The sequence below is a fragment of the Bacillus sp. FSL K6-3176 genome (genome assembly GCF_038003325.1).
Taxonomy (GTDB): Bacteria; Bacillota; Bacilli; order Bacillales; family Bacillaceae; genus Bacillus; species Bacillus altitudinis.
In genome coordinates, this window is sequence record NZ_JBBOOX010000001.1 from 1,782,999 (window position 1) to 1,839,298 (window position 56,300).

The window sequence follows — 56,300 nt, forward strand, 5'->3', positions numbered from 1 at the left end:
CACTCCTAGAATGTATCGATTTGGAACAAAAGCAGCCCCTGTGCTCTTGAAACGTATGGCTTCAAACGGACAGATTTCAAAAGGTGCGGGTCCTTTAAAGAATTGGACAGAAATTCGTGACCTCCCAGCGCCAAGCAAAGAAAGGTTTCGGGATTGGTTTAAAAAGAAACAAAAGGAGGAGCGACAATGAAAGGAACCATTTCTCATCGGGATCCATTTTTAGCACATATCCAGCAACAATTAGGCAAAAGCTCCTCCAAGCCTGCATCTATTCGGCGTCCGGTTTGGAAGCATCGAGTCAATTGGGAAACAAATGAAGGTCTGTCGAAAGAAGAATTGGTAGAGCAATTGAAGGTGCAATGTCAGCAAATTCATACGAAAGTGGTAGAAACAACGCCAAAAGAAGCACCCTCAACGTTACGATTATTGATGAAAGAGTATGGAGAAGGTCCTGTGATGACTTCGAGCGATAGACGTTTTGCACAATATGAATGTCATCCTATGTTTCAAGCCTTGCGGAAAGAAGGAATCTCAGTCACTAGCTGGAATGCAGATACATCAAGAGAAGAAAATATAAGGCGGGCAGAACAAGCGAAATATGCAGTGGTATTCAGCGATTACACACTTGCAGAATCCGGAACCGTTGTTCTTTCCTCCCATCAAGGTCAAGGGAGAGCACTTCATTTTTTACCGATGATGTATATCGTATGTATTGAAAAAAGCACAATTGTCCCGCGGATGATTCATGCTGTTTCAGCTCTTCATCGCCTAGTAGAAGAAGGAGAGCAGACGAAAGGCGCCATTCATTTTATATCAGGTCCAAGTAATTCTGCCGATATTGAAATGAATTTAGTCGTTGGTGTTCATGGGCCGGTGCGGGCTGTGTATGTATTAATAGATGATGAATGAGGGCTTTCGTGAAGAAAGCTTCAGCGTGTAGGCAAACCCTCGCATTCGGTGTCAGTCCTGCGCTTCGGTGCTCACGAATGTTAAATTCGCTCCGCGCCGATGCTCATCCTTCCTAGGACTGCAAAGGTTTTCTATCACGCTGAAAAGAAGACAAAGGGCTAAAATCAAGTTCATTTTAGCCCTTTGTCAACAATCTGGGGCTTTCGTGAAGAAAGCTTTTTTTATGTAAACATTCTTAAAATTCATCTTGCCTCTAGGCGAATGGTCATAGTAAGATGACGTCATACAAGATGAGAAGCTCATCTACTGCTGATGTAAAGGAAGCTGCTAATGGAAATGAAGACAAATGCTCCAAAGAAGTCGATTGCGGTGCCGCTTGTGATCTCCATCATTGCGATTTCGTTTTCGGCCATTATTGTGAAGTGGTCAAGTGCGCCTGCTGCTATTTTAAGTATGTATCGAATGATATTTGCGGCGGTTTTGATGCTTCCGTTTATTCTGCCGCGTCAAAAAGAGTTTGTCTCGTTAAAGCGGAGAGACTGGTTTTTCTTATGTATGTCAGGTTTCTTTTTAGGGCTCCATTTTGTTTTGTGGTTCGGCTCATTGAAGCTCACCACAGTGGCGAGCTCTACAATCATCATTGCACTTCAGCCGATGGTGTCATTATTAGGCGGATTTCTCATTTTTCGTGAACAAACAACGAAGTCAGCCATTTTCACAATGTGTGCGGCGATTGTTGGTGCGCTCATGATCGGATGGGGGGATATCGGACATAGCCAAGACGCCATTATAGGAGACATTTTATCCTTTTTCAGTGTAATCGCTGTTGTTTGTTATTTATTAATCGGTCAACAAGCTGTGAGAAAGATATCTCATTGGATTTATAGTTTTTGTGTATTTGGTTTTGCCGGCCTTTTTTTAATTTTATTTAACCTTATACAGCAAACGCCTTTTGTAGGCTATTCGGGTAAAGAATGGGGGATTTTTTTACTGCTCGCCATTATCCCTACCATGTCCCATGTCATTAACAACTGGCTGTTAACCTATGTGAATGCGACAACTATTTCAATGAGTATTCTAGGAGAACCTGTTGGGGCAACGATACTCGCTGTTTTACTGCTTGGAGAGAAAGTCACGCTGCTGCAAATGTTCGGTGGTCTTCTTGTCCTTTTAGGTGTCTTTTTCTTTTTGATGCAGCAGCGACAAGGGATCGTGATGAAAACAAAAAAATCCGGTTAACTCCCGGATTTTTTTACTCTTTTAAATGATTTTTTTCAATTACTTTGTTTAATCTAGCCTCGACTTTCTTCAATTCCACTTGTTTTCTTCTTATCATTCGAATCGCGATGACAACGATGGTCACGATCAATGCAATGAATAGAAGAGAAAATACTTGAAATACGATATCCCCAATGTTGAATGCAGTATTCGCTTCATTAGGCATGTGTAACCCTCCTTATATCTATATATTACCATAATCAATAAAAGATTGAGATTTATCCATAATTTATCTATAATAGGTAAAATATCACTCATTAAAGGAGAACCATTATGAGAACTTTAGTCCTTTTACGAGGTCTCCCAGGTGCAGGTAAATCAACTTGGATCAAAGAACAAGGCTTAGAACCATATACATTATCAGCGGATCAGATCCGTCTGTTAACCCAGCCTCCGCAGTTATCAGTCAATGGGAAACCGGAAATTTCAAGCAAACATGATCATAAAGTCTGGTCTTTATTATTTGAACTCCTCACAGCCCGAATGGAACGAGGAGACTTTACTGTCATTGATGCAACACATGTCACAAGTAAGTCCATTTCGCAGTATAAATCATTAGCTACTTCATACCGCTATAGAGTGTATGTCGTCGATTTTACGCAAGTGCCTCTTGAAACAGCCCTGCTGCAAAATCGCGGTCGAGAGCCGCACAAAGTAGTGAAGGAATCTGTGTTATATCAAATGAATGAACGGTTAAAGACAGAGAAGGTGCCTTCATGGGTAACCGTTTTGACGCCTGAGGAATATCCAGTCATTATGACGTATCAGCCCAGGTCTTTTGATCAGTATGAAGCCATTCACGTCTTCGGTGATATTCACGGCTGTTACACAGCTCTAAATACTTATTTGCAAGGAGACTTGAAAGAAAACGAGCTTTATATCTTTGCAGGTGATTTGCTTGATAGAGGAATAGAAAACAAGGAAGTTTTAGAATGGATGCTGGCACATAGAGAATGCCGCAATGTGATCGTCATTGAAGGAAATCATGATCAGCATCTTTACAAATATGCACATGAAGAAAAAGTGAGAAGTAATATGTTTAACCGTCATACTGCGCCTGAAATTGCGGAAGCAGGTTTTGACCTAAAAGAATTAAGGAAGTTTGTCAGAACATTTCATCAGCTCACCTATTTTACGTATCATGGTCAGACATTTCTTGTCACCCATGGTGGGCTTGCCCATTTGCCAGAAGAGCTTCTGCATGTCTCAACGCAGCAGCTTATTCACGGAGTAGGTGAATATTCAGATGACATTGACCACTTATTTGTGCAAAATACTTCTGGATTAGATATCATTCAAATTCACGGTCATCGCAATTTATATAGACTGCCTATTCAAGCGGCAGAAAGATCTTATAATCTCGAAGGTCAGGTTGAATTTGGCGGACAGCTACGTGTGTTAAAAATCACAGCAAGCGGGATTGAGACACATGAAATTGACAATCCTGTCTATAGAGCTTCTGAAAACAAGCAACCGGTCTTTGTTCAGCCCAATGTGACGCTGGATGATTTTTTAGCCCATTTAGATCAGCATGAATATGTACAGGAATTAAAGCTGCCACACGATATTTCATCTTTTAATTTCACCAAAAAAGCATTTAGTGAAAGACAATGGGATGAAATAAATGTCAAAGCAAGAGGGTTGTTTATCAATATGACTTCAAAGCAGATTGTGTCTAGAAGTTATAATAAGTTCTTTAATATTGATGAACGTCCTGAAACAAGAATGCAGCATTTAGTGAATCATCTTCAATTTCCTGTGACGGTCTATGATAAAGCAAATGGATACTTAGGCACGGTTGGGTTTAACGACATAAAAGATGAACTGGTGTTTACGTCCAAATCGTATACGTCACATGTGAAGCAAAATCAGCATGCTGCTTGGGTCGAAGAGCTATTTTATGCGACCTTTGACGATGTGCAGGTCGATTACATCAAATCATACGTACGCGACAACCATGTATCCCTTGTATTTGAAGTCATTTTGCCAGAGAAAGACCCGCATATTATCACATATGATCATGATCAACTCATTTTACTTGATATCGTGAAGCGTCAGCTGAGCTATGAAAAAGAACCATTTGCTGAAGTGAAAAGGCTCAGTGAACAGCTTGGCATGCGGTGCAAACAGCAAGTGGCAGTGTTTCATGATTGGACCTCTTTCTACAAATGGTATCAATCTGTATCACATGATGACACAATCAAAGAAGAAGGTTATGTCATTGAGGATAACAGCGGCTTTATGACCAAGTTAAAGCTTCCTTATTATCAATTTTGGAAGCAAATGCGATCCATTAAACAGCGGGTTGCAGATAAGCGCTCCACCCAAAAATATATGCAGGCTTTGCAAACAGCAGAGCAAGCAAGATTTTATACATGGCTACTCGAGCAAGATCCAGTAAACGTGAGAAACAGCTCAATCATTGAGCTGCGTTCACAATTTGAGCAAACGGAAGCGGGCCATTTGAATAATGACGGAATAAATGCATAGTCTAACAAAGAGTCTTTTCTAGAGAAAAGGCTTTTTTTCATGAAATCGAAAGGTGGAAGCTGAAATGCCAGATCACATTGAAGTCATTCTTCGAACCATATTTGCTTTTGCTATTTTATTCGGCGGTGCCCGTCTTCTTGGAAAGCAAACCATTGCACAAATGAATATTTTTGATTTCATTGCGGCGATCAGTCTAGGTTCAATTGCGGCGAACTTGGCGTTTAATACTACGCTTCCGCTTCATCACACAACCATTTCTTTTGTGACACTTGTGATCATTATTTATGTGATTTCTTTACTTGCTTTAAGAAGCCGGAAGGTGAGAGGTTTTATGGCCGGTAAACCAACGCTTGTGATTCAAAATGGCAAAATCCTTGAAGAGAATATGAAAGGAATGAGGTATACACTTGATTATTTAAATCAACAGCTCAGAGAAAAGAATGTGTTTGACATTAGTGAAGTTGAATTTGCAATGATTGAAACAGATGGGCATATGTCAGTGAAAAAATACCCTTCATTTGATTATGTCACGCGAAAAGATCTTAACCTGTGGATGCAGGCAGAGCGTTACATGCCCATTGAAGTCATTATGGACGGAAAGCTCATTTTGAAAAACCTTCATGAAAACCAATTAACGGAGCAGTGGATCTATGAAGAAATTCAAAAAAGGCAGCTGTCTTTAAAAGACATTGTTTATGCGGTTCGTTCAAGTAATGGCAGTTTATATATTGATACATATGACGATCACATCCATTCTCCAATTGACCAAGAATGAACATATAGTTCAGACGACACCCGCGCGTCACAGAACTGCCAATATTTATAAGTCGTTTGGATGTCATCTATCTAGGTATCATTTCTCAATTATTATTATTTTCAGAAAATGTAGTGACGGAGAAAAATAAGTATGTTTAAGTATAAATAGAAGAATTTAAAATATTAATATAATATACATCAAGCGGAATGAACATTCATTCCTGATAAAACGAAAGGAGAGGATGAAATGCCCGCAGCAACTACTGATAAACAGGAGCAGATTATGAAGGCTTCTCTGGACTTATTTATTGAACGGGGTTTTGACGGTACAACGATGCCGATGATTTCGAAAAGAGCCAATGTTGGAGCAGGAACCATTTATCGTTATTTTGATAGTAAAGAGGCTCTTGTGAACATTTTATACCAGCGAAGCCTGACTGCATTTATCGACAAGGTGAATACAAACAGTCCAGACCCTAAAGCAAGCATTAGGGCTTATTTCAAACATGTCTTTTATTGCTTAGTGCTCTTTACAAAAGAGAATCCAAGTGGTCTGTACTTCTTAGAAATTGACAAACGCTCACACTATTTAGATGAGAAAAGTAAAGAGAAGATGCAGCAGCTATTAAATGAGCTATTTCATATTTTTGAAGAAGGCAAAAAGGATGGAATTCATCCAAATCTTTCAGGGAGAACAATTTTATCCATTGTATTTGGAGCGTTCGTTCAGCTTCATAAACAGATTCTAGCAGAGGAAATTGAACCAACGATTGAATTTTTAGAAGATATTGAGCAATGCTTATGGCGTGCCATTAGCGTTGCATCATAAAGAAATAAAGGGAGTGGGCACATGCAACAAATATCAATCATTCCAAAACCAAAAACATACGGACCTTTAAAAAATATTCCTCATATCAAAAAAGGAGAGCTTTCTCAAACCTTTTGGCGGCTGGCAGATGAATTAGGGCCGATCTTTCAGTTTGAATTTTCAAAAGCAACAAGTATTTTTGTTTCCAGCCATGAACTTGCCAAAGAAGTATTTGATGAGAGGCGTTTTGATAAATTCATTGGAAGCAGTCTCAATAAAGTGAGAACTTTTTCAGGGGATGGGTTATTCACAAGTTGGACAGAAGAGCCGAACTGGAGAAAGGCTCATCACATCTTGATGCCGGCGTTTAGCCAGCAGGCCATGAAGGGCTATCATGAGATGATGCTCGATATTGCCACACAGCTTGTACAAAAATGGCAAAGAACGGGCCGTGATGAAGAAATTGAAGTAGCAGAGGATATGACAAAGCTCACTTTAGATACGATCGGGCTATGCGGTTTTGATTTTCGATTTAACAGCTTTTATAAAGAAAATCAGCATCCATTTATTGAAAGCATGCTGAATGGTTTAAATGAAGCGATGGATCAAGCAAGCAGATTGCCGGTCGCAGATAAATTAATGATCAAAAGAAGAAAAGAATTTGAACAAGATGTTGATTTTATGAAGCAATTAGTAGATGACATTATTCAAGAACGGAAAAAACAAGATAAAACGGGCAATGATTTACTTTCTCTCATGCTACATGCAAAGGATCCTGAAACAGGTGAACGCCTGTCAGATGAAAATATCCGTTATCAAATCATTACCTTCTTAATAGCGGGTCATGAAACAACAAGCGGATTGTTGTCATTTGCGATTTATTTTTTACTAAAAAATCCTGACAAATTAAAAAAAGCCGTACAAGAAGCAGACGACGTGCTACAAGGCGGCCTGCCGACATTTAAGCAGGTTCAAAAACTAAGTTATACGCGTATGGTCTTAAATGAAGCACTTCGCCTCTGGCCGACGGCGCCTACGTTCTCTCTTTATGCGAAAGAGGATACAGTCATTGGAGGAAAATATCCGATCAAAAAAAACCAAAGTGTCAATGTGCTGCTTCCTAAATTACATCGGGATCAAGCGGTTTGGGGGGAGGATGCAGAAGAATTCAAGCCTGAACGTTTTATGCATCCTGAAAAGATTCCACAGCATGCCTATAAACCATTCGGAAATGGCCAGCGTGCATGTATTGGGATGCAATTTGCCCTTCATGAAGCCACGATGGTTCTGGCGATGGTTCTGCACAACCTTGAATTGATTGACCATACGTCGTATGAACTGGATTTAAAAGAATCCCTGACGATTAAACCGAACGATTTTAAAATCAAAGTACGGCCAAGAAAGCAGCAATTCTTTATGGCGCCTCCGAAAGAAGAAGTGAAGAAAAGCACGGCATCCGCTGAAGCAAAAATAGCGAGTCATGGAACACCGCTATTGGTCTTGTACGGATCAAATCTGGGCACAGCAAAGCAGATGGCAAACGAATTTGCTGAAGACGGGAAAGCAAAAGGGTTTGACGTGACAACGGCACCGCTTGATGATTATACTCGAAAGTTACCAGAGTCAGGCGCAGTTTTAATTGTAACGGCTTCATACAATGGTCATCCGCCTGACCATGCGAAACAGTTTGTGGATTGGGTGACGCAGGATGAGGAGCAGGATCTATCAAACGTGACATTTGCAGTCTTTGGGTGCGGGGATCGAAATTGGGCGAGCACGTATCAGCGTATTCCTCGTCTGATTGATGAAGCACTTGAAAGAAAAGGGGCAAAGCGTGTAACGGATATTGGTGAAGGCGATGCGGGCGGTGATATGGATGAAGATAAAGAAACATTCCAGAAAACAGTCTTCGATGAGCTTGCAAAAGAATTCAATTTAACCTTGCAGGAGAAACGCCAAGAAAAGCCAAACCTATCCATTGCATATACGAATGAGCTAGTGGAACGTCCTGTAGCTAAAACATACGGTGCCTTTTCAGCTGTTGTATTGAAAAATCAAGAATTACAATCTGAAAAAAGTACCCGCCAAACAAGGCATATCGAACTTCAATTACCCGAAGGCAAGCATTATAAAGAAGGAGATCATATCGGAATCGTGCCAAAAAATAGTGCAACACTCGTTCAGCGAGTGACCGATCGTTTTAAGCTGGATCCACAGCAGCACATGATACTCTCTTCGGAAAAAGAAGCAAGTCATTTACCATTAAATCAGCCAATTCAAGTCGAAGAATTGCTGGCGTCACATGTAGAGCTGCAAGAGCCTGTGACACGTACTCAGCTAAGAGATCTTGCAAAATATACGGTATGCCCACCTCATCGTATTGAACTTGAACAAATGGCGGGAGAAACTTATCAAGAAGCTGTATTAAAGAAGCGTGTGACCATGCTGGATTTACTAGAGCAATATGAAGCGTGTGAACTGCCATTTGATCATTTCTTAGCCCTTTTACCAGGATTGAAGCCTCGTTATTACTCGATCTCCAGTTCGCCAAAGGTAGATGAAAAGAGGCTTAGTATCACAGTAGCTGTTGTGAAAGGAAAATCATGGAGCGGACGCGGTGAATACGCAGGCGTCGCATCAAACTATTTATGCGGACTGCAAGAAGGAGATGAAGTGGCCTGCTTCCTTCATGAAGCTCAAGCAGGATTCGAATTGCCGCCTTCTCCTGAAATACCCATGATCATGATTGGACCAGGAACAGGTATCGCCCCGTTTAGAGGGTTCATTCAGGCAAGGGAAGCATGGCAAAATGAAGGGAAGCCGTTAGGTGAAGCCCATCTTTATTTTGGCTGCCGCCACCCGCATGAAGATGATCTGTATTATGACGAAATGCAGCTTGCAGAACAAAAAGGAGTCGTCACCATCCACCGTGCTTACTCTCGCTACGAGGAGCAAAAAGTGTATGTCCAGCACTTCATTAAAAATGATGGAGCCAAGCTCATTGAATTGCTCGACAAAGGCGCCTACCTTTATATTTGCGGGGATGGAAAGGTCATGGCACCAGATGTCGAGGCAACACTTATTGAACTGTATCAGACTGAGAAACAGTGTGCGAAAGAAACAGCTGAACAATGGTTGACATCTCTAGCCAATGACAACAGATATGTAAAAGATGTATGGAGCTGATCATGTTGCAACCGCCACTTTGGCGGTTTTCAGCATGTAGACAAACCCTCGCATTCTTTGTCAGTCCTGCGTGCTGGTGCTCACGAATGTGAAATTCGCTCCGCTCCAGTACTCGTCCTTCCTAGGGCTGCAAAGGTTTTCTATCACACTGAAAAGAAGACAAAGGGCTAAAATAAATCACATTTTAGCCCTTTGTCAACAATCTTGAAACCGCCAAATTGGCGGTTTTTTCTGTTTTCAAAGAGAGATCGCTAGAATAAATATTTGGAAGATACAAAACACCCAATTCACAAATGAAATATTTTGTAAAAAATAAGAATATTCTCTCATTTACTCCAATATGAAACAATCGTATCATTTTTGATATAGGACATAAAGGAGGAATATGATGAAAAAGGTGAAAAAATTAATCCCTTCTCTACTCGTTTTTGGTGCTTTAAGTGTGCCTAGTTTTGCCCATGCAGCATCTGATTCAGTACTTACGTCTGACTATGACATGGTGACTTCTGACGGAAAGGTGATTTCTTCAGCTGACTTCCACAACGATATGAAAACCCCCTCATCCTTTGACAAAGTGGATGATCTCTCTTCTACTATTGGCGAAAAAGTAAAACCACTCACAAAATATTTAAAAGACTTTCAAACAAAAGTAGTCATTGGAGACGATGGTAGAACAAAAGTGACGAATACAAGAGTAGCCCCCTATAATTCTATTGCTTATATTACATTTGGCGGATCTAGCTGCACCGGAACACTTATTGCTCCAAACAAAATATTGACAAACGGACACTGCGTCTACAATACAGCCACAAGAAGCTATAGTGCAAAAGGGTCTGTCTACCCAGGCATGAATGACAGCACGGCCGTGAACGGCTCAGCAAACATGACCGAATTCTATGTACCAAGCGGATATATCAACACGGGGGCGAGTCAATATGATTTTGCCGTCATTAAAACAGATACGAACATTGGAAATACGGTCGGCTACCGCTCTATTCGTCAAGTGACAAATCTAACAGGTACAACGATTAAAATTTCTGGATATCCAGGTGATAAAATGAGATCGACTGGCAAAGTGTCACAATGGGAAATGTCAGGTCCAGTCACGAGAGAAGATACGAATCTCGCATACTATACGATCGATACATTTAGCGGAAACTCTGGCTCTGCGATGCTAGATCAGAACCAACAAATCGTCGGGGTCCATAATGCGGGTTATTCAAACGGAACGATCAACGGCGGACCAAAAGCGACTGCTGCTTTTGTTGAATTTATCAACTATGCGAAGGCGCAATAAAAAATAGGGCATTCAGCTTGTTTCCTTTACAGGGGACAGGCTTTTTTTATCGTCAAATGCAGAAAAGTTTCTTTTTTTGTTCATCACTATTTCATATTTACAAGCTATGCTGAATGAAATAAATGAAAAAGAAAGAAGAGATATGAGTGAAAAATAAAAAAATAGATATGATATTGTTGTTGATTTTACTGATCGCAGCTTTTCTCTACACCTATCAAATTTGGCAGAATGACAGTGCCAATCAATATTATTTAGCTGCAGTCAAAAGTATGTCCAAAAGCTTCCATCACTTTTTTTATGCCTCATTTGATGTAGCTGGATTCGTATCAATTGATAAACCACCCGTCGTTTTTTGGATTCAAACCATCAGTGCACTTATTTTTGGCTTTCATACATGGAGTGTGATATTGCCGCAGGCACTTGCTGGAGTGGGATCTGTTCTTCTTCTTTATCTCATGATAAAACCGGCTTTCGGTCAAGGTGCTGCAAGGGTGTCAGCGGCCGTTATGGCTCTCACACCAATTGCCGCAGCTGTGAGCAGAACAAACAATATAGACAGTATGCTCGTCTTCACATTACTTGCGGGTACGTATTTCTTGATGCGTGCTGTAAAAAGCGGGAAGATGCGCTGGCTTCTTATGGCCTTCGCTTTGGTAGCGGTAGGATTTAATATGAAGATGCTGCAAGCGTTTATGGTCGTTCCAGCATTTATTTTCTACTATTTTATTGCTGCTCGCGTACCGTTAAAAAAGAAAATTTTCTCTCTCTTATGCTCGATCGTTGTATTAGCCTGCTTATCTCTATCATGGGCAGTTGCTGTAGATATGACAGCTGAAAGTGAGCGCCCTTATGTGGGAAGCAGTCAAACAAATTCAGTGTTAGAACTTGCCTTTGGGTATAACGGCACGGAACGGCTGCTTGGTCAGACGACAGGGAAATCCTTTGGTGACATGAACCAGCAAGCAGGTATGGTGATGCCAGACAATTCTGGATTAGGCGATTCGTCAGAGGATCAGTCAAACAGAAATCAGCCGCCGCCATCCCAAAATCAAATGATGCCACCTCAACATGGTCCAGGTGGTGGTTCTCCGCCTGGAAGTGCTGTAGGTCAACAAAGCATGAATATGTATGGCACTGGGAATCCCGGTATATTTCGTTTATTTCAATCTGCATTGTCAGGTCAAATCAGCTGGATGCTGCCGTTTGCTTTGTTTGGACTTTTAGGGATGATCATCAGCTGGTGGAAGGAGAGAAAAGCTCAATTAAATGAATGGAAACAAACGATGTTTTGGACAGCATGGCTGATTCCTGCTGCCGGATTCTTTAGTATTGCGGGTTTCTTTCACCATTACTATCTCATTATGCTTGCCCCGCCTATTGCAGCACTATGCGGCATAGGAGCTAAGAAGATGGGAGATTTATTTAAGGCCAACAAAGGAGTATCTGCGTATTTGCTTCCAGCAGCAATCGCTGTTACAGCCATCTTCCAAGGGTATATTTTGAGTAACTATACGACTCAAATCAGTAGTATTTGGATGTATGCCATTGCGATTGCAGGGATGATTATCGCTATCCTATTGCTGATGTACAGAGAAAAACAATTGATCATGAAACGACTGCTCATCACCGCTTTGACAACGCTGTTACTGATTCCAGGTTTTTGGTCCGCCACCCCAATCATCTATGGTGGAAATGCTGTTCTTCCAGAGGCAGGTGTACAGCTGGCTAGTTCACGAGGAGGGAACATGTTTACATCTAGTGTCGATCAAGGCTTACTCACTTATTTAAAGGCGCATCAAACAGGAGAAACGTATTTATTTGCAACGCTTACGACTGTTACCGCAGCGCCATATATTATTGATGAAGATGAGAATGTCATGGCCTTAGGCGGTTTTAATGGGACAGATCCTATTTTGACTGTCAATAAATTAAAAGCACTTATTCAACAAGGAAAGGTGAAATACTTTTTATTACCAGACAATCAGTCATCAGCTAACAGCAAATTGGTGAGCTGGATTAAATCACATGGTACAGTCATCTCATCAGAAGAATATAAACAATCCTCATCAGCTGAAGAAGGGATGCCGTCCGAGATGTCTTCGCAAAATGAAATATTATATAGAGTAGATGAAATATCTTAAGTAGAACAAGGCGAATGATGAAGAAATCATTCGCTTTTTCTTATGAATCTTTTGCTAGGCAGATTCAGCTCATGTTTTTCACATGTCATCACGCAGCCACTCATACATTAAAAATGACTCATTTCCTTCAAGTCAACATCATTTCATCAAAAGTATGAGGAGGTCACGAGCTTTTGAAGATGAGAAAAGGCTGGATCGCTGCTGTCGTTCTTTGTTTTGTCATTTGGATGGGTGCGTTATTAGGTGGTTTTGGAGAGGATCGTTCCGCAAAAGGGGCAGATCGTTATGATCATGTGATTCAATTTCCTAAGGAACGGTATCCTGAAACAGGCAGTCATATTCAAGAAGCTATTCGAAAAGGGCACTCAGATGTGTGTACCATTGACCGAAATGGGGCAGATGCCCGCAGGCAAGAATCATTAAAAGGAATTCCCACAAAACCTGGTTTTGACCGGGATGAATGGCCGATGGCAGTGTGTCTTGAAGGAGGAAAGGGGGCGAGCGTTCAATATGTCAGTCCATCAGATAATAGAGGCGCTGGTTCATGGGTCGGGCATCAAATCAGCGGGTATCCTGACGGGAAACGAATTTTATTTATTGTCAAATAAACATAGACAAGAGGCTCCTTGAGAGGGGCTCTTTTTGTTCAACAGGAGCGTATTCGAGCTAGCAGGTACAAAAGATTCAGTGGTACAATCAATCCATCAGGTACAAAGACTGACAAGTAGAAAATGTGAAGGGACATATGCTTATGGAAAAGAACCGTGCATTATACGATTTTTTCATGCAACATGCAGAGAAACTGACTGAAACATGGTATGAATCAATTGAGGATGATGATCCAGAATCCATTTATCGTTCAACAGATTCCAGCATCATAGCAGAGCTAAAACGGCAAAATCAAGATTATTATCAGCATTTTATCCGCGCACTTATTGAAGACAAGACGTATTTACATACGAAATTTAAAAAATGGTCTGAAGACTTAGCAAGTGATCCGAAGCACTTGAACACACCATTAGATTACGTCGTGAGAGAATATATGTCCAATCAAAGAGTGGTTCTTCATTACTTAAAAGAGTTTATAAAACAGCATCAAGGTGATATTGACATTGACCGAATATTTTATTGGTATGATTTGATATCTGAGGCATTTAACATTTCAATTCATGTCTTTATTCAGCAATATGTGAAAAATACCACCAAAAAACTCGTTGCACAAAGAGACATGATTTATGAGCTGAGTTCCCCAGTCATTGTGTTAAAAAGTCATGTTGCCTTATTGCCTTTAGTTGGAGATATTGACACTGCGCGAGCAAAGATTATCTTAGAAAATACATTAAAACAGTGTTCGCAAAAAGGTGTTCAACATTTATGTATTGATTTATCAGGTGTCGTCATCATTGATACGATGGTAGCACATCAAATCTTTGATCTTGTCACGTCACTTCGATTAATTGGGGTTGATACGACCATTTCAGGCATTAGACCAGAAATTGCTCAAACGGCTGTACAGCTTGGACTTCCTTTTAATGAATTTCAAACGGCTTCATCACTTGCTCACGCTTTAGATCGTATGACTGAATTTTCATCCATATAAAAACCAGGCCTAGTGAACGGCCTGGTTTTTATTTAGATCACAGCGTCAATTTTTGTTACTTTCCACTCGTTTTGTACTTTCTCGAAAGTGACAGTACGTTTTACTTTGCGTCCATCAAGTGTTGGAACTGTGAATTCGTATGTGCGGATTGTACTTTTCTTAGAGACGAGTTTAGGTGTTGCCTTATCCCAATTAAGCATATTGTCTCCGTCACCAACTGGCACAGCCATTTTTCCTTTATGAACGATGAACTGATAGTCTTTTAAACCGTGAGTAATGGCATCTTTTGTGAAAACTTGAGATAGATAGCTGTTTAGTTTTTTCTTTGTGTCAAATGTTTTAGACAGGTAGTTGTAAGTCATATCTTTATAAGTAAATGATTTTAATTTGTAATCTGAATGCTCTTTAATGTTGTAGCCTGACATCGCACTCCAAAAGTGTTCTCTTGCATCAAGGGCAATATGTAACGCTTCTTTATTTGTCAAAGCGGCTGATTTTTTGGAAGCGGCCAGTGTTGTTGTTTGTAATGAGATCATAAGCATAATAGCGGTTAATAAAACAAATAATTTTTTCAAGGCGATTGCCTCCTTTTCTCAATGAAAACTTCTTATGTTACAAATGTTACAATAGTTACAGAGATATTACAAGTATTAAATCTAAATGTTTTTTATTTCTTTTCTTTCTATCTATATAACGTTTGAGGGAGACAAAAAGTTTTCATTTTTTTATTTTTTTCTTCCTCATTAGTATTTAACCGTTCTAAAGGAGAATAAAACGTCTTTTGGAAAGATTTCTATTTGTCTCCTCAACACTCTTTTTTTATGTATGACATATACTGTCGTGATGAATGTCTAAGAAAGTGGTGTTTAGTATGTATAATCCATATGAAGGTACGTGGAATGGATACTTGTACGATCGGCAGGTACAAAGCATGCCAGCGTTTCCTATTTCTCAAGTTGGAGGATTTCCCGGCTTGCCATTCGGAGGGACTGGGCAAGGGCAAGGTGCAGGAGGACAGTCGGTCCCGCCAGCCCCGCCGCAGCATATCATCTCGCAATATCAACAAGCAGTTTCTCAGCCTCAAAGTATGCAGCCGCTCATTGCAGGGCAGAGTGTAGGCGGAAGCCAGCAAACGGTTCAATTTGCAGCTGGATGTAATAGAAGGTGGACCATTGTGTTCCTTAGAAACGGTCAAGTATTTCTCATGTATGTTCTTTCCTCGCAGCCTTTTGGCCGTACAACGGGTTTCATATGGCCGAACTTTACATTTGGCTCGTTCCCAAGCTCTAGTATTCTTGCATATTCTTGTTCATAAAAGAAAAAGCCGGCTCTCATCAGCAGTTGATGAAATACCGGCTTTTTTTAATGAATATTTCTAAATACGCCAATCACTTTACCTAGTATACTCACATTCTGTAAAATAATCGGTTCCATTGATGGATTCTCGGGCTGTAATCTAAAGTGTGTATCTTCCTTATAAAAACGTTTCACTGTTGCTTCATCTTCTTCTGTCATAGCCACCACAATATCTCCATTGTTGGCAGTGCTTTGCTGACGCACAATGACGTAGTCTTTGTCCAAAATACCTGCATCGATCATACTTTCTCCCATAATTTCAAGCATAAATACTTGTTCATCTGGCGCTGCAAAAGTTTCTGGAAGTGGGAAATATTCTTCTACATTCTCAACAGCCGTGATAGGCAAGCCTGCTGTGACTTTTCCGATGACTGGAACATTCATTACAGCGCTCTTTGGAATATTCATTTCCTCTTCATCTAGTACTTCGATCGCTCTAGGTTTCGTTGGGTCTCTTCTAATTAAACCTTTCGTTTCTAGTCTAGCTAAATGTCCATGGACAGTTGAACTTGATGCTAGACCGACAGCTTCGCCAATTTCACGAACGGATGGGGGATAACCCTTGCTTTTTACTTCTTCTTTTATGAATTTCAGGATATCGAGTTGTCTTTTTGATAGCTTCGTCATCTTTTGCACCTCAAAACGTCAATTTTAAAGAAATTATAGCATGTTTTTCCTAACAGTACAAACATAGGTTCGAAAAAAACGTTTGACAGAAACGTTTGTTCGTATTTATAATGAGTGTCAGAAACAACGAACACACATTCTATTAGGAGAGATGACATTATGAGGTTAAAGGAATCTATTATTTTTATTGGGCTATTCTCATTCATCGTAGGCATATTTCTCTCACTTATTGCAGTCACTAGCCATAATGATCCAAATCAATATGTTAAAATAGAGGTTCAATCAGGTGATACTCTTTGGGGATTAGCTGATCAAGTAAACGACAGTAAATCAATCGATAAAAATGCTTTTATTGACTGGGTAACTGAACACAATGATCTCGCTTCAACTGACATCCAGCCTGGAGATATCCTTGTCATTCCAGTTAAAAAAGAGCATCCAGTCGTATATCAACTTGCAACAGTACAGTAGAAAGGTCGATTGAAGACATGAATGCAATCATTTATGCGAGAGTAAGTACTGCCAAAGAAGAGCAAGAAACCTCGCTTACAAGACAAGAAGAAGAACTGCTTGCTTTAGCTGCAGCGCACAAGATGAATGTAGTCAAAGTGATTAAAGAAAAAGCGAGTGGATACGATCTTGATCGTGACGGTGTTTTTGACATGCTGGCTACGCTGAAAGAGGAAGAAATCGATGCTGTTCTCATTCAAGATGAGACACGCCTTGGAAGAGGGCAGGCGAAAATCGCTCTTCTTCACTGTCTGTTTAAAGAGAAAGTCAAGGTGTACAGCGTATTTCATAGAGGAGAGCTTGAGCTTTCAGAAGCAGACGAAATGGTCATTGAAATTGTAGGCGTTGTAGAAGAGTATCAGCGGAAAATTCATAATTTGAAAATTAAGCGTGGGATGAAAAAAGCTGTTGAGCGGGGGTATCAACCCGAACTAAATTTAAAACACCAAGAGCAGGCGCCTGGCCGCGAACGTATTGAAGTACCGATTTCTGAAATTGTTCGATTAAGAAAAAACAACATGACATTCGCTGAAATTGCAGTGACATTGCAGGCACTTGGTTTTGACATTTCAAAAGCAACCGTCCATAGAAGGTACCAAGAATATGAAAAAGGGCTTGCGACTTAAAGCGTGATTTGTTGTAAAAATGACTGATATTTAGTAGTATGTAGAGAAAATGTTTTAAAGGAGTTTGTCATGATTTCTAAAGAACAGCTTGCAAGAATCAATGAGCTTTCAAAAAAGTCGAAAGAGGCCGGTTTGTCGGACGCTGAGAAAACAGAACAGAAGCAATTAAGAGAGGAATATTTAAAGGCTTTTCGTTCTTCTATGAAAAATACACTCAAAACCGTGAAAATCGTCGATCCAGAAGGAAACGATGTCACACCAGAAAAATTAAAAAGAGAAAGAGACCAGAATCTTCATTAAAGGTCATCATTTCTTGATTTTTGAAAAGATGGGAGGAATATTCTCATCTTTTTTCATATTTGTATAAGTTTTTAGGTGATCGATAAACTAAATGTGACAAAATCCTTCTTTTTCGGCGTGAAATAGTTGTGAAAAAAGGACAGTAGATTTATGATAATGGTGTACACAAGATACGGAAGGGGATTTATATGGAAACGATTGAATTGAAATCTATTGCAACAATACGTACTCTCTCCATAGACGCAATTGAAAAAGCGAATTCCGGTCACCCTGGAATGCCGATGGGCGCTGCACCAATGGCGTACGCTTTATGGACGAATCACTTAAACGTAAGTCCGCAAAATCCAAATTGGTTTAACAGAGACCGTTTTGTGTTATCTGCGGGACATGGCTCTATGCTTTTATATAGCATGCTTCATTTAAGCGGATACAATCTGAGCATCGAAGATTTAAAACAATTCCGCCAATGGGGAAGCAAAACACCTGGACATCCTGAGTTTGGACATACAGAGGGCGTAGATGCGACAACAGGTCCTTTAGGACAAGGGATTGCGATGGCTGTAGGAATGGCACTTGCAGAAAGACATCTTGCAGAAACGTATAACAAAGATAACTTTAATGTTGTGGATCACTATACATACAGCATTTGCGGAGATGGAGACTTAATGGAGGGCATTTCCTCTGAAGCTGCTTCACTTGCTGGTCATTTAGGCTTAGGCCGTTTAATTGTTCTTTATGATTCAAACGACATTTCTTTAGATGGCGACCTCGATCGTTCTTTCTCTGAAAATGTGAAGAATCGTTTTGAAGCGATGAATTGGGAAGTTCTTTATGTAAAAGACGGCAATAACATTGACGAAGTGACGGCTGCCATTGAAAAAGCCAAACAAAGTACAGACAAACCTACACTTATTGAAGTGAAAACGACAATCGGTTTCGGATCTCCAAACCGTGCGGGAACGTCTGGGGTGCACGGTGCACCGCTTGGAAGTGAGGAAGCGAAGCTAACGAAGGAAGCTTATTCTTGGACGTTTGAAGAAGATTTCCATGTACCTTCTGAAGTGTACGATCATTTCAAAACAGCTGTTAAAGACGCTGGACAGAAAAAAGAATCAGCGTGGAATGAACTGTTTGAGCAATATGAAAAAGAATATCCAGAACTGGCAGCTCAGCTGAAGCTCGCGATTGAAGGGAAACTTCCTGAGAATTGGGATCAAGAGGTTCCTGTTTATGAAGCAGGTTCAAGCCTTGCCTCTCGTGCCTCTTCTGGAGAAGTATTAAATGGCATTGCAAAGCAAGTACCATTCTTTATTGGCGGGTCTGCTGACCTTGCTGGATCAAATAAAACAACCATTAAAGATACAACTGACTTTGGCAGAGAGAATTATGCTGGCAGAAACATTTGGTTTGGTGTGAGAGAATTCGCAATGGGTGCAGCATTAAACGGTATGGCACTTCACGGCGGACTTCGTGTATTCGGCGGAACATTCTTTGTTTTCTCAGACTACTTAAGACCTGCCATTCGTCTTGCTGCATTGATGGGACTTCCTGTCACTTATGTATTTACGCATGACAGCATTGCGGTTGGGGAAGATGGACCAACGCATGAGCCAGTTGAACAGCTCGCTTCATTACGTGCGATGCCTAATCTTTCTGTTATTCGTCCAGCTGATGGAAACGAAACAGCTGCAGCATGGAAAATTGCTGTATCTTCAACGAATAAACCGACAGCGCTTGTTCTTACTCGTCAAAACCTTCCAACGATTGATCAAGCACCAGAGAAGGCGTATGAAGGCGTAGAAAAAGGTGGATATGTCGTCGTTGAAGCAGCTGATGCACAGCCAGAAGCTCTTCTACTTGCCTCAGGATCTGAAGTAGGTTTAGCCATTGAAGCGCAAAAGGCACTTGAAAAAGAAGGCATTCGCGTTTCTGTCGTGAGCTTACCTGCATGGGATCGCTTTGATGAGCAGTCAGACGAATACAAAGAGTCCGTTCTTCCTAAAGCAGTGAGAGCACGTGTTGCAATCGAAATGGGTGCTTCACTTGGCTGGGAACGTTACACTGGCCTTGATGGCGATGTGATTGCGATTGATAAATTTGGCGCTTCTGCACCGGGCGAAACCATTATTGAAAAATACGGTTTCACTGTCAGCAACGTGGTGAGCCGCGTAAAAGCAAAGCTGAATAAATAATCAGTCTCCAAGCATCATGCTTTTTTGCAGTCGGTTTGCAGAGCTTTTCACTATGCTCTGCAAACTTTTTTCTTTTTTCTTGTTTTTTTGACAAAACTAGTTTCTTCTTGCTTCATATATAGACAATTCTTTCTTTCACATTTTTGTATAATACAAGCAATAAGCGAGATTGACGAAATGTGAAAGGAAGGGATAGACATGGAACGCCATTATTATATTTATTGGATTGAGGATGAGTTTGCTCATCATTATTTTGGTAGAGAATCTATTTTGTTTCATTTGTTTGAATCGTTACACTGGACGAACCGCAGTGATGACGAATTAGTCATGCTTGTTAAGCAAGTGGATTATGTAACGAAACGAATCCCTGCTTTTCATATGCACCAGCGTTTAATGAACAATTTAACCAACATTCACTATACACAAATAGGCTCAATATACAGTGCATCGCTGCCAGATGGAAAAGGCACAGCCGCATTCATTATAAAAGACCGTTACATTCAAATGTCTGCCACAGGCAGTTATGAGGCAGAAGCTGTGTTTTTTGAAGTACTCAGAAAAATTAGTCCTTGTTTCCTGGCTATGGACTTTGGATCAAAGAAGCACGGGTGGCTCAATCCGGTAAAAGTGAGGAATTTTGTTTAAAAAAATAAAATTGAACGTGAAATGTTGTATAATAGCCTTTTGTTTAGTACACTTTATACGAGACAACATGAAGGAGGAAGAATTATGGATTTATGGGTTGTCATCCTTGTAGGCGTTGTTGCACTGCTTGCAGGAGTTGCACTCGGATTCTTTATTGCTCGTAAGTATATGATGAGCTACTTGAAAAAGAATCCACCAATTAATGAACAAATGCTTCGAATGATGATGATGCAAATGGGCATGAAACCGTCCCAAAAGAAAATCAATCAAATGATGAAAGCCATGAACAACCAAGCGAAATAATACGTACGTTATTATGATCATAGATGGAACATGGTCCCTAAAGATTGGACAAGCGATGTCCTTTCTTTATTGAAGTCACCTTCATCAGACGCATAAAACCACTGTACTTGCATGAATAAAGCAGGGAAAGTGGTTTTTATTTTGCCGTGAACCGTCCGTTAAAGATAAAACAAAAAACCCCTGTGAGCAGAGGTTTTCGTTTCTTTTATTGTCACACATATCAACTTTTCTAAAATCGTGCGGCATTTGTTTCTATCTTGAGATATCATTAGTTGGCTGAGTTTGAGTGTAAGTGTCGTTGATATTGTAAGAGGAGATGATCTAGCTGCTGGCTATGTTCGATGGTCACTGTTGATGTCATCCCATTATGCAAGACAACTTTCATCAGCTCTTCTCTTTTTTCTTCAATTTGAGTTAATAATGATGTTTTTACCAAAGTCATGTTCCTTTCATGCAAATCTTGATAAAAAGAATCGATTCTATTATATCCATTTTAAGGTTTATTTTCAAATTTAAAGGGTTTGGTATCTTGATGTCAAATTAAATTATATAAGGTTTTAAGAGATTAGACCATCTTTATTGAGATGATGTAAAAAAAATGAAATGAATTTGTCATCTCTTATTGTATATTGTAAGAAGGGGGTGTTCTTTTGTCAGATTTGAATTACTTTTTAGCGTTTGGAGCAGGGTTTCTATCTTTTATCTCACCGTGCTGTCTGCCACTTTATCCAGCCTTTTTATCCTATATTACGGGCGTTAGTATAGATGAAGTGAAATCTGAGAAGGTGATGCTGAGAAGAAGAAGTCTGCTTCATACATTATTCTTTTTAATTGGGTTCTCTCTCATTTTTATTGCCATTGGATTTGGGACATCGTTTGTTGGGAAGTTTTTCATTGAATATCAAGATGCGATTCGTCAAATTGGTGCCATTCTCATTATTTTCTTTGGCTTTATGATTCTTGGTGTATTTCAGCCTTCTTTTTTAATGGGAGAAAAGAGGTTGCAGTTTAAAAATCGTCCAGCCGGTTTTTTTGGATCGATTCTCATCGGAATGGGTTTTGCTGCTGGTTGGACACCATGTACCGGCCCGATTTTATCAGCTGTCATCACACTTGCCAGCAACAAGCCAGAGTCCGCTGTGACCTATATGATTGCGTATGTATTAGGTTTTGCTATCCCATTTTTTGTTCTTTCCTTTTTCATCACAAAAATGGCTTGGATCAGAAAGCGTCAGCAGCTCATCATGAAAACTGGCGGGATTATTATGATCGTAGTAGGGATCTTGCTGTTCTTTGATCTTCTGACATGGATCATTATTATGTTCTCATCATTATTTGGAGGATTTACGGGTTTTTGAAATCGTTTTCTACAGTCGCGGCGAATGGTTTTTTTTCGTCAATTGGAGTATATTATACATAGACTGACCTTAAAGAATAAAGGAATGATTTGATATGATGATCATAATTTCTTCTATAGTGGCGGTATGTATGGCGGTAGCCGTCATGTTTATTCGCATTAAATCATCTGCAAAACCTGCAACCGCGAAAAAAATTATATTACCTCCTATCTTTATGAGCACTGGTGCACTGATGTTTTTTGTGCCAATGTTTCAAGTAACTGGAGCTGAATTTTTAGAGGCGATTACTGTAGGGATGTTTTTCTCTATCTTTTTAATTAAAACATCGAAATTTGAAATTAGAGGCAATGAAATCTATTTGAAACGTTCAAAAGCATTTGTGTTTATTCTAATTGGCCTTCTTGTCCTTCGTATCGGAATGAAGACGATTTTAAGCTCTTCCATTGATTATGGTGCGCTCAGCGGGATGTTTTGGATTCTAGCCTTTGGCATGATTGTCCCATGGCGGGTTGCGATGTATTTGTCGTTTAGAAAGATGTCTAAACAATTAGATCTGCAGCAGGCCCAAATAAATTAAACCTCCTTTTTAAAAAGGAGGTTATTTTAATAAAGATTCATATGGTGAATGGTCGATCTTTTTTTCTTGAAGGCGCTTTAGTAGAAATTTATGATCCCGCTTCGGTGTAGCGATAATATAGCCGCGAATGATTAAGTCTAAATTAATGCTGGCCGCTTGTTCTTTTAGTGCCAGCTCGCCAATTTTACCGGCGATTTTTTCTTTGGCGACATCTCTAAACAGTTCTGGAACCGGTAAAACTAGCTCATTTAATAGCTGTTTGTCTTCATCACGCCATAGGTGCAGGCTCTTTTGAATATATTCATCCTGCCAATCAAGCTCTGATTTCCCGTCTTCTTTCGGCAATCGTTTTAAAAACTTGCGAAACATAAAAAAGCCACCGATCGCTAGTAATCCAATCATCACTGTACCCCAAAATAAAATGAACCACAAAAACCAGCCGCTTAACATGTTCTCACTCCCTATATCCCTTCTCTCTATTCTATTTTACATGAAGAGAAGGTAGAAGAAAATAACAAAAATGTATGTGTTTTTTCTCTATAAATGCCTTTTTTGATCAAGAGGCGCCCATTTACTAGAATGACCCAAACCATTTAGTAGAAATGGAATACATTATTGTATAGCGACTCTACTATTTGGCCATGGTGGTTCGCACAAGGTATTGACTTGAAACGAACGGAAGAGAGCCCGCCTGTATACAGGCGGGCTCTTAATGTTTGAAGTGTGGCATTTGAAAGGAAAATGCTCCGTCTTGACGATGGGCATCCTTTTTGATTTTTATTGATATGATTCTGTTTTCGTAATCTGTATCAATGTCTTTGTCATTCAAATAAAAAGGGAGCATGACACTTTTTTCAATTGGCTGTTCTCTTTCATCGATCAAATAAGCGAGGATGAGCTCACATCCGGAAAAGGTCAGTTTTAAATCAGTGATCGATAGGGTGGAGAGGTAGATCTCAATAATATAATCACGGCTCGTTTCATAAAGATCGATTGGGAGCTGTTCGTCATACCATGCAAAAGGATCGTCCATTAATACACTCAGCCAATCATCTATTTCAAGAAAATCAGAGGAATTCACTTGCTTTTCATTCTCCATAAACACTCCTCCATCACATCTCATAATAAATCATATGATGAAAGCTGAAATGTGTGAAAGACCTAAAACATCCCGTTTGGTCACGGGCTTAAGAGAAAATGTTTACATATCATGATGTGAATTGTGCTTTTGTCTTGTATGGTTGCGGTTTTTCACTTTTTTACTTCCTGATAGTGGCTCAGGCTGCCCGCCTTGATGCTCTTTAGGAGAGTTTTGACGTATGTCTTTCCCAGTGTTTTTGTTCGTCATCATTTCTCACTCCTTTCTTATTGGTTTTTTTTACGCTTTTTATTGTTTTGCTTTTGTTCTTCTGTTAAAACGAGCTGATCATTTTCTATATAGCCTGCACCATTTCCTTGGCTTTTGGCTGCGTTCATGCCTTCAATTACATGATTTGCTTTTCTTTTTGTCATGTTCTATCACCTCAGCATTAGTATGAACCCGTGCTGCTCAGTTTATGAAGAGTAATCATTTCCTCATGATAAGCTAAACTTATTGAATTTAATAAAAGCATTGTTATTTACTTATGTATGAATTTGTTTTAAGATGAAATTGTGAGAAAATTGTGGTGAAATACGACGATTTTTCTGAGAATTGAAATTGATCTTGATCATCAAAAGGGGGATTTTGGACATGTCGAAACAGCAGCAAGTCGCTAAACAAGACGCTTTTCAATCTAGAAAAACGTTTTCGACAAATGGGAAAACGTATCACTATTATTCGTTAGAAGCACTCGAGAAACAAGGAATCGGAAATGTTTCTAAGCTGCCTTATTCCATTAAGGTACTTTTAGAATCAGTGCTTCGCCAAGTAGACGGTAGAGTGATCAAGAAGGAACACGTTGAAAACTTGGCAAAATGGGGAACTGCCGAGGTAAAAGAAATTGATGTTCCATTTAAACCTTCTCGTGTTATTTTACAAGACTTCACGGGTGTGCCAGCTGTCGTTGACCTTGCTTCTTTAAGAAAAGCAATGGCAGATGTGGGCGGAGACCCAGATAAAATCAACCCTGAAATTCCAGTTGACCTGGTCATTGACCACTCTGTACAAGTCGATAAAGCTGGAACTGAAGATGCATTAAACATTAACATGGATTTAGAATTCGAACGTAACGCAGAGCGTTATAACTTCCTTAGCTGGGCAAAGAAAGCGTTTAACAATTATCAAGCTGTTCCGCCTGCAACAGGGATCGTTCACCAAGTGAACTTAGAGTATCTTGCAAGTGTTGTTCATGCAATCGAAGAAGATGGCGAGATCATCACTTACCCAGATACATTAGTTGGTACTGACTCACATACAACAATGATTAACGGTATCGGTGTACTTGGATGGGGCGTTGGCGGTATTGAAGCGGAAGCTGGAATGCTCGGTCAGCCTTCATACTTTCCAGTACCAGAAGTCATTGGTGCTAAATTAGTTGGAGAGCTTCCAAACGGAACGACTGCAACTGACCTTGCATTAAAAGTGACACAAGTTCTTCGTGAAAAAGGCGTAGTGAACAAGTTCGTCGAGTTCTTCGGACCTGGTGTTGCACAATTGCCGTTAGCAGATCGTGCAACAATTGCGAACATGGCGCCAGAATACGGTGCAACTTGCGGATTCTTCCCAGTAGATGAAGAAGCGCTAGCTTACCTTCGCCTTACTGGACGTGATGAAGAGCAAATTAATATCGTTGAAGAATATTCTCGCGCAAATGGCTTATTCTATACGCCAGATGCAGAAGAGCCAATTTTTACTGATGTTGTGGAAATTGATCTTTCTCAAATTGAATCAAACTTATCTGGTCCTAAACGTCCACAAGATTTGATTCCACTTTCTCAAATGAAAGAGACGTTCCATAAACACATCGAAAGCCCAGCTGGTAACCAAGGTTTTGGCTTAGAAAAATCAGAGCTAGATAAACAAATTGAATTTGATCTAGCAAATGGGGAAAAGGCTGTGATGAAGACAGGTGCGATTGCGATTGCAGCGATTACGAGCTGTACGAATACATCGAACCCATACGTCTTAATCGGAGCAGGTCTTGTTGCGAAAAAAGCAAGTGAGCTTGGTATGAAGGTGCCAAATTACGTGAAAACGTCACTAGCACCGGGTTCTAAAGTTGTAACAGGGTACCTTGTGAATTCGGGACTTCTTCCATATTTAAGAGACCTCGGATTTAACATTGTTGGGTATGGCTGTACAACATGTATCGGAAACTCAGGACCGCTTGAAAAAGAAATTGAAGATGCTGTCTCTGAAAATGATCTGCTGATCACTTCTGTTTTATCAGGTAACCGTAACTTCGAAGGTCGTATCCACCCGCTTGTAAAAGGAAACTACCTTGCATCTCCACCATTAGTTGTGGCTTATGCACTTGCTGGTACGGTGAATATTGATTTAACAAAAGATCCGATCGGTGTCGATAAAAATGGCGAGAACGTTTATTTCAATGACATTTGGCCATCAATGGATGAAATCAACAGCGTCGTGAAAAGCACTGTCACACCTGAGCTATTCCGTTCAGAGTATGAAACTGTTTTTGACAACAATGACCGCTGGAATGAAATTAAAACAACGGATGATGCATTGTATAAATGGGATGAAAATTCCACATACATTGATAACCCGCCATTTTTTGAAAACTTATCAGTTGAACCTGGTAAAGTTGAACCACTTAAAGGATTGCGCGTAGTGGCGAAGTTTGGTGACTCTGTCACAACAGACCATATTTCTCCTGCTGGAGCGATTGGTAAAGACACACCTGCAGGTAAATACTTGCAAGAAAGAGGCGTATCGCCTAGAGACTTTAACTCATACGGATCTCGCCGTGGTAACCACCATGTTATGATGAGAGGTACTTTTGCAAACATCCGTATTAAGAACCAAATCGCACCAGGAACAGAAGGCGGGTATACAACGTACTGGCCAACTGGTGAAGTGACATCGATTTATGATGCATGCATGCGTTATAAAGAAGATGGAACTGGTCTTGCGATCTTAGCAGGCAAAGACTACGGAATGGGTTCTTCTCGTGACTGGGCTGCAAAAGGAACAAATCTTCTTGGAATTAAATTCGTTCTAGCGGAAAGCTTTGAGCGTATCCACAGAAGTAACCTTGTCTTCATGGGTGTACTTCCTTTACAGTTTAAAGACGGTGAAAGTGCAGAAACTTATGGACTAACAGGAACAGAAACATTCGAAGTAGATGTTGATGAAACAGTTCGTCCGCGTGATCTTGTCACTGTAAAAGCAATTGATACAGATGGCAACGAGAAAACATTTGAAGTAACTGTTCGCTTTGACAGTGAAGTCGAAATTGACTACTACCGTCATGGTGGTATCCTTCAAATGGTACTGCGTGAGAAATTGGCAAGCAACTAATAAAGCAAAGAAGAGAAGGCGATTAGACAGCTTTCTCTTCTTTTTTAACATAGTGGAGGATCAATCATGTGGAAAAAAGGAATGGCAAGCGCTGTTTTACTTGTGTTGATTGGTTTACTTGCATGGAATGTATTCGGACCAAAAGAACCCGCCATCGGTCTTGAAACAGGGGACATAGCCCCTGATTTTGAGCTCAAAACCCTTGATGGCAAAACGGCATCGTTATCTGATTATCGAGGGAAAAAAGTACTCCTCAATTTTTGGGCGACATGGTGTAAGCCTTGCCGAACAGAAATGCCAGATCTAGACGCAATTAGAAGTGAAAATGACCAAGTTGAGGTACTAGCGGTGAATTTGACGAACACTGAAAAGAGTGTGGATCACGTCGCATCTTTTATTGATGAACTTAAGGTCAGTTTTCCTGTTTTATTAGATCAAAAAGGTATTCAAGCGAGATATCAGGTACTTTCATATCCGACGACATACATACTAGATGAAAAAGGGCGTATCCTGTCTGTAAAGCATCAAATGCTCACAAAAAAAGAAATTGAAAAAGAGCTGGATCTATAATGATTCAGCTCTTTTTTGCTTATTTTCTAAATGTTTTGGCGAAAATGGTATGAACAGAGTGGAGGTGGTGATAGACATGAGAAGAAGAAAGCGCCGTACATTTGAAGAACTTGTGCTTGAAAATAAAAAAGAATTATTAAGCAATGAGGAATTTTTAAACCAGCTTGAAGAAAAGTTGGAAGAGCGATTTAGACAGAAATAAGTTATGATTTGTCCTTTTTCGTTCATCCTAAAGAAGAGGGAGGGATGAATGATGGGTAGAGAGCATGATAAACAAGCGCAGTTTACACCAGACCATTTAGGGACAAAACCTGTAGCATACAAACGAAATAAAGGCAAAAAGATGCATAATAAATCGAATGAACAGCCTGATGTGATACAGACGAAGGGCGAATAATAGGAGGGAAGCATGATGAATGACAAGTCATATCAATCCAATCCAGATGATCGTTCTGATAATGTTGAGAAGCTGCAGGATATGATCGAAAACACACTTGAAAATATTGATGAATCTGAAGCAGCAATGGGTCTTTCAACAGAGGAAGAAAAGCAGATGATCAAGCAAAAAAATGAAAACCGTAGAACAAGTATTGACGCAATGCGTTCTGAAATAAAGGACGAGGAAGCAGCAAGAAAGAGCGGTTACACTGAATAAACCAGGGATTCCTGGTTTATTTTATTGCCTCTTTTTAGAAGAACCATTTGGAATGTGGTAAAATGTCAGAGACGTTAGGTTTTGATAGGAGAGCGATGAAAACGTGTATGTATCTAAAAAAGAAATAGAAGTCCGTTATGCAGAAACAGATCAAATGGGTATTGTGTATCATGCCAACTATTTAATCTGGATGGAAGTCGGCAGAACAGCATTAATTAAAGAATTAGGCTTTTCCTATGCCCAGTTAGAGGCAGACGGTGTCCTTGCACCTGTTGTCGATCTTCAGGTTCAATATAAGAAACCACTACTGTACGGTGAAACGGCTACAGTTCACACATGGATAGAAGAATATAACGGCGTGAAAACAGTGTATGGCTATGAAATACAAAAACCTGATGGACAAACGGCTATTACAGGGACCACCTCACATATTTGTGTGGACAAAGAAACCTTTAGACCGATTCAATTTAGAAAAGCTTTCCCTGCATGGCACAGCGTTTACGAACAGTCCAAGAAGCAGGTTTGATTCATGGCATTTGGAATTAAAAGAAAGGATCTACATGCTTGGAAATCAGCTGTTCGGCAAGGGAATGTGGCTTTTTTGACACACTATTGGCTTGATGACCGTTTTCCGCATGCGAATACTGTCACAAAGGCAGCCTGTCAGGATATGGAGCAATTAATCGCTTGGGGACAAAAGCATGGATTAAAGAAAGAATGGATCCATGTTCGCGAAGGTTTTCCTCATTTTGATCTCATCGGTGATTCGCAAAAACGGATTTTACAAAAAGAGCGGTCGTTAGGAAACATTCAGGAGTATGGACTGTATATTGAGTGATAAACAAAAAAGATACCCGAGGGATGAGGTATCTTTTTTGTTTATTCATAATGAAATTCTGGTTCTTTCACGGACTCGTTATAATCAATATGCAGATCATGGTTGTCAAAATACCAAATATCACTTTCTTCTACGAAGAAAGTAATGCCTTCTACTTCAGCGGTTGCGCCGGCATTTTGAGGTTCATCTTTTGCGACGCCGAGAGAAAAGCCTTTTTGTACATTACTGCACCCGCCATATCTGACAAAAAAGCGAACATGATCACCTTTTTCTAAATCCAGTTCATTCTTGTACCAATTGAGTGCATCATCTTTTATCGTTAATTTCAATGTGATCGCCCCTTTTTGAAGTCATGCTGTTTTTAAATGCAGGATGCAAAAACAGCTTTTCTTTACTTTTACCACATATTTAAATTGATGAAACGGCTAAAGCCATTTGATTTTCGGTTCAGTTTTGTTGAGAATTCGTTTGAGGTTGGCGATGTGTCTGAAGATCACAAAGCCAGCAAGAACAGCAACAACAATAATTAAAAATAGATCTTGGGTGAATATGCTGTAAATGAATGTGTAGATCCCAGTCAGCATAGATGATAATGAAACATATTTACTAATGTATAAAAATAAGAAAAAAGCAGCGATCATCGTGATAAATAAGAACGGGGCATAAAATAACAGCACGCCGCCTGATGTAGCGACCGCTTTTCCCCCTTTAAATTTTGCAAAGACAGGAAAGCTGTGACCGATAACAGCAGCAACTCCTGCTAATAAGGGATGAATGTCCAGTTGCATGAAAAACGGTAAAGCCGAAGCAAGAGTCCCTTTTAAAATATCAGCAGTGATAACGATGGACCCTGCTTTCACACCCAGTGTACGGAATGCATTCGTCGCACCTAGGTTCCCGCTGCCATGTTCACGGATATCGATTCCCTTTGCAGCTTTCCCGACAATGAGACCTGATGGAATACTGCCGAGAAGATAAGCCAAAATAAACATCAAAGCAATTAACATCTGCATAACTCCTTTATATTCTCCCTCTTGTCTTACATTTTAACATGATCTTATGAAAAACATGGCGATCTTTTTTTGAAAAAAACGATGGCCGATGAATTCAGCTTTGTTTTTAACAAGAAATTCGCTAAAATAGAAGAAAAGGAGTGTCTGGATGAATCATCCTTCAAAACAAGAAATTGGGCGTATATTAAAAAGCAGTAAGCGAATTGCGGTTGTTGGTTTGTCAGATCAGCCGCACCGAACGTCTTATATGGTTTCAAAAGCCATGCAAGATGCCGGTTATGACATCATTCCTGTCAATCCAACGATTGATGAAGCACTTGGGGTAAAAGCGGTCGCCTCTTTAAAAGACATAGATGGGCCTGTTGATATCGTCAATGTCTTTAGACGTTCAGAGTTTTTGCCTGAGGTGGCGAAAGAATTTCTTGAAATAGACGCACCTGTTTTTTGGGCGCAGCAAGGTGTATATCATGAAGAGGCGAAAAGGCTGATTGAGGAAAATGGCAAGGTCGCCATCATGGATTTATGTATCAAAGTGGCTCATGCGATGACAAAAACTCATTAAATCGTCAAAAATCCTTGGTTTTTCAAGGATTTTTGCTTTTTTGTTGCAAAAATATATTTGCGATTCTAGAAGAAAGCGATAAAATAAGGCGACAGGGGCATATCGGTGACCTTGCATATCGAGAAAAAGAGAGATAAGATAAATATAGAACATTTGTTCTGTTTTGCTAAAACCATCATATGATTGCATTTGGCTTATGAAACAGTCTTGTTTATAATGGACTTCTAGTTCTGATTGCAGAATGTAGAACATGATTCATAACCGTGCAAAAGAGCATGTATCGCTGAATCACACATGCATGGTGATGATGCAGCTTATTAAAGTGGACAGTAATGAGCAGCATGATCATCATTAAAATCTAGAGAGATCATTGATGATTAGCCGGTTATGTTTGTTAGTGAAAGGGGATTAAGCATTTGGTTAAAAAGCAGCAAGTAGATTATAACGATGATTCTATTCAGGTGCTAGAGGGGCTTGAAGCGGTCCGTAAACGTCCAGGGATGTATATTGGATCGACGGATTCACGCGGTCTTCATCACCTTGTCTATGAGATTGTAGACAACTCTGTCGATGAAGTGCTCGCTGGCCATGGAGATCATATCATTGTCAAAATACATAAAGATAATAGCATTTCCGTCCAAGATAAAGGGCGCGGAATGCCTACTGGTATGCATAAGCTTGGAAAACCGACACCAGAGATCATTTTAACGGTCCTGCACGCAGGCGGAAAATTTGGTCAAGGCGGTTATAAAACAAGTGGTGGACTTCACGGGGTTGGGGCGTCCGTTGTGAACGCACTTTCAGAGTGGCTCACCGTGACGATAGAACGCGATGGATTTATTTATCACCAGCGCTTTGAACATGGCGGAAAACCAGTCACATCACTTGAAAAAATCGGGAAAACGAAAAAGACCGGTACACTGATTCATTTTAAGCCAGATCCAACGATGTTCAGTGTCACCACCTATAATTTTGATACATTATCAGAGCGGTTAAGAGAATCAGCCTTTTTATTAAAAGGGCTAAAAATAGAGCTGATTGATGAGCGCCATGATGTGCAGGAGACCTTTTATTATGAGACAGGTATTGAAGCGTTCGTTGCTTATTTAAACGAGGAAAAGGATGTACTTAGTGAAGTCGTTTCGTTTGAAGGCGAACATCAGTCCATTGAAGTCGATTTTGCCTTTCAATTTAACGACGGCTATTCAGAAAATATTTTGTCGTTCGTCAATAACGTAAGAACCAAAGATGGCGGTACGCATGAGTCTGGTGCAAAAACGGCCATGACGAGAGCCTTTAATGAATATGCACGCAAAGTGACCCTTTTAAAAGAAAAAGATAAAAATTTAGAAGGTACGGATATTCGTGAAGGCCTGTCAGCTGTTATTTCTGTGAGAATTCCTGAAGAACTTCTTCAATTTGAAGGACAAACAAAAGGAAAGCTTGGAACGAGTGAGGCAAGGTCAGCTGTTGATGCCGTGATTTCTGAAAAATTGGCTTATTTTCTTGAAGAAAATCGCGAAACGGCGACACTGCTTGTGAAAAAGGCAATTAAAGCGCAGCAGGCAAGAGAAGCGGCTAGAAAAGCAAGAGAAGAAGCAAGGAGCGGCAAGAAACGGAAAAAATCTGAAGCGACACTAAGCGGAAAATTAACACCTGCTCAATCTAGAAACCCGGCAAGAAATGAACTGTATCTAGTAGAGGGCGACTCAGCGGGTGGATCAGCCAAGCAAGGTCGTGATCGAAAATTCCAAGCGGTGCTGCCGCTTCGAGGGAAGGTCATTAATACAGAGAAAGCAAAGCTTGCGGACATTTTCAAAAACGAAGAAATCAACACCATTATCCATGCTATTGGCGGCGGGGTTGGTGTCGATTTTAATGTAGAAGACATCAATTATGACAAAATTGTCATCATGACAGATGCTGATACAGATGGCGCGCATATTCAGGTTCTATTGCTTACATTCTTCTACCGCTATATGAAGCCGCTGATTGAGCATGGCAAAGTATTCATTGCCCTTCCGCCTTTATATAAAGTTAGCAAAGGCTCAGGGAAGAAAGAAGTCATTGAATATGCTTGGTCTGATGAAGAAATGGATGACGTACTAAAGAAAGTTGGAAAAGGATATACGATTCAGCGCTATAAAGGTTTAGGTGAAATGAATGCCGACCAGCTATGGGAAACGACAATGAATCCAGAGTCGAGAACGCTTGTCAGGGTGAAGATCGATGATGCTGCACGAGTGGAGCGCCGCGTCACGACACTGATGGGTGACAAAGTAGAACCACGCCGTAAATGGATTGAAAAGAATGTCGCCTTTGGACTTGATGAGGAAAGCAACATTCTTGAAAATGAAAACTTGTCGCTAGCTGAGGAGGTTTAAACATGGCACAACAAGAACGATTTCATGATTTACCGTTAGAAGAAGTGATTGGGGACCGTTTTGGTCGCTATAGTAAATATATTATCCAAGATCGTGCACTTCCAGATGCACGTGATGGATTAAAACCTGTACAACGAAGAATTTTATATGCAATGTATGCAGAAGGAAATACACAAGATAAAAACTTCCGTAAAGCTGCCAAAACAGTCGGTAACGTCATTGGTAACTATCATCCGCATGGTGATTCATCTGTTTATGAAGCAATGGTGAGAATGAGCCAGGATTGGAAAGTGCGAAACGTGCTGATTGAGATGCATGGAAATAACGGGAGTATCGACGGAGATCCTCCTGCTGCCATGCGTTATACGGAAGCAAGGCTTTCTGCCATTGCATCAGAGCTTTTAAAGGACCTCGACAAGGAGACAGTCGAATTTGTCGCGAACTTTGATGATACAAGCAAAGAGCCTGTTGTCTTGCCAGCGATGTTTCCCAACCTTCTTGTGAACGGGTCAACAGGGATTTCAGCCGGTTATGCGACTGATATTCCGCCGCACCATTTAGGAGAAGTGATTGATGGCGTGATTAAGCGAATCGAACAGCCGCATTGTACGGTTGAGGATTTAATGACAGTCATCAAAGGACCAGATTTCCCAACAGGCGGGATCATTCAAGGTGTGGATGGTATTAAGAAGGCATATGAAACAGGTAAAGGAAAGATTATGATTCGCGGAAAAGCGGAGATTGAAACCATCCGCGGTGGACGCCAGCAAATCGTGATCACAGAAATTCCTTATGAAGTGAATAAAGCCAATCTTGTCAAAAAGATGGATGAGTTCCGCATTGAAAGAAAAGTAGAAGGAATTTCTGAGGTTCGGGATGAGACGGATCGTACCGGCCTTCGGATTGTTGTAGAGCTGAAAAAAGAAGCGGATGCGAATGGTGTCTTGAATTTCTTATATAAAAATTCTGATCTGCAAATCCCATATAACTTTAATATGGTCGCGATACATAACAGAAGACCGACTTTAATGACGCTTACAACTGTACTAGACGCTTACATTGCTCATCAAAAAGAAGTGGTGACGAACCGCTCAGCATACGAGCTTCGAAAAGCAAAAGAACGTCATCATATTGTAGATGGATTAATTAAAGCTCTTTCCATTTTAGATGAAGTCATTGCGACGATTCGTTCGTCTAATGATAAGCGTGATGCGAAAAACAATTTGATGGAGAAATATGATTTTACAGAAGCTCAATCAGAAGCGATTGTTTCTCTCCAGTTATATCGTTTAACAAATACAGATATCACTCAACTAAGAGACGAAGCAAGAGAGCTTGACGTGCGAATTGCAGAGCTTGAAGACATCTTAGCGAATGAGAAGAAGCTGTTTAAAGTCATTACGAACAACTTGAAGAAGTTGAAAAAGACGTATGCTGATGAAAGACGATCCGTCATTGAGGAAAAAATTGAAGAAATTAAGATTAACCTTGAAGTGATGATCGCATCAGAGGACGTGTACGTCACAGTCACAAAAGATGGATACATCAAACGGACAAGCCAGCGTTCATATGCTGCATCAAACGGTAAGGACTTCGGTATGAAGGATACAGACCGACTGATTCACCAGTTTGAAATGAATACAACAGATGTTCTTCTGCTATTTACGAATAAAGGGAGCTACATTTACTGTCCAGTTCATCAGTTGCCAGATATACGCTGGAAAGACATGGGGCAGCACATTACGAATATTATTTCGATTGATCGCGATGAATCCATTCAAAAAGCGATCCCAATTAAAGAATTCGATGAATCATCGTATCTCCTGTTCTTCACAAAAGGCGGTATGGTGAAGAAAACAGAGCTTCTTCAATATAAAGCGCAGCGTTATTCAAAACCGCTTGTCGCCTTGAATTTAAAAGGTGATGATGAACTTGTAGATGTTCATGTTACAACAGGTCAGCAAGAATTGTTTATTGCAACGAAAAATGGCTATGGATTATGGTTTGATGAAGAAGAAGTGAGTGTGGTCGGTCCGAGAGCGGCTGGTGTGAAAGGCATCAATTTGAAGGACGGAGACGAGGTGGTCTCTGGACAAATCATTGATCCGAATAACAATGTGCTTGTGCTCACGACACAAAGAGGTGCTGTGAAGCGGATGAACCTCTCTGAATTTGATAAGACATCAAGAGCAAAACGTGGAGTGATCATGCTAAGAGAATTAAAGAAAAACCCTCACAGAATTGTTGCTGTGATTGCTGCTTCACTGCACGATACACTTGAGATTGATACGGAAAAGGGTGCCACGATCCCGCTCGATATTTCCACACTAAGGGCAAATGATCGTTATAGCAATGGATCGTTTATTTTAGATGAGGAAGAGCAGGGAGAAGTAACTCAAGTTCTTTTATCACCTGCTGCATCTGACCAAGATGACAATAAATAAGCATAACGAAAACCCCCTGCGTAAGGCAGGGGGTTTTTTATGATGAGGTCAATTTAACTCTCGTGATTGCCAAACATGCTTGTAATGGCATGCACTACTTCAATTCCTTGGTAAACGAAAAGAGAAAGTGAAGTGACAGAGAACAGACCTAGAATGAATACTCTTAAGAAAAATAACATCGTGTAAAACCTCCCAATTTTGTTTGATTTAAATGGTTGGGTTAACACGAGCTACTCGGAAATTCGAAGACTGGTAGAACACTGCAAGTAAATGCTTCTTTTTCCGGTCAAATCGATCAGTATAAGTGATGCGTGCAAATCCAGCTGCCATACTGCCAATGACTAGCAGTGCTGTAAATGCCGCAAATACTGCGTTCACATGTTTTTGTTTCTTTTCATCGCCTGCTGTCTGAACGATTTTCATTTCATGTGATTCTTGATCAGCAACCACCTTTGCATGATGGTATACCTGAACGGAATGAGGCATTGAGAACAAATGAAAACTTGCAAGTGCTATGAATAAGACTGCTAATTTTAACAGCATATTTTTTTTCATTTTTCTCACCCCTTCCTGTTTATTTTCATGATCTTACCACGTTTTCAGTTATTTGAAAAGTCTTATTTTTTTACTTTCCCTCTTTAAAAAAGCGCTAAACATCAAGACATCTATAGGACTGTTTCACTTCATGAAAGGTTTCAATTTTATTTTTTAAATTTAAAAAAAGTACCGAGATCAAAGATCTGGCACTTTTCAAAAAGAATGTATTGATGTCGGTTTTGCAACAGCTTTTGTGAAGATTCCTGCAATACAAATGGCAAACAGAACAAAAATAAACGCATGAAGCAGTCCGACTTGATTGGCGAGCAGTCCTAAAACAGGGGGCCCTGATAGAGAGGCTGTATACCCAGATAAAGTGACGATACTGACACGTTTGACAGCATAGCGGCTATCATCACCAGCTGCTGAAATGGTCAGCGGGAAGCCTAAGGACGCGCCAAGTCCCCATAAAAAGATAGATATCATACACACGACGAGTGAAATCTTTAAAATCACCAAGAATAGTCCGGCGGCAGCAGATAAGATCGCGATTCTTAGCAATAGCACCCTGCCAAAGCGATCAATGAAACGTCCGCTCAGTAGTCTGCCACTAATCATCCCGCACAAAAATAATGCGTAGATGACCGTACTCATTGAATGAGAAACCTGATAGCCATCAACCATTGCTAGTGGAATCCAATCATTTGCAGAACCTTCTACAAATGCGAGACATAAGGCAATCATCGCTAATGAGATCGTTCGTTTGTTCAGCCATGATGTTTGAGAAGCCTCAACGGATTCTGTCTGCGTCTCATCCGGATCTTTTCCTGTCCCGTGCGGAATAAACCGTGTACAAATCAGGATACTGAGAAAGAAAAGGAGTGCAATGGTGAGAAGGTGAATGAGGACAGACACACCTAAATAAATAAAGAGAATTCCGGCACCTGCACCAATTAACGTTCCAATACTGAAAGAAGCATGCAAAATCGGCAGGATCGTTCTCTTGATCTGATACTCAATCTCCGTTCCTTCTAAGTTCATGGCTACATTGCACATACCTGAGCCTGAACCAAAAAGAAAAAGACCAGCAGTGACAATTAGCGTAGAAGAGAGGGCGGCGCCGATTGCAAGGGTTGAGAATCCAATAAACATCAAAAAAGCGCTGACCACAATCGCCACTCGGCCGCCTTTTTTGCGAACGAATACATTGGAAAGAATCAGCCCGACAATGGAACCTACAGATAGGCCGAGTAAAATGAGTCCCATTGTGCCTGTATCTGCTTGCAACAAATCTCTCACTTCTGGTGTTCTTGAAAACCAAGTGGAGATGGAGATCCCAGACATCGTAAAAATAACAATAATCGCTTTATACCACTTTAATTTCATCTAATCCCTCATATCTATGTAGTCATACAGAACAAATCTACTCGATTATAAAGGAGACTTCTTGATTCGTAAATAACATGAGGGAGGATCATCATGAAGAAAATATTCCAACTTCATCATTCTTTGATAGAATAAAGACAAAAGGGGCGATACATATGTCATATCGAATAGGTGTTTTAAAGGGAGACGGGATTGGACCGGAAATTGTTAATTCTAGTATGCGTATTTTAAAGACAGCGCTGTCACAGTTCAATGAACCATTTGTGGAATTTGTAGAGTGTCCTATCGGTGCTGAAGCCATTCATTCTCATCAAGATTCAGTGCCAGCTTCTACGATAGCCGCCTTGAAAAAATGCCATGGCTGGATATTAGGACCTCATGATTCAGCTTCATATCCTGATCAATTGAAAGAAAGAAGAAATCCAAGTGGAGAACTGCGTCATACATTTGATTTATTTGCAAATATTCGTCCATCGCAATCGCTACCAGGTGTGAAAAGCGTTGCCAGTGGCGTCGACCTTGTCATTTTTCGAGAAAATACAGAAGGCTTTTATCCAGACCGGAATATGTATCAGGGGACAGGAGAGTGTATGATTACACCAGATGTCGCCATATCTACAGGTGTGTTTACAAAAAAAGCAATTACCCGTATTGCCCACGCGGCCTTTCAACGTGCAGTGGAGAGGAGGGGGAAAGTCACCATTGTTCATAAAGCGAACGTGATCAAATTAGGATCTGGCTTGTTTTTACGAACATGTCAAGAGGTAGCGAAAGCATATCCACAAGTGGAGGTTGAGGATATTCATATTGATGCGATGGCTGCCCATTTAGTGAGACGTGCAGGTGATTTTGATGTGATTGTGACAGAAAATATGTTTGGCGACATTTTATCTGATCTTGCAGGGGAACTAGTCGGCAGTTTAGGAATGGCACCCTCATTAAATTGCAACGAAAATCAAGCGATGGCACAGGCGGCACATGGTTCAGCACCTGATATAGCTGGTCAAAATATCGCCAATCCAATGGGCATGATTCTTTCTACAGTGATGCTTTGTAACTGGCTACATGTGAAATATAAGGATGAAAGATTAAAACAGACAGCCAGTCTGATCGAACATACTCTTGGTGAGACCTTAAAAAAGAACTTGAAAACGAAGGATTTAGGAGGAAATGAGACGACGACACAATTCACCGAGGCATTCATTCAAACGATGAATGAATTTTCAATAAAAGGGAGATGAACATGAAAACAGAAAAAGAAAAGATGATCAATACTATCTCACCCAAATGACCACACATTGATGGCAGATCGAGCAAAAGCGCGACAAATGTACATATATATACAGCTGGACATCCGTTAAATCCAGAAGAACGTCAAACAGGTATTGAATTCGGCAAACCAGTCACAATTGGACATCATGTATGGATTGGCGGCGGTGCCATTATCAATCCAGGTGTGACAATCGGAGATCATGCTGTCATTGCATCAGGATCCGTTGTGACAAAAGATGTTCCGTCAAATGTGATTGTTGGCGGGAATCCTGCAAAAATCTTAAAACATTTAGAGGAATGAAAATCTGACGAATCAACCTTTGGATTTTCATTTTTTATTTTATCTCAATAAGATAAGTATACTTAATAATGAGACAAAGAAAATTCAATTGTTGTTTAACTTCCTAGAATATATATTATGTAAACTAGATATTAATTAATGCAAAAAGAGAATCTTTGACTTGATCCTCTTTATTATTAGATTTTATATTCAATCGACTCAAACGCAGCACTACTTTCCAGTCTCAGCAAACTGTTTCAATCGATCTCCAATTTCATCTCTTACCCTTTGGAAAAATGACCACTTCTCTTCTTCTGTTCCTTCTGCTTTTGCTGGATCATCAAAGTCCCAATGGACACGTTTGACATGAGGTGGAGTCATCGGGCATTTATCAGCTGCGTCCCCGCATAGTGTGACGACTAAGTCAGCGTGATGCAATATTTTCTGATCAATCAGGTCAGACGTTTGATTAGAAATATCAATCCCTATTTCTTTCATTGCTTTTACAGCATTCGGATTTAATCCATGAGCTTCGATACCAGCACTATAGACCTTCCACTCATCTCCAAGATGTTTTTTAGCCCAACCTTCAGCCATTTGACTGCGGCAAGAATTACCGGTACATAAAAAGTATATTGTTTTCTTTGACATGTTGATCGTCTCCTTTAATGTATAATCATTAGCCAGAAATACAATGCTAAAAGTGTGATGAATAGCGTTGGTACAGTTAAAATGACCCCTATTTTGAAATATGTCCCCCAGGAAATCTTCACACCTTTTTGAGAAAGGACGTGGAGCCATAGTAGTGTTGCTAAGGAGCCAATGGGCGTAATTTTTGGTCCTAAATCAGAACCAATGACATTTGCGTATATTAACGCTTCTCTCATCATTCCTTGTGTATCGGTGCCGGAAATGGCTAATGCATCGATCATGACCGTCGGCATATTATTCATGACAGATGAAAGAATCGCTGCGATAAATCCCATACCAAGAGTACCTGCCAATAAACCTTGATTTGCTACAGCTTGAATCACGCTAGAAAGAGCATCAGTAAGCCCTGCATTTCGCATGCCATAGACAACAACGTACATACCTATAGAAAAGAAAACGATCGCCCAGGGAGCTTCTTTTAGAACGCTTTTTGTTTGAACAGAAGGGCTTTTTTGTGCAATGACCAAGAATAAAATAGCAATCACTCCAGCTATGACCGATACAGGTATAGATAAAAATTCGCTTGCAAAATAACCAATCAACAAAAAAGCTAATATATACCAAGATAATCTAAACATCTTTGGATCTTTTATTGCTTCACTTGGGTGTTTTAACTCATTCATATCATAGTGTTTAGGTATACTCTTTCTAAAGAAAAGGTACAGTACAGTGATACTCGCAAGCAACGAAAAAAGGTTTGGAACAACCATTCTGGATGCATATTCAATAAATGTAATGTTGAAATAGTCGGCTGTTACAATGTTCACCAAATTACTTACGACAAGTGGAAGCGATGTTGTATCTGCAATAAACCCACTCGCGATAATAAAAGGGAATACTATTTTTTCATTGAAGTGTAATGCTCTGACCATGGCTAAAACAATGGGTGTCAAAATAAGTGCTGCACCATCGTTTGCAAATAGAGCAGCGACGATTGCACCAAGGATGGTCACATACACAAACATACGTAGCCCACTGCCTTTTGCAGCCTTTGCCATATGCAATGCTGCCCATTCAAAAAAGCCGATTCGATCAAGGATGAGTGAAATGACGATAATGGCGACAAAAGCTAAAGTCGCATTCCAAACAATGCCTGTCACGGTGATCACATCGTCTACATTCACAACACCTACGATTAATGCTAAAATAGCTCCTCCACAAGCGGACCACCCTATGGATAAATTTTTTGGCTGCCAAATAACCAGTACCAAAGTGAACAAAAATATGATTAATGATAAAACGGCAAAACTCAAACCCATCCCTCCTTACGAACAAGAAATGTTTGTTGCTTTATGTTGTATACTTTTTAAAAGGTCATCTTCTTTATCAATTTGATTTAAGATGATCCGAATCGTCTCAAATTCTGGAGACAGTGTATTGATTGAATAATAACGCCACTGCCCTTTTCTGTTCTCATGAACAAATCCAGCTTTTTTTAATTTTCGTAGATGCTGACTAATCGCTGGTTGACTCATTTCGAACATATCTACCAGTTCACAAACACAATATTCTTTCTCCAAAAACAATTTCATCATGATCAGTCTTCTTTGATCACTGAGTGTTTTTAAACAATTCGACATATGTGTCACACCAATTGAAACATCTGTAGTCACAATGATTCCCCCTCTTTTCAACTCCTTCAATAGTATATAACTGAAAACTTATATAATCAATTGATTATATGAATTCAAACAAAAATTGATTCGTGTGAAAATGATTGATTTAAATACCGACTTCTCTTCTTCAAATGAAACCACATAGTTATTTAAATAGCCCAGTTCTCTATATTGGCAAAAAAGGTGTTGATAAAAACAAAAGACAGAGGTCTTGTGCCTTTTATCATTCGAGTGAAATTAAATAATCAAGAAGAAAAAACTTACGAGGCAAAGACGGTTATACATGCCACTGGTACGTGGAAAAACCCTAACCCAATAAATGCTGAAGGGATTATGACAGAAAATGAAAAAAGAGTTGCTAATCGAATGGCATTCCTGATATTTTAAATCGCGATCTGACTCGGTATCAGAATTGCATTGGGCATTCTGCTGTTAACACTTTGCTAGAGCTGCCAAAGCTAAAAGAGACATCAAAAAGCACAGAAATGATATGGATTTTAAGAAAGCAGGATATTAGTGAGGTATTAAGAGGAGAAAACAATGATCAATTGCCTGCAAGAGGTCAATTAGATGGAAAGGACCCTTCTTGGTGTCCTATGATCAGAAGGTGAAAGAGGGTCCACAAATTAAGATACAGTTATTGTTTCAACTAATTAAAGGACCCTTGTTCTTGTCTTGGTACAAATTAGATAGGTCATAAAGGTTTTTGGGGTAATTCCATTATTTGAATCTCCATCCCCCATGAAGTTGTGATATAGAAAAATCCAAGAGAGCTCAGCTCTCTGACTTTAACATCAGACTGTTCTGCAAAATATTTTAAAGCCTCTTCTATATCGGTAACTGTAATAGCTAGATGGGCTACACCGATATCACTGGGTTTTAGGTGAACATTCTGTTGATCTGGCGTCGACCATTGAACCAGTTCGATCTTTCTACCGCCATATTGCAAAAATGCCGCCCCTTCTACAACTGAATGTTCGTGAACCCCAAAGTACCTTTTTAAACTATCGTCCTCAAACTGCATCCGTTTTGGCCGGAACAAGACTTCAAAACCCAAAATATGAGTGAAGAATTCAACTGCTACTTCGATATCGGGTACTACAAATCCTGAATGCTCGATTGTACCTTGAAAAATTGTATTTTTCATATCGCTAAACCCCTTTGATTTTTGGAAGTAAATGTTTCATTATAAAGTGGTATTTAAAGTAGCTATATCAATCTTTTGTGATTTCTATATCTTTTTTGAATATCCATTAAAATTTACATGTTCCATCTGAACAATATTCATCGAGCGACGACTCTAATTTATGCTCTTCAACCTTACGATTCCCGTACTCTTCTTTCCATACCTGTTGTAATGTTTCTAAAAACACTTCGCTAGGTTGTGCTCCTGAGATGACATATTTATCATTCACAACGTAAAAGGGCACGCCCTGAATCCCAATTTTAGATCCCTCGGCTCTATCAGCTGCGATATTCTCGCTATATTGATCATTTGATAAAACATCCAAAGCTTCGTTGCCATCAAGACCTATTTCACTTGAAAGTTGAGCAAGTGTTGCGTGATCACCGATATCTAGTGAATCTGTGAAATGAGCTTTCAAAATACGTTCCATAAACTCCCGAATCTTCCCTTTCTCTTTTGCATAATAAGAAAGACGAAGTGCATCATATGAATTCGTAGGAATCATTGTATCAAATTGATAATCTAACCCAACCTCTTTTGCTTTCTGTTTCAATTGATTGTTCAGTACTTTTGCTTTTTCATATGGGACACCATGCTTAGAGGATAATACTTGATGGATATCCATTCCTGTATTTTTTTTCGCATATGGATCTAATTGAAAATGTCGAAATAAGACTTCGACCTCTTCTTTATGTTCAAACTGTTCTAACCCTATTTCAAATTGACGTTTGCCAATATAACAAAACGGGCAAACAAAATCAGACCAAATTTCTACTTTCATCCTATGTTCCCCCTTTATGATTTTAATGAATGTATTTTGTCTATTCTTCTTTATTACGCTTTTGAACGTGCGAGGTGGGATGATGTTAATTAAAATCTTTTTAACTAATCCCACCAATGCTCTTTTTTAAAACGTTCGTGCTACCGTTTTTGCTTTTTCAATTGTTGAAGTAACAATTTCTTCTTCTTTAGTTGGATCATAGTCAATACCTTCAACAAAAATCGTTGGTTCCACTTCAATTCCAACAAACTTCAGCGCACCTCTTACGTAAGAATCGGAATGTTCCATTCCAATTGCCTGCGAATAAAATCCTCCCATACCATGAATATGGATTGCTTTTTTCCCTTTCATCAATCCTTCTGGACCTTCTGATGTATATTTAAACGTTTTTCCAGCACTCATGATTGTATCAAAATAGGCTTTTAATAAAGGTTGGATTCCTAAATTCCACATTGAAGACTGAATGATATATTTATCTGCTTCCATAAATTGCTTTGTGAATGCATTCACTGCTTCTATTTTTTGTGATTCAACATCTGTTAGCACTTCCCCACTTCTTAACTTCTTTTGTCCAGTTAAAAAATCAGCATCGATTAATGGCACATTTGCATAATAGACATCTACTTCTATTATTTCATCCGTTGGATTTACTTTCTTATATTCAGTGATAAATGCTCTAGCAACTTGCGTACTTCTTGATTGTTCCTCACTTTGAGGTGTTCCTTTAACAAATAATACTTTTGACATGATCATGTCCCCTTTATGATTTTGATTTTGAATACTTATAAAAAGAATGCACACGCAATATTTTGGTATGACCCTAAATGATTCCTATAATTTCTGCTGAATCAACAACCTCATACAAAAAGCTGATTTAATGATTATAGACAATGGGCATTTTTCCGATTAATTGGTGTTGCCTAGCAGCGTCATACATGAGTTTAGCGACATTTTCCCTAGATACGGACATTTTAGCTGGCTGATCGCCGAATGAATAACCGTAAGATTGCCCGTTGTATTTGATATTAGGATTAATGATTCGAACGACTGTCCAATCCAGGTTCGATTCTTTAATCAGTTCTCCTATCTTCTTCATTTCGGCATAACCATTTGGCATGAGAAGTTTAGGCAATATTCTTGGCAATATCGTCGATAAGCTTTTCTTATCGTCTTCAGATTGCAAGGCTGGCGTCGCGAGTGTAATCAACCTTTTTTTGGTGAACTTCTTCATCGCTTTGACAATTCGGTTATGTCCATCGGCGATCGGTGTACCTTTTTGTTTTCGAGACAAATCAATGCCGGGACCTAAGGTGCTTATCACGACATCAGCTTCTGAAACTGCCGTTTCAATAGCTGAAGTGTTCGTTAGTTCACCCGTTACAATGCGTAAATTCGAATGCTTTTGCTTGATTTTCTCAGGGTTTCTAACATATACCGTAACGATATCTCCGTTTTCTAATGCAAACTGTGTTAAAAGTTGACCGATTGCACCAGTTGCACCAAAAATAGTGATGTTCATGGTCGTCTATCTCCTTTTGTTATTCAGAATGATCACAATGATTTCCTTGATCAAAAATCTTTCGTAATAACATGTGTTATTTAAGCAACGCGCGTTGTATAATTGATGATAAGATGAAAAAGAATAATAAACAATAACCAAAATAGCCAATATGTAGTTTACGCAACACTTCTAATGTATTGTCGTTTTTAGACAAGATGATGAACCCTAAAAGGAGAAGAAAAAATAATTATGCCAAAAAAAGATCCGAGAATACTTCGTACAAGACAATTGATTGTAGACTCTTTTCTTTCGTTAGCTAGTGAAAAAGATTTCAACCATATAACGGTACGTGATATCACAGAAAAGGCTACTATTAACCGGGCTACATTTTATGCGCACTTTGACGATAAATTTGATTTATTACATTCTACAATCACCAATACATTTACAGACAAATTGAAAAAAAGACTCAATGATCACGATGGATTCAATGAAAAAGTCATTGCAAATATTTTTCTAGCCATGTGTGATCACCATAAAGAGATAAGCGACCTATGTCCCAAAGGTTATCATTCTTTAGGAACTATTATCGAAAGTAAAATTAAAGAGGAGTTACAGAAACTAATAGCTGATCTTATGCTAAAAGGAACTAAAAACATCATCGAATTAGAGGATAAACAAATGGTAGCAACCCTATCTACTATGCTAAGTTGGGGGATATACGGAGCTGCATACACATGGAATAAGGATGGAAGACTTATTTCATCAGAAGAGCTAGTGACTAAGACCCTGCCTATCTTTAAAAATGGCATGAGTCAGTATTATCTTTAATGAAAATGATGTTAACAATCTGCTTGAGCCGGCAGTGCTATAAAAAATATTAAAAAAACACAGAAATGGTATGGATTTAAATAATGGTGTATTTGGAGGAGTGCAAGAGGTCAATTAGGCAGGCACGATTTGTTGTTGCTTAAATGACAAAACTTCTACGACCTTCTCAATAAATTAAATCGGTCGTAGAAGATGGCCCTTATTTGTTGTACTGTAAATCAAATAATCTGGGATATTTCTTTTAAAAATTGCTTTCTCTTTTCATCTGTTGTTAAGTTCACTCTAGAAAAATGAATCCATTTCGTGGATTCATTTTTCAATCCCAAATCTGCTAGCGTTCTGTTAATAAAAACGCTTTGAATGGCATTTCCAGCTTCAGATTCTATATACTTTTTATCTGTAGTTGATGTTGAGATCACGGTTGTTTTTTTTATATTTGTCAATAAACCTTTCAAAGTACCAGTGTTTTGATCTTCAATGAATGCGAAACCGCTTAACATCACTTTATCAATAAATCCTTTTAACATAGCAGGTAGATCCCACCACCAGACTGGGAAAATAAATACCAATTCTGTTGACTGTTTTAATTTTTCTTGATAATCCTTCACTAATAGATAAGGCGTTTCTCCTTTATGAAAATGCTTTAATTCTTCAGCTGTAAAAACAGGATTAAATCCATCTTTATATAAATCGATCACTTGAAACGGTTCTCTCTTTGTTTCTAATTTTTCTGTTATGGAAGTCAAAATGGCATGATTATAGCTTCCATCCCAAGGATGTGCATAGACAATCGTTTTCATTATTCATTCACCCTTTTTCTGAGTTTTGCATCATTTTTTGATGTACATTGATTTTATTGTATGCTATAACATACTACAAGTACGGTAATCAAAGTGCGATACTAACCCAAAGGAGAGTATAAAATGAATGAGGAGTCCTTCCAGACGAAAGCTGAGCTAAAAGATACTGGTTTTGGGTATACTTTGTCATTAATTGGTGGGAAATATAAAATGCCAGTTCTGTATGCTTTATATTCAAACGATGGTCCTGTTCGCTATAATCAGCTGAAACGTAAGCTCGGAACGATTTCTTTTAAAACATTAACCAATACACTAAAAGAGCTTGAGGCGGATCACTTAATTCATCGTAAAGAATATCCCCAAGTGCCTCCAAAAGTAGAATATAGTTTATCTGAAAAGGGTTTATCACTGATGCCTGTATTAGATGAGATATGCTATTGGGGAGAGGAACAAATGAAAAATAATTAGGTAGAGTGGAAAGAAAGCTACTACAGTTTAAACATGCTTTCTAAAGTAGCTTTCTTCTCATCTTATATCAATCCGATTGGCTCATTTTGTTGATGCGCTAACTCCATTTCTTCTGCCAGATAGAGAGCGTTCTTCTTATCTATATCATATCAGGCCAATTGTGGATCAGTTGACGTAATCTAACTGCAACAGTCTTACAAACATCTGGCATTAAGTAACTATCAGAATCCGAAAGATCCAGCAAAGGAATGATGTCATCTGTAAAGTTTTCAAAGGGGTATGTCCCCGCCAAATCCCTCCATATCATCTAAATTCATTTCGCAAATATTACTCCTGATTGAACCTATAATAGGACAACGAGGCACGCAACGCTCTATTCTACCAGAGTCCTAAGGTTATTTTGATTTAATCCCTGCCCCACAAAGAGGTATGATAATGGTTTCTTCTGATTCCTTTTGATATTTCATGTAACCCGCAAAATTGATGGCAGATGTCACTTCGACATAAAATCCTTTCTCACTCAGTTTAGAGCGTGCATGTATAATTTCTTCTTCTTCAATATCAATAAACGTACCATTCGTCTTGTATACAGCTTCTAAAATTTGTTTAGAACGCGCTGGGGCAGCAATAGCGATCCCTTCTGCTACAGTCCCTTTATTTGTGACAGGTGATGCTGATTCTTCTTCATTTTGATAGGCTTTCACAAGGGGTGCGCAGTTTTTCGCTTGGACAGCAACAATTTTCGGTATTTTATGAATGAGACCATTTTCAAATAACTCTTTAAAGCCATAATACGCACCGAGCAGCAGAGTGCCGTTTCCAACCGGAATGATTAAAGCATCCGGTGCTCCTTTTAGTTGCTCAAAGATTTCATAGGCGTATGTTTTTGTACCTTCGAAAAAATAAGGGTTATAGACATGGCTTGCATAAAAAACGTTTTCCTCGTCTACTGCCTTTTGGGCCGCAGCTGCAATGTCCTCTCGTGTACCATGAATTTCTTTAATCGTTGCTCCGTGGGCTTTTATTTGAGCGACTTTTTTAGGTGACGTTTGATCACTTAGATAGATGTCACAGGCAATACCACAACGCGCCGCATACGCAGCAATTGCCGTTCCTGCATTCCCGCTGCTATCAGCAATGACTTTTGTTACCCCTAATTCCTTAGCTTTTGTCATTAACACAGCTGCTCCACGGTCTTTAAATGATAGTGTCGGCATCATATAATCAACTTTTACATAAGTGTTTGGCTCATTAGGATCTAGAACGATTAAAGGAGATTGGCCCTCCCCCATTGTCACAGTTTCCCACGTCTTAGAATCTTTTTGAAATGGCATGGTTTCAACATAACGCCACAATGAATTTGGATAGTGATCCCAAGCTGTGACGTCTATTTTCGGGGTATCTTTCACTAGATTGAATACTCCACCACAATCACATTTCCATAGAGTTGGTGTCATCTCATATTTTTCCCCGCAATGGTTACAAATTAATTGATTCATTCATCATCTACCCCTTTGAATATTTTTTTATATAAAATATAATTTTTTATATAGGGTGGTCAAAAAAATATTCTAAATATAGGCAATGGCATCCATTTCAATTTTGAAACCAAAATGTAATTCATTCGTTGGTACAATCGTACGTGCTGGTTTATGTTCACCGAAAAATTCAGTATAAACCGCATCTACTTTGTCCCATAATTCAATATCTGAAATGTATAATGTCATGCGCAAAATCTTTTCTTTTTGACTTCCAGCAGCCTCTACAATCATCTCTACATTCTTAAGCGCTTGTAATGTCTCTTTTTCAATGGGGCCGAACTCTTTTTCTGTCGTTTCAGGATTGATGGCAAATTGTCCTGACACATAGACCGTGTTTTGATGAATGGTTGCGAATGCATAGTGTCCGTTTGATTTTAGATTTCCTACCTCGAGTATGCTTTCCATTTTGACACTCCTTACCTCGATTTATTTTTGATTTCATCCAAATAGCTATAGACGGTTACTTTGGAAATACCTAACATAGATGCGACCTTCTCAACAGATCCTTTCATTAAAAAAATGCCCTTTTCATCCATAAATTTGATTAGTTCAATTTTTTCATGACGTTTCATGACTGGGTGAACACTGTTTTGAATGATTTGTTGAATCAATTGATCTACTATTTCTTCCACATTTTCAAGATCATCATTTGATGTTGTTTCTTTCTCTTGAGCTTCCACTTGTGTAGTAAGAAAAGTATCCATAAATTGCTGCATTTGATTCAGTGCTTCAACATCAAAATTGATACAGAAAGCACCGATCACTTTTTGCTTTGAATCACGTATTAATGAAGTCGAAGAACGAATCGTACGCTTATCTTCTGTTACAAATGTATAACCAGCCAGATAATCTTCTTTAAAATCTTCTGATTGTAATACAGTCTTGACTAGATGATCAAATGATTGGCCGATTTCTCTTCCTGTCACATGGTTATTTACTGTAAACATGACAGATGCTTGAGGATTCGTTAAATCATGAATCACCACTTCACAATTTGGTCCAAACATTTTTGCAGTAGATTTTGCTAAAGGAATATAACTCTCTAATAACTTTTTAATATGTTCCATGCCTAAGCACCTCATTTTTTTATTCCACTAGATTATATAATTTTTTATATATAAAAACAATATATAGATTTATTTATATATTGTAATGCTCACAAGATCACAAATATGAAAATCATCATATAAAAAAAGCAGCCATTGACTGCTTTTTGCTTGTGCTCCTTTCTAATTGTCTTCCTGCTGGATGCCATACAAAATGACGTCAATTCCCCATCGGAACCGTTCCATTGATACGGTATCACCTGCAAACATTTCTTCTTTTACACGATGAATGAAAGGAAACTGCGTTTTGTCTGCTTGAAGAAATGCTTTTTTTGCGTCTGAAATCTGTGAAGAGCCTTGTTTCTTCCAAGAGACCTTTTCGTATGCTACAGAAGATACGTATAACAGCAATAGGTCTACTCCCCATGCTGCAGATGTAGATTTGATCCCGCCTTCATGCAATGCAGCGAGAATACGTTCGGTCAACTGAATAAAGTTCGTTCCTTGTGGAATGGTGGAAAGAGAAATTTCAGCGAGACCAGGTTTTTCGAATAGCAGGAGGAAATAAGTATGCAATAGGTCGAATAACTGTTCTTTCCATGTGCTATCCTTTGAATCTGGATAGACCATTTGTCCGAGACCATAATCCAATACGTAAGCACTGAGTTCTTGAACATTGTTCACGTAGACATACAAGGATGCAGGTCCCGTATCGAGTGCTTTAGCCACCTTACGCATACTCATGCCCTCTATCCCATGCTCCTTAAGAAGCTCATAGGCCGTTTTCACAATAAGCTCACGGCTTAAGGGTTCTTTAGCCGGCCGAGACCGGCGACTGATCATACGACGATTTGAATTGTTCATACTCTCTTTATAACATGTCAAAGTAAAATAGTAAATTGAGCATCAATCATCATCCTTTTGAAAAGAATTCATCATATTTGCAAGCTTGACCGCAGCGTCATTTGAAAAACACAGTTTTAAACTATTCTCCGATTCATTAGCTTTTTTCGATGAATATTCGTACATCATGTCTTCGTATTCTTCAATCGCCTTTTCAAAATGATGAGAATGTCGGACAATAGCAAGTGCTAGCTCCCTTGCATCAAACATCGCCATGTTCACACCCTCGCCTGCGAATGGCGACATGACGTGAGCTGCATCACCGATAAGCGTTACTCCTTTATGACGATTCCATTTGAAACCGACAGGAAGCGTATAAATCCGTCTTGGAATGATGGCATCTTCTGCATAACGAATATAATTTTTCAGCTGATCATCCCAATCACTAAATAACGCTAATAATTGTTCTTTTGCTTCTTTCGCTTGATGAAACGGTATACCACAAGTCTCGATCCAGTTGCGTTCTACCATAAGGCTTGCATACACTTTGATTCGGCCATCTCCGTTTAACTGCCCAATCAGTCCTTTGTGGTCTGCCAAAGCAAACATCTTACCTCGTTTATTAAATTCAGCTAAATCAGGGTGTTTCTCCTCTACGCTTAAGACATTCAGTTCTAGCATCGTGAGCCCAGAGTATTCAATCTCAATATCTGTTAACAGAGGACGCACACGAGAAAAAGCACCATCAGCCCCAATCAAAAGGTCAACTGTTTCGACAACTCCGTTTTCAAAATGAAGCTCTGTCATACCACTTTCTAATGAAACGCATCTTTCTAGTTTATACCCATATTTGATGGTTTCAGCATCAATTTGTTCTAACAGTAGTTCACATAACACACCACGATCAATTTCCGGGCGAGTACCTGTTTGATCTGATTCCGTTTCTTCATCTAAATAAATTCTTCCTGATTTATCAAGTAATCGGAAATCTTCCCCTTCATAGCGGGCGTTCTTTTGAAATTTCTCATAAACTTCTGCTTCTTTTAAGGCATTTTGACCTGTTTCTTCGTGAATATCCAGTGAGCCGCCTCGTTCAAGGCTCTTGTCATGCATCTCTCGTTCATAAATGGTTGTTTGTATACCGTAATTTTGCAAAATTAAGGCAAGTGTTAGTCCCCCAGGTCCTCCTCCGATGATAGCGATTTGCTTTTGATTCTTAGATAATGACGTCATCTTCTGCATCTCCTCATCCCTTTGTGGAAAGCGTTTTAAATTTCATTTCATTTATATTATAACGAACACCGTTCGTAAAGAACGGTGTTCGTTTAAAGTTGTTTGTTGTACGATTGTGTTTTCATGAAAAAAAACAATCTCCTACCATCATATGATACACTCCATTTAGGACGGTTAAAGGTTGTCGAATCATAACAATGATACTTAGATCAGTAGGTCTCCATTGTTCTCACTCTAAGTGTAAGAGGTGTTTCTATGAATAAATTATTGGCCATGTTGATATTAGGATTAAGCTTTAGTGGTGCTGCGCTCATTCTTTCAGTCCCTTTGTTATTCAAACCGAAACCAGAACAATTTGAGCTGGTGTTTGCTGCTGGATCGGCGGGCGTTTTCTCAGTATTCGCTGTCTCATGCCTAGTTCTTCGAAAACGATCCAATCGCTAAAAAACCTAAACAAATACCCATTGTTTATGACGGTGGATTTTGTTTAGGTTTTTGTGATTTACCTTAGTGTTCAGTCAAAGAATGTATACAAGCTGACCCCGATAGGGAATCTACTTATTCAAAACAAAAGAAACCGCTGAAACATATCACGATATGCACGCTAAACGAATCACTAGCTTTGGCATAATAGACATCAATGCGAAAATCTGTGATATTAATTCTGACATTCCTCATATCACAAAAGGTCCATTAAACGCATATCGTATTGTGATATAATCTTGAGTCAAAGACAAGAGCTGATGGAAAATGAACTTGCTGAATGAACATCATGATGGTGAAAAATTTCTGAAGAAATGATAGGGTGATAGCGATGAGAAGACTTGAGTCTGGTATATCAGTAGACAACGAAGCATTTTCTGATGTGACCAGGTATGAAAACGAAACAATCAGCAGAACGACAATCATCAACTCAAATATTCGTTTTCCTATTTTTTGGAGCTGTCACTTGGATCATCTTGTATTTGATACGTGTGATCTGACGAATGCGAGATTTTTTGCCGGTAGTACGATTGATCATTGTACTTTTAGTCATTCAGACTTGCGCTCTGTGGGCATTGGCAAAAACGAAGCTGTCTTCACCAATTGCGAATTTTCTTCCTGCGATATGAGGGGTATGACATTGGAGAATGCTACGTTTATCGATTGTACTTTCTCTAATTGTAGATTCAATGACCGTGTTTTACAGGCAGCGAACATCGTCAATTGTACCTTTGCTGGTAAGCTAATAGATATAACGTTTGAGGGAAATGGCAAACAAAAGCTGATCGCCAATTTTGAAAACTGCACCCTTGATGGTGTTCGTTTTTTAGGCTGTGACCTAGCGGTATGTATTCCGCCAGCATCCAAAAACCATTTATATGTTGAACATGTATCTGCACGTGTGAAAAAGGCCTTGGAGAAGATAGATGATGATGATCCTACTCTTTCTGACGATGATCGTAAAATACTAGTACGCAGTCTGCGGAAGCTTGAACAAATGGAACAGTATATTTTTAACACGAAATATATGGAGAACATACATGGGGCCGCTTTTGTTGGACGCTTTTTCAGTCATCTTGGATGTAGCAAGGATCACATGTAACGTTTGCTACATCCCTTTTCCTACTTTATCTTTATGTCGTACATCAGCTTCTAGTATATTTGAGCGGAATGAGTTCTTCGATTTTCACCTTGACCAGCTCCCCATCCATATCAAGGATGACAAAACATGTTGGTCCAAAGTCTGAAATGAGCTCTCGGCAGATGCCACAAGGGCTGACTACTCTAATTCTTCTATCTTTTTCATCTGAATAAGGGTGTCTCACTGCAACAATTGTATCAAAATCTTTGTATCCATTCGATAAAGCGCTGCCAATCGCAATGGCTTCTGCACAAACAGTTACCCGTCCGATATAGGCTTCTATATGGACAGCTGATATGATTTCTCCTGTTTTCATCCGGATAGCTGCTCCTACATGATGCTTGTCATCTTCATAAAGACTGATTATCTTCTTTTTTGCTTCGTCTATTAATTCGATATCTTCTTGTGATAGATCAAACGTTTTCATCGCGTTTCCCCTTTCGCCTCACTGCTCGTATGTATTATATCAAACATGAGGTGATGAACTGAACTTCACTCTCCTTTACTAACCAGCCAAAAGACCGTTTAATCTGTAGTGAATGGCCATTTTGAATTTATTTCATATTCAATTGAAAAAGGCTGCTTTCAAGTAAGCAACCTTTTCCCTTATTTACATCAGAACATTTACCCTTTCTAGGTGTGAACTGAATCCCTATCGATTGATCACTTGAATGATTTTCTTCAGAGCATCTGCCGCTTCTGGAATTGGCATGACAACAAACACATGCAGCATTTCAGGATAAACAAAGGTTTTGATGTCCATTCCTTGTGCTGATAGTTTTTCATCGAGCTTTATGGCATCTGGATATAACATATCATGTGTTCCGATAAAATGAGTGATCTTCCCGAGCCCTTTAAAGTCACCGTAAATCGGACTAATCAATGGGTCTGTGAGACTTTGATCAGCTGCCCACAATTTTGTGATGACTCCCATTCCTTCATGACCTAGAATCGGATCTTTTTTTGCATATTCAAATATGAGAGGGTTGCTCATACTCATATCCACACACGCAGATAGTAACACGATATCCTTCGGCTGCGGCAGATCCTCTTTCTTTAAAAGGTGCGCAAGACCAAGTGAGATGTTTCCGCCAGCTGAATCTCCCATGATCGTCAATTGATTGGCACTTCCAGCAGTTTTCAGAAGGTCTTTATATAGGTTAAGCATTTTCGGATACGTATCCTGGTTGCTATAATGAGGTACTTTTGGGTAAATAGGAGCGACTACTTTCGCACCTAGTGATTGCGCCATTTTATCCATGAACCACCAATGGACATTCAAAGGCTGATTTGTCCACGCACCACCATGTAGATAGAGAATGACTTTTTGATTTTGTGATGCTTGTTCATTCAATGTGAAAACTTGCATGCCTTCGAATGTCTGCTCTTGTACCTCACTGATTAACTTCACATCATCTCCAATGGCATAAGGCTGTGTATTTTCAATTCCTTTTTGCTCAAGAAATTTTTTTGTCTGTTCGATACTAGAGAAACTCTCTTTATTACTTTGCGAAGCGAATAATGTTTCAAATTGAATACTTTCTTTAGAACGTTCACCATGATACATTTCTACACTCATTTTTTTCTCTCCTTCACCCAATAGGTTTATTGATCATCCTGCTTCGGAACACGAAATGATTCCAAGTAGACTTGTACTTTTTTTTCAGGGGTTTTTAATAAGTTAGATAAAAGGTCTTGAATGAGACGAAGGCTTTTAATTTTCTTTTCAATTTCTTCATGTTTAAGATGGACAATTTGTCTTAGGGTATCAAGGTCTATGTCTTGACTTAGCATGTCCATAATTTCAGCTATTTCCTTTAATGAATAACCGAGCGTTTTCGCATCTTTGATCAATTGAATTTTCACAACATAGTCGTCTGTATAGAATCTGTAACCGTTTGAACGTCGTCTTGGAGCAGGTAATATGTTGTGCTCTTCATAGTAACGAATTGCGGCAGGACTTACTCCTGTTTTTTTGGCAAGTTCTCCTCTAGTCATCAACTCCATCGTTACTCCTTTTTTATTATTTTTTTTACTATATGTACATTATAAAGGTTGAACTATACTTCAAGGTCAAGGTGAAACATTTTTCGGCCAACTTTTGTTATCAAATGATTGTAGCAAAGAGATCTCTAGCGCTTGCTATGACATAATTGAGGTTACTTTTCGGTAAACAAAAAAACACCATCGTACCCGGCCAATTAAGGCGGATGCAATGGTGTCATCATCATTCTATCTGGATTATGATAAATCTTCCCCATTTGTTGCAATCACTTTTTTGTACCAGTAGAAGGAATCTTTTTTGTAACGATTTAATGTCCCATTCCCTCTGTCGTCTTGATCTACATAGATCAAACCATAGCGTTTACTCATTTGAGATGTTCCGCAGCTAATTAAGTCAATACAACCCCATGGTGTATACCCCATTAAGTCGACACCTTCTTTGACTGCTTCTTTCATCTGTTCAATATGTTGTTTTAAATAATCAATTCGATAATCGTCGTGAATTTCTCTGTCTGGTGTCAATGTATCTCTTGCGCCAAGTCCGTTTTCACAAACAAATAAAGGTTTTTGGTATCTGTCATACAGTTTAATTAATGAAATGCGCAGCCCCATTGGATCAATTGGCCAATCCCATTGTGATAACTCCAAATGCTCATTTTTAATTGGACTATCAAATGTACCCGCTAGCTCGGCTGCATCTTCTCGGGCTTCTGCTACGTGGGACATATAGTAGCTGATCGCCACAAAATCAAC

Annotated in this window: 66 protein-coding genes and 1 pseudogene (2 of these 67 cut by a window edge); 37 read left to right on the forward strand and 30 right to left on the reverse strand. The window is 39.4% G+C overall.

Annotation, left to right across the window (positions count from 1 at the left end; all coding sequences use genetic code 11):
- From MHB38_RS09170 to MHB38_RS09180, 3 genes are all read left to right on the forward strand, one after another.
- Positions 1-190 carry the final stretch of a LutB/LldF family L-lactate oxidation iron-sulfur protein gene (locus MHB38_RS09170; protein WP_008343938.1) on the forward strand. 1,235 nt of this gene lie to the left of the window's left edge, so the window shows 190 of its 1,425 coding nt (coding positions 1,236-1,425); its start codon lies beyond the left edge, outside the window; the stop codon is at positions 188-190.
- Entirely contained in the window at positions 187-909 is a 723-nt protein-coding gene (locus MHB38_RS09175) for a LutC/YkgG family protein (RefSeq protein ID WP_008343937.1), read from the forward strand. The genes MHB38_RS09170 and MHB38_RS09175 overlap by 4 nt, the downstream gene beginning before the upstream one ends.
- 330 nt (positions 910-1,239) lie before the next feature.
- Entirely contained in the window at positions 1,240-2,148 is a 909-nt protein-coding gene (locus tag MHB38_RS09180) for a DMT family transporter (protein ID WP_035391948.1), read from the forward strand.
- A 13-nt stretch (positions 2,149-2,161) separates the two neighbouring features.
- Here MHB38_RS09180 and MHB38_RS09185 read toward each other — a convergent pair whose 3' ends face one another.
- Complete coding sequence (locus MHB38_RS09185; protein WP_035391946.1) at positions 2,162-2,353, reverse strand: hypothetical protein; 192 nt, start codon at positions 2,351-2,353, stop codon at positions 2,162-2,164.
- Positions 2,354-2,460: 107 nt separating this feature from the next.
- Between MHB38_RS09185 and MHB38_RS09190 the strand changes: the two genes are divergently transcribed.
- The 8 genes from MHB38_RS09190 (at position 2,461) to MHB38_RS09225 (ending at position 14,465) form a co-directional block, all read left to right on the forward strand.
- On the forward strand, positions 2,461-4,677 hold the full coding sequence (locus MHB38_RS09190; RefSeq protein ID WP_202734428.1) for an RNA ligase: 2,217 nt from the start codon (positions 2,461-2,463) through the stop codon (positions 4,675-4,677).
- Between the two features lie 64 nt (positions 4,678-4,741).
- Complete coding sequence (locus MHB38_RS09195; protein ID WP_017359590.1) at positions 4,742-5,452, forward strand: DUF421 domain-containing protein; 711 nt, start codon at positions 4,742-4,744, stop codon at positions 5,450-5,452.
- A 228-nt stretch (positions 5,453-5,680) separates the two neighbouring features.
- Positions 5,681-6,262 (forward strand): TetR/AcrR family transcriptional regulator, encoded by a 582-nt coding sequence (locus tag MHB38_RS09200; RefSeq protein ID WP_017359589.1) that lies wholly within the window; start codon positions 5,681-5,683, stop codon positions 6,260-6,262.
- Between the two features lie 21 nt (positions 6,263-6,283).
- Positions 6,284-9,427 carry a bifunctional cytochrome P450/NADPH--P450 reductase gene (locus MHB38_RS09205; RefSeq protein WP_202734427.1) on the forward strand — a complete coding sequence of 1,048 codons (3,144 nt, stop codon included), beginning with the start codon at positions 6,284-6,286 and terminating at the stop codon, positions 9,425-9,427.
- Between the two features lie 388 nt (positions 9,428-9,815).
- On the forward strand, positions 9,816-10,724 hold the full coding sequence (locus tag MHB38_RS09210; protein ID WP_008343827.1) for a trypsin-like serine peptidase: 909 nt from the start codon (positions 9,816-9,818) through the stop codon (positions 10,722-10,724).
- 146 nt (positions 10,725-10,870) lie between these two features.
- Positions 10,871-12,865: a glycosyltransferase family 39 protein gene (locus MHB38_RS09215; RefSeq protein ID WP_202734426.1), complete on the forward strand. Its 1,995-nt coding sequence runs from the start codon at positions 10,871-10,873 to the stop codon at positions 12,863-12,865.
- Between the two features lie 227 nt (positions 12,866-13,092).
- A complete protein-coding gene (locus MHB38_RS09220; RefSeq protein WP_224559893.1) occupies positions 13,093-13,473 on the forward strand; it encodes a NucA/NucB deoxyribonuclease domain-containing protein in 381 nt (126 codons plus the stop codon).
- A gap of 143 nt (positions 13,474-13,616) precedes the next feature.
- Positions 13,617-14,465, forward strand: a complete 849-nt coding sequence (locus MHB38_RS09225) for an STAS domain-containing protein (RefSeq protein WP_017359585.1) — start codon at positions 13,617-13,619, stop codon at positions 14,463-14,465.
- 32 nt (positions 14,466-14,497) lie between these two features.
- Here MHB38_RS09225 and MHB38_RS09230 read toward each other — a convergent pair whose 3' ends face one another.
- The gene (locus MHB38_RS09230; RefSeq protein ID WP_017359584.1) at positions 14,498-15,040 is read right to left on the reverse strand and encodes an IseA DL-endopeptidase inhibitor family protein; all 543 of its coding nucleotides are present in this window, start codon (positions 15,038-15,040) and stop codon (positions 14,498-14,500) included.
- A gap of 296 nt (positions 15,041-15,336) precedes the next feature.
- On the opposite strand from MHB38_RS09230, the gene MHB38_RS09235 reads away from it, so the two are divergent.
- The gene (locus MHB38_RS09235) at positions 15,337-15,780 is read left to right on the forward strand and encodes a hypothetical protein (RefSeq protein ID WP_008343821.1); all 444 of its coding nucleotides are present in this window, start codon (positions 15,337-15,339) and stop codon (positions 15,778-15,780) included.
- Positions 15,781-15,827: 47 nt separating this feature from the next.
- Here MHB38_RS09235 and lexA read toward each other — a convergent pair whose 3' ends face one another.
- Entirely contained in the window at positions 15,828-16,448 is a 621-nt protein-coding gene (lexA, locus tag MHB38_RS09240) for a transcriptional repressor LexA (protein ID WP_007499350.1), read from the reverse strand.
- A 159-nt stretch (positions 16,449-16,607) separates the two neighbouring features.
- Between lexA and yneA the strand changes: the two genes are divergently transcribed.
- The 6 genes from yneA to MHB38_RS09270 all read left to right on the forward strand — a co-directional run bounded on the left by yneA (position 16,608) and on the right by MHB38_RS09270 (position 21,024).
- On the forward strand, positions 16,608-16,919 hold the full coding sequence (gene yneA, locus MHB38_RS09245; RefSeq protein ID WP_007499348.1) for a cell division suppressor protein YneA: 312 nt from the start codon (positions 16,608-16,610) through the stop codon (positions 16,917-16,919).
- A 17-nt stretch (positions 16,920-16,936) separates the two neighbouring features.
- A complete protein-coding gene (locus MHB38_RS09250) occupies positions 16,937-17,584 on the forward strand; it encodes a YneB family resolvase-like protein (protein ID WP_144740949.1) in 648 nt (215 codons plus the stop codon).
- A gap of 69 nt (positions 17,585-17,653) precedes the next feature.
- Positions 17,654-17,884 (forward strand): DUF896 domain-containing protein, encoded by a 231-nt coding sequence (locus tag MHB38_RS09255; RefSeq protein WP_008343816.1) that lies wholly within the window; start codon positions 17,654-17,656, stop codon positions 17,882-17,884.
- Positions 17,885-18,072: 188 nt separating this feature from the next.
- The gene (tkt, locus tag MHB38_RS09260) at positions 18,073-20,076 is read left to right on the forward strand and encodes a transketolase (RefSeq protein WP_135227047.1); all 2,004 of its coding nucleotides are present in this window, start codon (positions 18,073-18,075) and stop codon (positions 20,074-20,076) included.
- Positions 20,077-20,274: 198 nt separating this feature from the next.
- Complete coding sequence (gene sirA / locus MHB38_RS09265; RefSeq protein ID WP_007499339.1) at positions 20,275-20,721, forward strand: sporulation inhibitor of replication protein SirA; 447 nt, start codon at positions 20,275-20,277, stop codon at positions 20,719-20,721.
- Positions 20,722-20,805: 84 nt separating this feature from the next.
- A complete protein-coding gene (locus MHB38_RS09270) occupies positions 20,806-21,024 on the forward strand; it encodes a YneF family protein (protein WP_003212379.1) in 219 nt (72 codons plus the stop codon).
- 268 nt (positions 21,025-21,292) lie between these two features.
- Here the strand turns inward: MHB38_RS09270 and MHB38_RS09275 are convergent, their stop codons facing one another.
- Positions 21,293-21,466: an aspartyl-phosphate phosphatase Spo0E family protein gene (locus MHB38_RS09275; protein ID WP_369810454.1), complete on the reverse strand. Its 174-nt coding sequence runs from the start codon at positions 21,464-21,466 to the stop codon at positions 21,293-21,295.
- A 208-nt stretch (positions 21,467-21,674) separates the two neighbouring features.
- Here MHB38_RS09275 and MHB38_RS09280 point away from each other — a divergent pair, with 208 nt between their 5' ends.
- Both MHB38_RS09280 and MHB38_RS09285 read left to right on the forward strand, forming a co-directional pair.
- Positions 21,675-22,382: a cytochrome c biogenesis CcdA family protein gene (locus tag MHB38_RS09280; protein WP_008343813.1), complete on the forward strand. Its 708-nt coding sequence runs from the start codon at positions 21,675-21,677 to the stop codon at positions 22,380-22,382.
- Positions 22,383-22,476: 94 nt separating this feature from the next.
- Positions 22,477-22,959 carry a CcdC family protein gene (locus MHB38_RS09285; protein WP_007499337.1) on the forward strand — a complete coding sequence of 161 codons (483 nt, stop codon included), beginning with the start codon at positions 22,477-22,479 and terminating at the stop codon, positions 22,957-22,959.
- A 21-nt stretch (positions 22,960-22,980) separates the two neighbouring features.
- Here the strand turns inward: MHB38_RS09285 and MHB38_RS09290 are convergent, their stop codons facing one another.
- From MHB38_RS09290 to sspO, 4 genes are all read right to left on the reverse strand, one after another.
- Positions 22,981-23,409 carry a DUF2621 domain-containing protein gene (locus MHB38_RS09290; RefSeq protein WP_007499335.1) on the reverse strand — a complete coding sequence of 143 codons (429 nt, stop codon included), beginning with the start codon at positions 23,407-23,409 and terminating at the stop codon, positions 22,981-22,983.
- Between the two features lie 259 nt (positions 23,410-23,668).
- Positions 23,669-24,058, reverse strand: coding sequence for an Hsp20/alpha crystallin family protein (locus tag MHB38_RS09295; protein WP_046527309.1), 390 nt, complete (start codon positions 24,056-24,058; stop codon positions 23,669-23,671).
- 102 nt (positions 24,059-24,160) lie between these two features.
- Entirely contained in the window at positions 24,161-24,307 is a 147-nt protein-coding gene (locus MHB38_RS09300; RefSeq protein WP_003211331.1) for a small acid-soluble spore protein P, read from the reverse strand.
- Between the two features lie 17 nt (positions 24,308-24,324).
- Positions 24,325-24,471 (reverse strand): small acid-soluble spore protein O, encoded by a 147-nt coding sequence (gene sspO, locus MHB38_RS09305; protein ID WP_008343809.1) that lies wholly within the window; start codon positions 24,469-24,471, stop codon positions 24,325-24,327.
- Between the two features lie 220 nt (positions 24,472-24,691).
- On the opposite strand from sspO, the gene acnA reads away from it, so the two are divergent.
- The 7 genes from acnA (at position 24,692) to MHB38_RS09340 (ending at position 29,484) form a co-directional block, all read left to right on the forward strand.
- Positions 24,692-27,421 carry an aconitate hydratase AcnA gene (gene acnA, locus MHB38_RS09310; RefSeq protein ID WP_048002681.1) on the forward strand — a complete coding sequence of 910 codons (2,730 nt, stop codon included), beginning with the start codon at positions 24,692-24,694 and terminating at the stop codon, positions 27,419-27,421.
- 66 nt (positions 27,422-27,487) lie between these two features.
- The gene (locus tag MHB38_RS09315) at positions 27,488-27,991 is read left to right on the forward strand and encodes a TlpA disulfide reductase family protein (RefSeq protein WP_048002680.1); all 504 of its coding nucleotides are present in this window, start codon (positions 27,488-27,490) and stop codon (positions 27,989-27,991) included.
- A 76-nt stretch (positions 27,992-28,067) separates the two neighbouring features.
- Positions 28,068-28,193: an FbpB family small basic protein gene (locus MHB38_RS09320; protein ID WP_003211002.1), complete on the forward strand. Its 126-nt coding sequence runs from the start codon at positions 28,068-28,070 to the stop codon at positions 28,191-28,193.
- 51 nt (positions 28,194-28,244) lie between these two features.
- Entirely contained in the window at positions 28,245-28,388 is a 144-nt protein-coding gene (locus MHB38_RS09325; RefSeq protein ID WP_008357830.1) for an acid-soluble spore protein N, read from the forward strand.
- Positions 28,389-28,403: 15 nt separating this feature from the next.
- Complete coding sequence (gene tlp / locus MHB38_RS09330) at positions 28,404-28,646, forward strand: small acid-soluble spore protein Tlp (RefSeq protein WP_017359579.1); 243 nt, start codon at positions 28,404-28,406, stop codon at positions 28,644-28,646.
- A gap of 103 nt (positions 28,647-28,749) precedes the next feature.
- Positions 28,750-29,172 carry an acyl-CoA thioesterase gene (locus MHB38_RS09335; RefSeq protein ID WP_008343800.1) on the forward strand — a complete coding sequence of 141 codons (423 nt, stop codon included), beginning with the start codon at positions 28,750-28,752 and terminating at the stop codon, positions 29,170-29,172.
- Between the two features lie 3 nt (positions 29,173-29,175).
- Positions 29,176-29,484 (forward strand): hypothetical protein, encoded by a 309-nt coding sequence (locus tag MHB38_RS09340; protein ID WP_008343798.1) that lies wholly within the window; start codon positions 29,176-29,178, stop codon positions 29,482-29,484.
- Positions 29,485-29,525: 41 nt separating this feature from the next.
- Here the strand turns inward: MHB38_RS09340 and MHB38_RS09345 are convergent, their stop codons facing one another.
- Together MHB38_RS09345 and plsY are read right to left on the reverse strand one after the other, a co-directional pair.
- The gene (locus MHB38_RS09345) at positions 29,526-29,813 is read right to left on the reverse strand and encodes a HesB/YadR/YfhF family protein (protein ID WP_008343795.1); all 288 of its coding nucleotides are present in this window, start codon (positions 29,811-29,813) and stop codon (positions 29,526-29,528) included.
- A 96-nt stretch (positions 29,814-29,909) separates the two neighbouring features.
- Positions 29,910-30,491 (reverse strand): glycerol-3-phosphate 1-O-acyltransferase PlsY, encoded by a 582-nt coding sequence (gene plsY, locus MHB38_RS09350; RefSeq protein WP_008343794.1) that lies wholly within the window; start codon positions 30,489-30,491, stop codon positions 29,910-29,912.
- Positions 30,492-30,645: 154 nt separating this feature from the next.
- Here plsY and MHB38_RS09355 point away from each other — a divergent pair, with 154 nt between their 5' ends.
- The 3 genes from MHB38_RS09355 to parC all read left to right on the forward strand — a co-directional run bounded on the left by MHB38_RS09355 (position 30,646) and on the right by parC (position 35,887).
- Entirely contained in the window at positions 30,646-31,059 is a 414-nt protein-coding gene (locus tag MHB38_RS09355) for a CoA-binding protein (protein ID WP_048002678.1), read from the forward strand.
- 416 nt (positions 31,060-31,475) lie between these two features.
- Positions 31,476-33,443, forward strand: coding sequence for a DNA topoisomerase IV subunit B (parE, locus tag MHB38_RS09360; RefSeq protein ID WP_007499323.1), 1,968 nt, complete (start codon positions 31,476-31,478; stop codon positions 33,441-33,443).
- Between the two features lie 2 nt (positions 33,444-33,445).
- Positions 33,446-35,887 (forward strand): DNA topoisomerase IV subunit A, encoded by a 2,442-nt coding sequence (gene parC / locus MHB38_RS09365; RefSeq protein WP_048002677.1) that lies wholly within the window; start codon positions 33,446-33,448, stop codon positions 35,885-35,887.
- A 53-nt stretch (positions 35,888-35,940) separates the two neighbouring features.
- Here parC and MHB38_RS09370 read toward each other — a convergent pair whose 3' ends face one another.
- The 3 genes from MHB38_RS09370 to MHB38_RS09380 all read right to left on the reverse strand — a co-directional run bounded on the left by MHB38_RS09370 (position 35,941) and on the right by MHB38_RS09380 (position 37,810).
- Complete coding sequence (locus MHB38_RS09370) at positions 35,941-36,066, reverse strand: hypothetical protein (RefSeq protein ID WP_008343787.1); 126 nt, start codon at positions 36,064-36,066, stop codon at positions 35,941-35,943.
- 28 nt (positions 36,067-36,094) lie between these two features.
- Positions 36,095-36,442: a hypothetical protein gene (locus MHB38_RS09375; RefSeq protein WP_008343786.1), complete on the reverse strand. Its 348-nt coding sequence runs from the start codon at positions 36,440-36,442 to the stop codon at positions 36,095-36,097.
- 195 nt (positions 36,443-36,637) lie between these two features.
- On the reverse strand, positions 36,638-37,810 hold the full coding sequence (locus tag MHB38_RS09380; RefSeq protein WP_079920355.1) for an MFS transporter: 1,173 nt from the start codon (positions 37,808-37,810) through the stop codon (positions 36,638-36,640).
- 77 nt (positions 37,811-37,887) lie between these two features.
- Between MHB38_RS09380 and MHB38_RS09385 the strand changes: the two genes are divergently transcribed.
- Both MHB38_RS09385 and MHB38_RS09390 read left to right on the forward strand, forming a co-directional pair.
- Positions 37,888-39,051, forward strand: a complete 1,164-nt coding sequence (locus MHB38_RS09385) for an isocitrate/isopropylmalate dehydrogenase family protein (protein WP_341003163.1) — start codon at positions 37,888-37,890, stop codon at positions 39,049-39,051.
- Positions 39,052-39,131: 80 nt separating this feature from the next.
- A pseudogene (locus tag MHB38_RS09390) lies at positions 39,132-39,383 on the forward strand (DapH/DapD/GlmU-related protein); the annotation flags it as partial.
- Positions 39,384-39,593: 210 nt separating this feature from the next.
- Here the strand turns inward: MHB38_RS09390 and arsC are convergent.
- From arsC to MHB38_RS09425, 7 genes are all read right to left on the reverse strand, one after another.
- On the reverse strand, positions 39,594-40,013 hold the full coding sequence (gene arsC / locus MHB38_RS09395; RefSeq protein ID WP_025207406.1) for an arsenate reductase (thioredoxin): 420 nt from the start codon (positions 40,011-40,013) through the stop codon (positions 39,594-39,596).
- A 14-nt stretch (positions 40,014-40,027) separates the two neighbouring features.
- The gene (locus MHB38_RS09400) at positions 40,028-41,326 is read right to left on the reverse strand and encodes an arsenical efflux pump membrane protein ArsB (protein ID WP_048002674.1); all 1,299 of its coding nucleotides are present in this window, start codon (positions 41,324-41,326) and stop codon (positions 40,028-40,030) included.
- Between the two features lie 12 nt (positions 41,327-41,338).
- Positions 41,339-41,686: an ArsR/SmtB family transcription factor gene (locus MHB38_RS09405; RefSeq protein WP_080964913.1), complete on the reverse strand. Its 348-nt coding sequence runs from the start codon at positions 41,684-41,686 to the stop codon at positions 41,339-41,341.
- 697 nt (positions 41,687-42,383) lie between these two features.
- Positions 42,384-42,836 carry a VOC family protein gene (locus MHB38_RS09410; RefSeq protein WP_025207410.1) on the reverse strand — a complete coding sequence of 151 codons (453 nt, stop codon included), beginning with the start codon at positions 42,834-42,836 and terminating at the stop codon, positions 42,384-42,386.
- A gap of 106 nt (positions 42,837-42,942) precedes the next feature.
- A complete protein-coding gene (locus tag MHB38_RS09415; protein ID WP_035391913.1) occupies positions 42,943-43,656 on the reverse strand; it encodes a DsbA family oxidoreductase in 714 nt (237 codons plus the stop codon).
- A gap of 126 nt (positions 43,657-43,782) precedes the next feature.
- Entirely contained in the window at positions 43,783-44,403 is a 621-nt protein-coding gene (locus MHB38_RS09420; protein WP_025207412.1) for an FMN-dependent NADH-azoreductase, read from the reverse strand.
- A 127-nt stretch (positions 44,404-44,530) separates the two neighbouring features.
- A complete protein-coding gene (locus tag MHB38_RS09425; protein ID WP_007499309.1) occupies positions 44,531-45,175 on the reverse strand; it encodes an NAD(P)-dependent oxidoreductase in 645 nt (214 codons plus the stop codon).
- Positions 45,176-45,406: 231 nt separating this feature from the next.
- Here MHB38_RS09425 and MHB38_RS09430 point away from each other — a divergent pair, with 231 nt between their 5' ends.
- The gene (locus MHB38_RS09430) at positions 45,407-45,988 is read left to right on the forward strand and encodes a TetR/AcrR family transcriptional regulator (RefSeq protein WP_017367339.1); all 582 of its coding nucleotides are present in this window, start codon (positions 45,407-45,409) and stop codon (positions 45,986-45,988) included.
- A 218-nt stretch (positions 45,989-46,206) separates the two neighbouring features.
- On the opposite strand, the gene MHB38_RS09435 is transcribed toward MHB38_RS09430, so the two are convergent.
- Positions 46,207-46,788 (reverse strand): NAD(P)H-dependent oxidoreductase, encoded by a 582-nt coding sequence (locus tag MHB38_RS09435; RefSeq protein WP_202734423.1) that lies wholly within the window; start codon positions 46,786-46,788, stop codon positions 46,207-46,209.
- Between the two features lie 123 nt (positions 46,789-46,911).
- On the opposite strand from MHB38_RS09435, the gene MHB38_RS09440 reads away from it, so the two are divergent.
- Positions 46,912-47,256: a winged helix-turn-helix transcriptional regulator gene (locus tag MHB38_RS09440; protein ID WP_017359567.1), complete on the forward strand. Its 345-nt coding sequence runs from the start codon at positions 46,912-46,914 to the stop codon at positions 47,254-47,256.
- A 395-nt stretch (positions 47,257-47,651) separates the two neighbouring features.
- Here MHB38_RS09440 and MHB38_RS09445 read toward each other — a convergent pair whose 3' ends face one another.
- The 5 genes from MHB38_RS09445 to MHB38_RS09465 form a co-directional block, all read right to left on the reverse strand.
- Positions 47,652-48,755, reverse strand: coding sequence for a threonine synthase (locus MHB38_RS09445; RefSeq protein WP_048001473.1), 1,104 nt, complete (start codon positions 48,753-48,755; stop codon positions 47,652-47,654).
- Between the two features lie 72 nt (positions 48,756-48,827).
- Positions 48,828-49,202, reverse strand: coding sequence for a RidA family protein (locus MHB38_RS09450; protein WP_017367342.1), 375 nt, complete (start codon positions 49,200-49,202; stop codon positions 48,828-48,830).
- A gap of 11 nt (positions 49,203-49,213) precedes the next feature.
- Complete coding sequence (locus MHB38_RS09455; RefSeq protein WP_046343659.1) at positions 49,214-49,864, reverse strand: helix-turn-helix transcriptional regulator; 651 nt, start codon at positions 49,862-49,864, stop codon at positions 49,214-49,216.
- 162 nt (positions 49,865-50,026) lie between these two features.
- Complete coding sequence (locus MHB38_RS09460) at positions 50,027-50,686, reverse strand: TetR/AcrR family transcriptional regulator (RefSeq protein ID WP_202734698.1); 660 nt, start codon at positions 50,684-50,686, stop codon at positions 50,027-50,029.
- A 63-nt stretch (positions 50,687-50,749) separates the two neighbouring features.
- The gene (locus MHB38_RS09465; protein WP_202734422.1) at positions 50,750-51,919 is read right to left on the reverse strand and encodes an FAD-dependent oxidoreductase; all 1,170 of its coding nucleotides are present in this window, start codon (positions 51,917-51,919) and stop codon (positions 50,750-50,752) included.
- Between the two features lie 255 nt (positions 51,920-52,174).
- Here MHB38_RS09465 and MHB38_RS09470 point away from each other — a divergent pair, with 255 nt between their 5' ends.
- From MHB38_RS09470 to MHB38_RS09480, 3 genes are all read left to right on the forward strand, one after another.
- On the forward strand, positions 52,175-52,363 hold the full coding sequence (locus MHB38_RS09470) for a hypothetical protein (protein ID WP_108611257.1): 189 nt from the start codon (positions 52,175-52,177) through the stop codon (positions 52,361-52,363).
- A gap of 108 nt (positions 52,364-52,471) precedes the next feature.
- On the forward strand, positions 52,472-52,639 hold the full coding sequence (locus MHB38_RS09475) for a YdhR family protein (RefSeq protein WP_135227075.1): 168 nt from the start codon (positions 52,472-52,474) through the stop codon (positions 52,637-52,639).
- Between the two features lie 94 nt (positions 52,640-52,733).
- Complete coding sequence (locus MHB38_RS09480; protein ID WP_341003169.1) at positions 52,734-53,504, forward strand: pentapeptide repeat-containing protein; 771 nt, start codon at positions 52,734-52,736, stop codon at positions 53,502-53,504.
- 43 nt (positions 53,505-53,547) lie between these two features.
- Here MHB38_RS09480 and MHB38_RS09485 read toward each other — a convergent pair whose 3' ends face one another.
- From MHB38_RS09485 to MHB38_RS09500, 4 genes are all read right to left on the reverse strand, one after another.
- A complete protein-coding gene (locus MHB38_RS09485) occupies positions 53,548-53,970 on the reverse strand; it encodes a cytidine deaminase (RefSeq protein ID WP_017367347.1) in 423 nt (140 codons plus the stop codon).
- Positions 53,971-54,195: 225 nt separating this feature from the next.
- Complete coding sequence (locus MHB38_RS09490) at positions 54,196-55,122, reverse strand: alpha/beta hydrolase fold domain-containing protein (protein WP_048001471.1); 927 nt, start codon at positions 55,120-55,122, stop codon at positions 54,196-54,198.
- Positions 55,123-55,148: 26 nt separating this feature from the next.
- The gene (locus MHB38_RS09495) at positions 55,149-55,550 is read right to left on the reverse strand and encodes a MerR family transcriptional regulator (protein WP_017367349.1); all 402 of its coding nucleotides are present in this window, start codon (positions 55,548-55,550) and stop codon (positions 55,149-55,151) included.
- Between the two features lie 234 nt (positions 55,551-55,784).
- A protein-coding gene (locus MHB38_RS09500; RefSeq protein ID WP_058213716.1) for a glycoside hydrolase family 1 protein crosses the window boundary here: on the reverse strand, positions 55,785-56,300 show its end. It continues 960 nt past the right edge of the window; the window shows 516 of its 1,476 coding nt (coding positions 961-1,476); its start codon lies beyond the right edge, outside the window; the stop codon is at positions 55,785-55,787.

Bases quoted from the DNA above. Each gene is read 5' to 3' on its own strand.
- MHB38_RS09410 (WP_025207410.1), bottom strand. From the start codon at position 42,836: ATGAAAAATACAATTTTTCAAGGTACAATCGAGCATTCAGGATTTGTA.
- yneA (WP_007499348.1), top strand. From the start codon at position 16,608: ATGAGGTTAAAGGAATCTATTATTTTTATTGGGCTATTCTCATTCATC.
- MHB38_RS09270 (WP_003212379.1), top strand. From the start codon at position 20,806: ATGGATTTATGGGTTGTCATCCTTGTAGGCGTTGTTGCACTGCTTGCA.
- MHB38_RS09460 (WP_202734698.1), bottom strand. From the start codon at position 50,686: ATGATCAGTCGCCGGTCTCGGCCGGCTAAAGAACCCTTAAGCCGTGAG.
- MHB38_RS09455 (WP_046343659.1), bottom strand. From the start codon at position 49,864: ATGGAACATATTAAAAAGTTATTAGAGAGTTATATTCCTTTAGCAAAA.
- MHB38_RS09315 (WP_048002680.1), top strand. From the start codon at position 27,488: ATGTGGAAAAAAGGAATGGCAAGCGCTGTTTTACTTGTGTTGATTGGT.
- MHB38_RS09420 (WP_025207412.1), bottom strand. From the start codon at position 44,403: ATGTCAAAAGTATTATTTGTTAAAGGAACACCTCAAAGTGAGGAACAA.
- MHB38_RS09255 (WP_008343816.1), top strand. From the start codon at position 17,654: ATGATTTCTAAAGAACAGCTTGCAAGAATCAATGAGCTTTCAAAAAAG.
- MHB38_RS09370 (WP_008343787.1), bottom strand. From the start codon at position 36,066: ATGTTATTTTTCTTAAGAGTATTCATTCTAGGTCTGTTCTCTGTCACT.
- plsY (WP_008343794.1), bottom strand. From the start codon at position 30,491: ATGTTAATTGCTTTGATGTTTATTTTGGCTTATCTTCTCGGCAGTATT.
- MHB38_RS09275 (WP_369810454.1), bottom strand. From the start codon at position 21,466: ATGACTTTGGTAAAAACATCATTATTAACTCAAATTGAAGAAAAAAGA.
- MHB38_RS09285 (WP_007499337.1), top strand. From the start codon at position 22,477: ATGATGATCATAATTTCTTCTATAGTGGCGGTATGTATGGCGGTAGCC.
- MHB38_RS09175 (WP_008343937.1), top strand. From the start codon at position 187: ATGAAAGGAACCATTTCTCATCGGGATCCATTTTTAGCACATATCCAG.
- MHB38_RS09470 (WP_108611257.1), top strand. From the start codon at position 52,175: ATGAATAAATTATTGGCCATGTTGATATTAGGATTAAGCTTTAGTGGT.
- MHB38_RS09300 (WP_003211331.1), bottom strand. From the start codon at position 24,307: ATGACGAACAAAAACACTGGGAAAGACATACGTCAAAACTCTCCTAAA.
- MHB38_RS09180 (WP_035391948.1), top strand. From the start codon at position 1,240: ATGGAAATGAAGACAAATGCTCCAAAGAAGTCGATTGCGGTGCCGCTT.
- tkt (WP_135227047.1), top strand. From the start codon at position 18,073: ATGGAAACGATTGAATTGAAATCTATTGCAACAATACGTACTCTCTCC.
- MHB38_RS09485 (WP_017367347.1), bottom strand. From the start codon at position 53,970: ATGAAAACGTTTGATCTATCACAAGAAGATATCGAATTAATAGACGAA.
- MHB38_RS09465 (WP_202734422.1), bottom strand. From the start codon at position 51,919: ATGACGTCATTATCTAAGAATCAAAAGCAAATCGCTATCATCGGAGGA.
- MHB38_RS09235 (WP_008343821.1), top strand. From the start codon at position 15,337: ATGTATAATCCATATGAAGGTACGTGGAATGGATACTTGTACGATCGG.
- MHB38_RS09250 (WP_144740949.1), top strand. From the start codon at position 16,937: ATGAATGCAATCATTTATGCGAGAGTAAGTACTGCCAAAGAAGAGCAA.
- MHB38_RS09325 (WP_008357830.1), top strand. From the start codon at position 28,245: ATGGGTAGAGAGCATGATAAACAAGCGCAGTTTACACCAGACCATTTA.
- MHB38_RS09415 (WP_035391913.1), bottom strand. From the start codon at position 43,656: ATGAAAGTAGAAATTTGGTCTGATTTTGTTTGCCCGTTTTGTTATATT.
- MHB38_RS09355 (WP_048002678.1), top strand. From the start codon at position 30,646: ATGAATCATCCTTCAAAACAAGAAATTGGGCGTATATTAAAAAGCAGT.
- sirA (WP_007499339.1), top strand. From the start codon at position 20,275: ATGGAACGCCATTATTATATTTATTGGATTGAGGATGAGTTTGCTCAT.
- MHB38_RS09220 (WP_224559893.1), top strand. From the start codon at position 13,093: ATGGGTGCGTTATTAGGTGGTTTTGGAGAGGATCGTTCCGCAAAAGGG.
- MHB38_RS09440 (WP_017359567.1), top strand. From the start codon at position 46,912: ATGAATGAGGAGTCCTTCCAGACGAAAGCTGAGCTAAAAGATACTGGT.
- MHB38_RS09340 (WP_008343798.1), top strand. From the start codon at position 29,176: ATGGCATTTGGAATTAAAAGAAAGGATCTACATGCTTGGAAATCAGCT.
- MHB38_RS09495 (WP_017367349.1), bottom strand. From the start codon at position 55,550: ATGGAGTTGATGACTAGAGGAGAACTTGCCAAAAAAACAGGAGTAAGT.
- MHB38_RS09320 (WP_003211002.1), top strand. From the start codon at position 28,068: ATGAGAAGAAGAAAGCGCCGTACATTTGAAGAACTTGTGCTTGAAAAT.
- MHB38_RS09430 (WP_017367339.1), top strand. From the start codon at position 45,407: ATGCCAAAAAAAGATCCGAGAATACTTCGTACAAGACAATTGATTGTA.
- MHB38_RS09445 (WP_048001473.1), bottom strand. From the start codon at position 48,755: ATGAATCAATTAATTTGTAACCATTGCGGGGAAAAATATGAGATGACA.
- MHB38_RS09295 (WP_046527309.1), bottom strand. From the start codon at position 24,058: ATGGAGAATGAAAAGCAAGTGAATTCCTCTGATTTTCTTGAAATAGAT.
- MHB38_RS09225 (WP_017359585.1), top strand. From the start codon at position 13,617: ATGGAAAAGAACCGTGCATTATACGATTTTTTCATGCAACATGCAGAG.
- acnA (WP_048002681.1), top strand. From the start codon at position 24,692: ATGTCGAAACAGCAGCAAGTCGCTAAACAAGACGCTTTTCAATCTAGA.
- MHB38_RS09195 (WP_017359590.1), top strand. From the start codon at position 4,742: ATGCCAGATCACATTGAAGTCATTCTTCGAACCATATTTGCTTTTGCT.
- MHB38_RS09425 (WP_007499309.1), bottom strand. From the start codon at position 45,175: ATGAACATCACTATTTTTGGTGCAACTGGTGCAATCGGTCAACTTTTA.
- lexA (WP_007499350.1), bottom strand. From the start codon at position 16,448: ATGACGAAGCTATCAAAAAGACAACTCGATATCCTGAAATTCATAAAA.
- arsC (WP_025207406.1), bottom strand. From the start codon at position 40,013: ATGTCAAAGAAAACAATATACTTTTTATGTACCGGTAATTCTTGCCGC.
- MHB38_RS09210 (WP_008343827.1), top strand. From the start codon at position 9,816: ATGAAAAAGGTGAAAAAATTAATCCCTTCTCTACTCGTTTTTGGTGCT.
- parC (WP_048002677.1), top strand. From the start codon at position 33,446: ATGGCACAACAAGAACGATTTCATGATTTACCGTTAGAAGAAGTGATT.
- MHB38_RS09205 (WP_202734427.1), top strand. From the start codon at position 6,284: ATGCAACAAATATCAATCATTCCAAAACCAAAAACATACGGACCTTTA.
- MHB38_RS09375 (WP_008343786.1), bottom strand. From the start codon at position 36,442: ATGAAAAAAAATATGCTGTTAAAATTAGCAGTCTTATTCATAGCACTT.
- MHB38_RS09490 (WP_048001471.1), bottom strand. From the start codon at position 55,122: ATGAGTGTAGAAATGTATCATGGTGAACGTTCTAAAGAAAGTATTCAA.
- MHB38_RS09385 (WP_341003163.1), top strand. From the start codon at position 37,888: ATGAGGGAGGATCATCATGAAGAAAATATTCCAACTTCATCATTCTTT.
- MHB38_RS09450 (WP_017367342.1), bottom strand. From the start codon at position 49,202: ATGGAAAGCATACTCGAGGTAGGAAATCTAAAATCAAACGGACACTAT.
- MHB38_RS09480 (WP_341003169.1), top strand. From the start codon at position 52,734: ATGAGAAGACTTGAGTCTGGTATATCAGTAGACAACGAAGCATTTTCT.
- MHB38_RS09380 (WP_079920355.1), bottom strand. From the start codon at position 37,810: ATGAAATTAAAGTGGTATAAAGCGATTATTGTTATTTTTACGATGTCT.
- MHB38_RS09435 (WP_202734423.1), bottom strand. From the start codon at position 46,788: ATGAAAACGATTGTCTATGCACATCCTTGGGATGGAAGCTATAATCAT.
- MHB38_RS09290 (WP_007499335.1), bottom strand. From the start codon at position 23,409: ATGTTAAGCGGCTGGTTTTTGTGGTTCATTTTATTTTGGGGTACAGTG.
- sspO (WP_008343809.1), bottom strand. From the start codon at position 24,471: ATGACAAAAAGAAAAGCAAATCATGTAATTGAAGGCATGAACGCAGCC.
- tlp (WP_017359579.1), top strand. From the start codon at position 28,404: ATGAATGACAAGTCATATCAATCCAATCCAGATGATCGTTCTGATAAT.
- MHB38_RS09200 (WP_017359589.1), top strand. From the start codon at position 5,681: ATGCCCGCAGCAACTACTGATAAACAGGAGCAGATTATGAAGGCTTCT.
- MHB38_RS09190 (WP_202734428.1), top strand. From the start codon at position 2,461: ATGAGAACTTTAGTCCTTTTACGAGGTCTCCCAGGTGCAGGTAAATCA.
- MHB38_RS09185 (WP_035391946.1), bottom strand. From the start codon at position 2,353: ATGCCTAATGAAGCGAATACTGCATTCAACATTGGGGATATCGTATTT.